Annotated in this window: 44 protein-coding genes, 1 tRNA gene and 2 pseudogenes (2 of these 47 running past the window's edge); 20 read left to right on the plus strand and 27 right to left on the minus strand. The window is 70.4% G+C overall.

The window, feature by feature from the left end; all coding sequences use genetic code 11:
- Positions 1-262: the 5' portion of an HAD family hydrolase gene (locus IE262_RS29060; RefSeq protein ID WP_229877558.1), read on the minus strand. 614 nt of this gene lie to the left of the window's left edge; the window shows 262 of its 876 coding nt (coding positions 1-262); it begins with the start codon at positions 260-262; the stop codon falls past the left edge of the window.
- A gap of 258 nt (positions 263-520) precedes the next feature.
- Between IE262_RS29060 and IE262_RS29065 the strand changes: the two genes are divergently transcribed.
- Positions 521-1,432 carry an LLM class flavin-dependent oxidoreductase gene (locus IE262_RS29065; protein ID WP_189877828.1) on the plus strand — a complete coding sequence of 304 codons (912 nt, stop codon included), beginning with the start codon at positions 521-523 and terminating at the stop codon, positions 1,430-1,432.
- A 54-nt stretch (positions 1,433-1,486) separates the two neighbouring features.
- Here IE262_RS29065 and IE262_RS29070 read toward each other — a convergent pair whose 3' ends face one another.
- The 3 genes from IE262_RS29070 to IE262_RS29080 all read right to left on the minus strand — a co-directional run bounded on the left by IE262_RS29070 (position 1,487) and on the right by IE262_RS29080 (position 4,915).
- Positions 1,487-2,035 carry an RNA 2'-phosphotransferase gene (locus IE262_RS29070; protein ID WP_134038033.1) on the minus strand — a complete coding sequence of 183 codons (549 nt, stop codon included), beginning with the start codon at positions 2,033-2,035 and terminating at the stop codon, positions 1,487-1,489.
- 157 nt (positions 2,036-2,192) lie between these two features.
- Positions 2,193-2,966, minus strand: a complete 774-nt coding sequence (locus tag IE262_RS29075; RefSeq protein WP_189877831.1) for a MerR family transcriptional regulator — start codon at positions 2,964-2,966, stop codon at positions 2,193-2,195.
- Positions 2,967-3,133: 167 nt separating this feature from the next.
- Complete coding sequence (locus IE262_RS29080; protein WP_189877833.1) at positions 3,134-4,915, minus strand: SDR family oxidoreductase; 1,782 nt, start codon at positions 4,913-4,915, stop codon at positions 3,134-3,136.
- A gap of 471 nt (positions 4,916-5,386) precedes the next feature.
- On the opposite strand from IE262_RS29080, the gene IE262_RS29085 reads away from it, so the two are divergent.
- From IE262_RS29085 to IE262_RS39740, 5 genes are all read left to right on the plus strand, one after another.
- On the plus strand, positions 5,387-6,376 hold the full coding sequence (locus IE262_RS29085; protein ID WP_134038617.1) for an ABC transporter ATP-binding protein: 990 nt from the start codon (positions 5,387-5,389) through the stop codon (positions 6,374-6,376).
- Positions 6,366-7,283, plus strand: a complete 918-nt coding sequence (locus IE262_RS29090; RefSeq protein ID WP_189877835.1) for an ABC transporter permease subunit — start codon at positions 6,366-6,368, stop codon at positions 7,281-7,283. Before IE262_RS29085 ends, IE262_RS29090 begins: the two co-directional genes overlap by 11 nt.
- A gap of 220 nt (positions 7,284-7,503) precedes the next feature.
- Positions 7,504-8,415, plus strand: coding sequence for an ABC transporter ATP-binding protein (locus tag IE262_RS29095; RefSeq protein ID WP_134038024.1), 912 nt, complete (start codon positions 7,504-7,506; stop codon positions 8,413-8,415).
- A gap of 10 nt (positions 8,416-8,425) precedes the next feature.
- The gene (locus IE262_RS29100; RefSeq protein ID WP_189877837.1) at positions 8,426-9,145 is read left to right on the plus strand and encodes an ABC transporter permease; all 720 of its coding nucleotides are present in this window, start codon (positions 8,426-8,428) and stop codon (positions 9,143-9,145) included.
- Between the two features lie 191 nt (positions 9,146-9,336).
- Positions 9,337-9,618 (plus strand): SGM_3592 family protein, encoded by a 282-nt coding sequence (locus IE262_RS39740; protein WP_134038018.1) that lies wholly within the window; start codon positions 9,337-9,339, stop codon positions 9,616-9,618.
- A gap of 827 nt (positions 9,619-10,445) precedes the next feature.
- On the opposite strand, the gene IE262_RS29110 is transcribed toward IE262_RS39740, so the two are convergent.
- The 9 genes from IE262_RS29110 to IE262_RS29150 all read right to left on the minus strand — a co-directional run bounded on the left by IE262_RS29110 (position 10,446) and on the right by IE262_RS29150 (position 21,155).
- Positions 10,446-11,264, minus strand: a complete 819-nt coding sequence (locus tag IE262_RS29110; RefSeq protein ID WP_189877839.1) for an HAD family hydrolase — start codon at positions 11,262-11,264, stop codon at positions 10,446-10,448.
- A complete protein-coding gene (gene serS / locus IE262_RS29115; protein ID WP_134038015.1) occupies positions 11,261-12,538 on the minus strand; it encodes a serine--tRNA ligase in 1,278 nt (425 codons plus the stop codon). The genes IE262_RS29110 and serS overlap by 4 nt, the downstream gene beginning before the upstream one ends.
- Before the next feature lie 701 nt (positions 12,539-13,239).
- A complete protein-coding gene (pheA, locus tag IE262_RS29120; protein ID WP_189877841.1) occupies positions 13,240-14,175 on the minus strand; it encodes a prephenate dehydratase in 936 nt (311 codons plus the stop codon).
- A gap of 193 nt (positions 14,176-14,368) precedes the next feature.
- The gene (gene efeB / locus IE262_RS29125) at positions 14,369-15,796 is read right to left on the minus strand and encodes an iron uptake transporter deferrochelatase/peroxidase subunit (protein WP_229877559.1); all 1,428 of its coding nucleotides are present in this window, start codon (positions 15,794-15,796) and stop codon (positions 14,369-14,371) included.
- Positions 15,797-15,804: 8 nt separating this feature from the next.
- Positions 15,805-17,919 carry a copper resistance CopC/CopD family protein gene (locus IE262_RS29130; protein WP_189877916.1) on the minus strand — a complete coding sequence of 705 codons (2,115 nt, stop codon included), beginning with the start codon at positions 17,917-17,919 and terminating at the stop codon, positions 15,805-15,807.
- A gap of 23 nt (positions 17,920-17,942) precedes the next feature.
- The gene (locus tag IE262_RS29135; protein WP_308432803.1) at positions 17,943-18,491 is read right to left on the minus strand and encodes a copper chaperone PCu(A)C; all 549 of its coding nucleotides are present in this window, start codon (positions 18,489-18,491) and stop codon (positions 17,943-17,945) included.
- Positions 18,488-19,180 (minus strand): SCO family protein, encoded by a 693-nt coding sequence (locus IE262_RS29140; protein ID WP_229877560.1) that lies wholly within the window; start codon positions 19,178-19,180, stop codon positions 18,488-18,490. Before IE262_RS29140 ends, IE262_RS29135 begins: the two co-directional genes overlap by 4 nt.
- A gap of 112 nt (positions 19,181-19,292) precedes the next feature.
- Positions 19,293-20,060, minus strand: coding sequence for a YcnI family copper-binding membrane protein (locus tag IE262_RS29145; protein WP_189877843.1), 768 nt, complete (start codon positions 20,058-20,060; stop codon positions 19,293-19,295).
- Between the two features lie 303 nt (positions 20,061-20,363).
- The gene (locus IE262_RS29150) at positions 20,364-21,155 is read right to left on the minus strand and encodes a hypothetical protein (RefSeq protein ID WP_189877845.1); all 792 of its coding nucleotides are present in this window, start codon (positions 21,153-21,155) and stop codon (positions 20,364-20,366) included.
- A gap of 364 nt (positions 21,156-21,519) precedes the next feature.
- Here IE262_RS29150 and IE262_RS29155 point away from each other — a divergent pair, with 364 nt between their 5' ends.
- Complete coding sequence (locus IE262_RS29155) at positions 21,520-21,969, plus strand: ATP-binding protein (protein ID WP_134038003.1); 450 nt, start codon at positions 21,520-21,522, stop codon at positions 21,967-21,969.
- A 181-nt stretch (positions 21,970-22,150) separates the two neighbouring features.
- Here the strand turns inward: IE262_RS29155 and IE262_RS29160 are convergent, their stop codons facing one another.
- Together IE262_RS29160 and IE262_RS29165 are read right to left on the minus strand one after the other, a co-directional pair.
- Entirely contained in the window at positions 22,151-23,623 is a 1,473-nt protein-coding gene (locus IE262_RS29160) for an aminopeptidase P family protein (protein WP_134038000.1), read from the minus strand.
- Positions 23,624-23,722: 99 nt separating this feature from the next.
- The gene (locus tag IE262_RS29165) at positions 23,723-25,279 is read right to left on the minus strand and encodes a PP2C family protein-serine/threonine phosphatase (RefSeq protein WP_189877848.1); all 1,557 of its coding nucleotides are present in this window, start codon (positions 25,277-25,279) and stop codon (positions 23,723-23,725) included.
- Between the two features lie 481 nt (positions 25,280-25,760).
- On the opposite strand from IE262_RS29165, the gene IE262_RS29170 reads away from it, so the two are divergent.
- Both IE262_RS29170 and IE262_RS29175 read left to right on the plus strand, forming a co-directional pair.
- On the plus strand, positions 25,761-26,426 hold the full coding sequence (locus IE262_RS29170; RefSeq protein WP_134037994.1) for a bifunctional DNA primase/polymerase: 666 nt from the start codon (positions 25,761-25,763) through the stop codon (positions 26,424-26,426).
- Between the two features lie 157 nt (positions 26,427-26,583).
- Entirely contained in the window at positions 26,584-27,234 is a 651-nt protein-coding gene (locus tag IE262_RS29175; RefSeq protein WP_229877561.1) for a hypothetical protein, read from the plus strand.
- A gap of 242 nt (positions 27,235-27,476) precedes the next feature.
- On the opposite strand, the gene IE262_RS29180 is transcribed toward IE262_RS29175, so the two are convergent.
- The 3 genes from IE262_RS29180 to IE262_RS29190 all read right to left on the minus strand — a co-directional run bounded on the left by IE262_RS29180 (position 27,477) and on the right by IE262_RS29190 (position 30,479).
- On the minus strand, positions 27,477-28,466 hold the full coding sequence (locus tag IE262_RS29180) for a DUF5926 family protein (protein ID WP_189877850.1): 990 nt from the start codon (positions 28,464-28,466) through the stop codon (positions 27,477-27,479).
- Positions 28,467-28,916: 450 nt separating this feature from the next.
- The gene (locus tag IE262_RS29185; protein WP_134037987.1) at positions 28,917-29,549 is read right to left on the minus strand and encodes an ATP-binding protein; all 633 of its coding nucleotides are present in this window, start codon (positions 29,547-29,549) and stop codon (positions 28,917-28,919) included.
- Positions 29,550-29,669: 120 nt separating this feature from the next.
- On the minus strand, positions 29,670-30,479 hold the full coding sequence (locus IE262_RS29190) for a glycerophosphodiester phosphodiesterase (protein WP_134037985.1): 810 nt from the start codon (positions 30,477-30,479) through the stop codon (positions 29,670-29,672).
- 302 nt (positions 30,480-30,781) lie between these two features.
- On the opposite strand from IE262_RS29190, the gene IE262_RS29195 reads away from it, so the two are divergent.
- Both IE262_RS29195 and IE262_RS29200 read left to right on the plus strand, forming a co-directional pair.
- On the plus strand, positions 30,782-32,287 hold the full coding sequence (locus IE262_RS29195; protein ID WP_189877852.1) for a S1C family serine protease: 1,506 nt from the start codon (positions 30,782-30,784) through the stop codon (positions 32,285-32,287).
- A gap of 45 nt (positions 32,288-32,332) precedes the next feature.
- Positions 32,333-32,419 (plus strand) — tRNA-Ser (locus IE262_RS29200).
- A 131-nt stretch (positions 32,420-32,550) separates the two neighbouring features.
- Here IE262_RS29200 and IE262_RS29205 read toward each other — a convergent pair.
- The 7 genes and pseudogenes from IE262_RS29205 to IE262_RS29230 all read right to left on the minus strand — a co-directional run bounded on the left by IE262_RS29205 (position 32,551) and on the right by IE262_RS29230 (position 42,714).
- Positions 32,551-32,943, minus strand: a complete 393-nt coding sequence (locus IE262_RS29205) for a site-specific integrase (RefSeq protein WP_229877562.1) — start codon at positions 32,941-32,943, stop codon at positions 32,551-32,553.
- A gap of 29 nt (positions 32,944-32,972) precedes the next feature.
- Positions 32,973-33,467: a site-specific integrase gene (locus tag IE262_RS29210; RefSeq protein ID WP_189877856.1), complete on the minus strand. Its 495-nt coding sequence runs from the start codon at positions 33,465-33,467 to the stop codon at positions 32,973-32,975.
- A 448-nt stretch (positions 33,468-33,915) separates the two neighbouring features.
- On the minus strand, positions 33,916-34,512 hold the full coding sequence (locus IE262_RS29215) for a hypothetical protein (protein WP_134037937.1): 597 nt from the start codon (positions 34,510-34,512) through the stop codon (positions 33,916-33,918).
- Positions 34,513-34,864: 352 nt separating this feature from the next.
- Positions 34,865-39,991, minus strand: coding sequence for an HD domain-containing protein (locus IE262_RS29220; RefSeq protein ID WP_189877857.1), 5,127 nt, complete (start codon positions 39,989-39,991; stop codon positions 34,865-34,867).
- Between the two features lie 344 nt (positions 39,992-40,335).
- A complete protein-coding gene (locus tag IE262_RS29225) occupies positions 40,336-40,911 on the minus strand; it encodes a DUF6578 domain-containing protein (RefSeq protein ID WP_373305170.1) in 576 nt (191 codons plus the stop codon).
- A 192-nt stretch (positions 40,912-41,103) separates the two neighbouring features.
- Positions 41,104-41,301: pseudogene (locus tag IE262_RS40620) on the minus strand (hypothetical protein); the annotation flags it as partial.
- Between the two features lie 543 nt (positions 41,302-41,844).
- Positions 41,845-42,714 (minus strand): bifunctional DNA primase/polymerase, encoded by an 870-nt coding sequence (locus tag IE262_RS29230; RefSeq protein ID WP_134037931.1) that lies wholly within the window; start codon positions 42,712-42,714, stop codon positions 41,845-41,847.
- 376 nt (positions 42,715-43,090) lie between these two features.
- On the opposite strand from IE262_RS29230, the gene IE262_RS29235 reads away from it, so the two are divergent.
- From IE262_RS29235 to IE262_RS29275, 9 genes and pseudogenes are all read left to right on the plus strand, one after another.
- Complete coding sequence (locus IE262_RS29235) at positions 43,091-43,399, plus strand: hypothetical protein (protein WP_189877859.1); 309 nt, start codon at positions 43,091-43,093, stop codon at positions 43,397-43,399.
- 341 nt (positions 43,400-43,740) lie between these two features.
- Positions 43,741-44,904 (plus strand): acyl-CoA dehydrogenase family protein, encoded by a 1,164-nt coding sequence (locus tag IE262_RS29240; protein WP_189877862.1) that lies wholly within the window; start codon positions 43,741-43,743, stop codon positions 44,902-44,904.
- A gap of 110 nt (positions 44,905-45,014) precedes the next feature.
- The gene (locus IE262_RS29245) at positions 45,015-45,920 is read left to right on the plus strand and encodes a bifunctional MaoC family dehydratase N-terminal/OB-fold nucleic acid binding domain-containing protein (protein ID WP_229877571.1); all 906 of its coding nucleotides are present in this window, start codon (positions 45,015-45,017) and stop codon (positions 45,918-45,920) included.
- Position 45,921: 1 nt separating this feature from the next.
- Positions 45,922-46,950: pseudogene (locus tag IE262_RS29250) on the plus strand (acyl-CoA dehydrogenase family protein); the annotation flags it as partial.
- 245 nt (positions 46,951-47,195) lie between these two features.
- Entirely contained in the window at positions 47,196-47,588 is a 393-nt protein-coding gene (locus tag IE262_RS29255; RefSeq protein ID WP_189877864.1) for a MaoC family dehydratase, read from the plus strand.
- Positions 47,588-48,754 (plus strand): lipid-transfer protein, encoded by a 1,167-nt coding sequence (locus IE262_RS29260; RefSeq protein WP_134037916.1) that lies wholly within the window; start codon positions 47,588-47,590, stop codon positions 48,752-48,754. The genes IE262_RS29255 and IE262_RS29260 overlap by 1 nt, the downstream gene beginning before the upstream one ends.
- Before the next feature lie 177 nt (positions 48,755-48,931).
- On the plus strand, positions 48,932-49,486 hold the full coding sequence (locus IE262_RS29265) for a SigE family RNA polymerase sigma factor (protein ID WP_189877866.1): 555 nt from the start codon (positions 48,932-48,934) through the stop codon (positions 49,484-49,486).
- A gap of 196 nt (positions 49,487-49,682) precedes the next feature.
- Positions 49,683-50,306: a superoxide dismutase family protein gene (locus IE262_RS29270; RefSeq protein ID WP_189877868.1), complete on the plus strand. Its 624-nt coding sequence runs from the start codon at positions 49,683-49,685 to the stop codon at positions 50,304-50,306.
- A gap of 148 nt (positions 50,307-50,454) precedes the next feature.
- Entirely contained in the window at positions 50,455-52,110 is a 1,656-nt protein-coding gene (locus tag IE262_RS29275) for a long-chain fatty acid--CoA ligase (RefSeq protein ID WP_373305171.1), read from the plus strand.
- A gap of 91 nt (positions 52,111-52,201) precedes the next feature.
- Here the strand turns inward: IE262_RS29275 and IE262_RS29280 are convergent, their stop codons facing one another.
- Both IE262_RS29280 and IE262_RS29285 read right to left on the minus strand, forming a co-directional pair.
- The gene (locus IE262_RS29280) at positions 52,202-57,193 is read right to left on the minus strand and encodes a response regulator (protein WP_189877872.1); all 4,992 of its coding nucleotides are present in this window, start codon (positions 57,191-57,193) and stop codon (positions 52,202-52,204) included.
- 363 nt (positions 57,194-57,556) lie between these two features.
- A protein-coding gene (locus tag IE262_RS29285) for an SSI family serine proteinase inhibitor (protein ID WP_189877874.1) crosses the window boundary here: on the minus strand, positions 57,557-57,671 show its 3' portion. 401 nt of this gene lie beyond the right edge of the window; only the last 115 of its 516 coding nucleotides appear in the window; its start codon lies off the right edge, out of view — the gene reads right to left on this strand; it ends in the stop codon at positions 57,557-57,559.

Raw genomic sequence — 57,671 nt, forward strand, 5'->3', positions numbered from 1 at the left:
GGTCGACCACGGCGGCACCGTTGCCGCAGATCGCCAGGCCGTGTCCGTGGACGTGGTCGCTGACGACGTCCATCCAGCGGGCCGGACGGCCGGTGACGAAGAAGACCTCGATGCCCGCCTCCTCGGCGGCCGCGAGAGCGGCGACCGTGCGCGCGGACACCGACTTGTCGTCGCGCAGGAGTGTGCCGTCGAGATCCGTGGCGATCAGTCGGGGCGGGACGGTCGGGGCCGGGGTCGCGGGCTGTCTCGTCGCTGAGGTCACGGGCTCATTCTCGCGCATATGCCTGCACGCCAGTGCGAGGGCCCGCACGGGTGAGTGATTACTGCCCCCTCATGGGCGTGACCGTGAGGCCGACGACCATGATCTTGTTGAGTTCGCCACCGCTGTGACCAGGGACGACATCCGTCGACGGACCCGGAACCGGCCGCCGTGGCCCAGCCCGCGCCGGCACGCGTAGGCAGGCGTGCTGTACGCCGGGTCTTTCTCAGAAGCGTCGAGCAGCACCGTAGGCTCTGCACCATGAGTCTGCGCCTGAGCACCGTGATCCTCCCGTACCGCCGCTGGCACGAAGGCGGGCGCGGCGCGTGGCAGCGGGCCGAGCAGCTCGGGTTCCACACCGCGTACACCTATGACCACCTCTCCTGGCGTTCGTTCCGCGACGGCCCGTGGTTCGGGGCGATGCCGACGCTGACGGCCGCCGCGGGCGTCACGGAACGGATGCGTCTGGGCACTCTCGTCACGTCGCCCAATTTCAGGCACCCGGTGACCCTCGCTAAAGAGCTGATCTCGCTCGATGACATCTCCGGCGGCCGGATCACGCTGGGCATCGGCGCGGGCGGCAACGGCTTCGACGCCACCGTGCTCGGGCAGGAACCCTGGACGCCGAGGGAACGCGCCGACCGTTTCGCCGAGTGCGTTTCGCTGCTCGACCGGCTGCTGACCGACGACGGGGCGAACGGTGTCTCGTACGCCGGCGACTTCTACTCGGCGCATGAGGCGCGCAACATCCCCGGCTGCGTGCAGCGCCCCCGGATGCCCTTCGCGGTGGCCGCCACCGGCCCCCGAGGGCTGCGGCTCGCCGCGCGCCACGGGCAGGCGTGGGTGACGACGGGTGACCCGAAGCTGTACGAGACGGGCACTCCCGAGCAGTCCCGGCGGGCACTGCGCGACCAGGTCGAGAATCTGGGCAAGGCGTGTGCGGACATCGGCCGCGACATCAGCGCCATGGACAAGATCCTTCTCACCGGGTTCACCCCGGACCGTGGCCGTCCGTTGGAGTCCCTCGGCGCCTTCGTCGACTTCGCCGGAAAGCACAGGGAACTGGGCTTCACCGAGATCGTGATCCACTGGCCCATCCCCGACTCCGACTTCGCCGCGGACGAGGCCGTTTTCGAACGCATCGCCACGGAGGCGGTCGCCCAACTCGGCTGATGTCTTCACGATCCGCCGAGACTCGACGGCCGGGCATGAGCGGTGACAGCGTGATCAGTGCGACTCGGGAAAGCGCAGGTACTGCGGCGGTACTGCCTCGGTGAGCCACACACCGTTGTCGCTGACGCGGAACACGTGGCCGTCGCGGTGCATGGCGTCGGCGTCCACGGAGAGCACGACGGGACGGCCGCGGCGGGCACCGACGCGGGTGGCGGTCTCGCGGTCGGGCGAGAGGTGCACGTCGTGGCGGTTCATGGCACGCAGCCCCTCTGCCCGGATGGCGTCCAGATTGCGGGCCACGGTCCCGTGGTAGAGGTACGGCGGCGGTGCGGCCGTGGGCAGCCCGAGGTCCACCTCGACGGTGTGGCCCTGGTTGGCGCGGATCCGGGTGCCCTCGACGGCGAAGCGCTGTTTGTCGTTGGTGGCGACCACGTGGTCGAGCTCGGCTCTGGTGATCCGGAAGCCGTGCACGGTGGCCGCCGCGATCAAGGTGTCGATCTCGACCCAGCCGCCGTCGCCGAGCGTGAGCCCGATCCGCTCGGGCTGGTGGCGCAGGTGCTTCGACAGGTACTTCGACACCTTGGCGGTGCGGCGATCATCCATCGGGTTCGTCCGTTCGTTCCTTCATCCCGCCCATCCCACCAGCGTGCCTGGAGAGACGCGTATCACGCACGCGATTTTGATCGGGATGTTTGATCCACAGCCAAGTACGGTTATCCACAGGGGAATTGGCGAGACTGTGGACAACTCGACCGGCCATTCACACTACTTCGCCACATTCATCCCCTTTGGCATGACTTATCGCGAGTGAGTCCAAGGCTCTTGCCCGGACCTCCCGTTCGGCAGCGATCGCGACGAACTCGGCTGCCCGCTCCGGGCCAACCAGCTCCTCCACGGCGCGCATTGTGGCCGCCGGTATCGGCACGGACCGCGTCTCCCCGGCTGTCTCCACCTCGGCTGTCTCCACCTCGGCTGTCTCCGCCTCGGCTGTCTCCGCCTCGGCTGTCTCCGCCTCGGTCGAAGGGTGGTGCCTGAGCGCGGACAGCGGAACCCCGGCTGCGTGCAATGCGGCTGCCACGGCCAGTTCTTGGGGGCTCGGCACGAGGAACACGTCGTTCTGGCCGGGCACGGGCTCCACTGCGCCCAGCTCGATCGCGTCCGCCACCGCCGCGTCGTCCGGACGGCCGCCGAACCGTTCGTCCAGCTCGGTCCGCGAGATCCGCACAGCCGCCGGGTCGGTCCACGGACCGTCGGCCTCGGCGACCAGGCCGAGTATGCCGCCGAGGCCGCGTCCCGCGTCCCAGGCCTCCAGGAGCTCCTTGATCGAGGCCAGCGTGTAGCCGCGGTCCAGGAGGTCGGCGATCTGGTGGAGGCGGGCCAGATGGACGTCCGAATACACATTGGCCCGGCCTCGACGCTCGGGGCGGGGGAGCAGCCCGCGGTCCTGGTAGGCGCGGATGGTCCGGACGGTTGTGCCGCTGTGGTGCGCCAGGTCCTCTATGCGGTACGCGACGCCGACGGACTCGTTGTTCACCGCCCCTGCCTTTCTCTCTTCCCGCGCGCTGCCATTCCGTGCGCCCGCGCGATGTCCTTCCGCGGGCTGTGCGAAGTCGTTCCTCGGGTGCGTGCGGTCCCCGTCGCGCACCCATGCGAGCGGGCCCTTGCATCCGCTCGTGCGGTGCGCGGTTCCCTGAAGACCGCTCACAACGGCGGCTCCAGTCGTGCGATCGCGTGCAGAGCCCTCGGCGCAAAGCGGGACAGAAGACGGCCGCCGCGGGCCTCGGGGGTGACTGGGACAACGGCCTCGTTGCGCACGACGGCGCGCAGGATCGCGTCCGCGACCTTCTCCGGCGGGTAGTTGCGCAGAGCGTACAGTCGCGCGGCTTTCTTCTGGCGCCGCTTCTCCTCGTCGGCGTCGACGCCCGCGAAGCGGGCGGTCGAGGGAATGTTGGTGTTCACGAACCCCGGGCAGATCGCCGACACCCCGATGCCCTGGTCGGCCAGCTCCGCGCGCAGGCACTCGCTGAGCATCAGGACGGCGGCCTTGGAGGTGCTGTAGGCGGGCAACGTCTTCGACGGCAGGTACGCCGCCGCGGACGCGGTGTTGACGATATGGCCGCCCTGGCCGCGCTCGGCCATCTGCCGGCCGAAGAGCCGACAGCCGTGGACAACGCCCCACAGGTTGACGTCGAGGACCTTCTTCCAGTCCTCGGGGGTGGTGTCGAGAAAGGATCCCGACAGGCCGATCCCGGCGTTGTTCACCAGCACGTCCACCACGCCGTACTGCGCGGCGACCCTTTGGGCGAGCTGTTCCATGGCCTGCTCGTCGGAGACGTCGACCGGTTCGGCCCATGCCTCGGGAGCGCCGGTCAGGCGGGACAACTCCGCCGTACGGGCAGCGCCCTCCGCGTCCCGGTCGACCGCCACCACGCGCGCGCCGGACTCGGCGAACGCCAAGGCCGTGGCCCGCCCTATGCCGCTGCCCGCGCCGGTGACCAGCACCAACTGCCCGCTGAACCGGTCGGCGTACTTCCCGGTGGGCGTCGGAGTGGGTCTGCCGTCCTCGGTGGCTGTGACGAACTCGGTGATCCAGGCGGCCAGCTGATCGGGGCGCGTCCGGGGGATCCAGTGTTTGGCCGGGAGCGTGTGACGGGTCAACTGCGGGACCCACAGCTCCAGCTCGTCGTAGAGCCGCTCCGACAGGAACGCGTCCCGCAAGGGCGTGATGAGCTGTACGGGCGCGTGTGCGTACGCGTCATCACGGGGGCGTGAGAACCGGGCCCGGACGTTGTCCCGGTACAGCCACGCGCCGTGCGCCGCGTCTGTGCTCAGCGAAGGGGTCGGGTAGTCACCCGCGGTGAGCCTCTCGGTCCGCTGGAGCATCCGGGGCCACCGCTTGCCGAGGGGGCCGCGCCAGGCGAGCTCGGGCAGAAGCGGAGTGTGCAGCAGGTAGACGTACCAGGACCTGGCGCCCTGGCCGAGGAGCTGGCCCACTCTGCGCGGCGTCGGACGCTTCACGCGCTGCCTGAGCCAGTGCCCGAAGTGGTCGAGGGAGGGCCCGGACATCGATGTGAAGGACGCGATCCGGCCCTCGGTGCGCCCGACCGTCACAAACTCCCAGCCCTGCACCGACCCCCAGTCGTGCCCCACCAGGTGCACGGGCCGCCCCGGGCTGACCGCGTCCGCGACCGCCAGGAAGTCGTCCGTCAGTCTCTCCAGCGTGAACCCGCCGCGCAGCGGTTGCGGAGCCGTCGACCTGCCGTGCCCGCGGACGTCGTACAGCACGACGTGGAAGCGGCCGGCCAGGCGCGGTGCGAGTTCTGACCACACCTCCTTGGAGTCCGGGTAGCCGTGAACGAGGACGACGGTGGGCTGGTGCGGGTCGCCCAGCTCGGCGACGCACAGCTCGACGCCGCCCGACCGCACGCGGCGCTCCCGCGCGCCGGTGAGGCCGCCGCCTGGCTTCTGTTCCCTGTCGCTCATGAGCATCCCTTCTCGGCCGCGCCCCAGGGGCGCGCGGCCACAGCCATGTACACGGTCCCCTCTTCGCTGACTGCGGAACGTGTCCGTAACGTGACACTGCCGAATGTGACAATGGTCGGCGGCTGCGTCAATAGCCGTCCGGGCGGCCTGTGGACAACCATCCGTGGCCGCACTCACCTAACTCGCGGCGACGCCTTCGACGTCACGGACCTGACGGACCCTGCGGGGGCCTGGTCGGCCCCGCAGGCATGGCCGGCCCTCGCAGGACTGGGCGGGACTGGGCGGTCTCTCCGGTCCGTCGGCCGAGGTGACGTCGGTCGAGGACCCGCCCGCCGATGCCCGCCGGCCCTGCCCGGTTGTTCGACCTCAGGGTGACCCTTACGGGCCCGTAATACTCCAGAGTGACTCGCAGACAGCTCTGCGGGGTGACGACCGGCTGTGGCCCGTGCCACTAGCGTCGAAGGCGTGACTGTGATCGCGACCGAAAGCCTGAGCAAGCGGTTCCCGAGGGTGACCGCGCTTGACCGGCTCTCCGTGGACGTCGGACCCGGTGTGACGGGACTCGTCGGTGCCAACGGGGCCGGCAAGTCCACACTGATCAAGATCCTTCTGGGTCTGTCCCCCGCCACCGAGGGCCGTGCCGAAGTGCTCGGACTTGACGTCGCCACCAAAGGCGGTGCCATCCGTGAGCGGGTCGGATACATGCCGGAGCACGATTGCCTGCCCCCCGACGTGTCGGCCACCGAGTTCGTCGTGCACATGGCTCGCATGTCCGGCCTCCCTCCCACCGCCGCGCGCGAGCGCACCGCGGACACGCTGCGCCACGTCGGCCTGTACGAGGAGCGGTACCGCCCCATAGGCGGCTACTCGACGGGCATGAAGCAGCGCGTCAAGCTCGCCCAGGCCCTGGTGCACGACCCGCAGCTGGTCTTCCTGGACGAGCCGACCAACGGCCTCGACCCGGTCGGCCGCGACGAGATGCTCGGCCTGATCCGCCGCATCCACACCGACTTCGGCATCTCGGTCCTGGTCACGTCCCACCTGCTGGGCGAGCTGGAGCGCACCTGCGACCACGTGGTCGTCATCGACGGCGGCAAGCTTCTGCGCTCCAGCTCCACCACGGACTTCACACAGACCACGACCACGCTCGCGATCGAGGTCACCGACACCGACGAGCACCCGGACGGCACGCGGGCGATGCGCGAGGCGCTCCACGCACGCGGGGTGGAGACCCACCAGGGCGACGGCCTCCCCGGGGCGGGACACATCCTCCTGCTCACCGCGCAGGGGGACGAGACCTACGACCTCGTGCGCGACGTGGTCGCCGACCTCGGCCTCGGCCTGGTCCGCATGGAGCAGCGAAGGCACCACATCGCTGAGGTCTTCAAGGACGACGAGCGGGCGGACGCCCAGGTCTCCGCACCGGACGCACGGAAGGAGGCGGTCGGCCATGGCGGTTGAGCAGCCACAGGCACCGGCCATGGCGCGCGCGGGTGAGCAGACCCGCATCCACGACATCGGCTACCGCAGCTACGACGGCCCCCGACTGGGCCGCGCATACGCCCGCCGCTCCCTCTACTCGCAGTCCCTGCGTGGCGCGTACGGGCTGGGCCGTTCGGCCAAGTCCAAAGTCCTGCCGATGCTGCTGTTCGTGGTGATGTGCGTCCCCGCACTGATCATGGTGGCGGTAGCGGTCACCACGAAGGCGAACGACCTCCCTGTCCACTACACGCGCTACGCCATCATCATGCAGGCCATGATCGGCCTGTATGTGGCGTCCCAGGCGCCCCAGGCCGTCTCGCGCGACCTGCGTTTCAAGACCGTACCGCTGTACTTCTCACGCCCCATCGAGACCGCCGACTACGTGCGCGCGAAGTTCGCGGCGCTGGCCTCGGCACTGTTCATCCTGACGGCCGCGCCACTGCTGGTGCTCTACGTGGGCGCGTTGCTGGCCAAGCTCGACTTCACCGACCAGACCAAGGGATTCGCACAGGGACTCGTTTCCGTGGCACTGCTCTCGCTCCTCTTCGCCGGCCTCGGCCTGGTCATCGCCTCGGTCACCCCGCGTCGCGGCTTCGGCATCGCGGCCGTGATCGCCGTACTGACCATCTCCTACGGCGCTGTGTCCACGCTCCAGGCCATCGCGGACGCGCAGACCAACACCGGAGCCGTCCCCTGGATAGGCCTGTTCTCGCCCATCACGCTCATCGACGGAGTGCAGTCCGCCTTCCTGGGCGCGAACTCGGCATTCCCGGGCGGGGCCGGCCCCGGCAACGGGGAAGGCGTCGTCTACGTCCTCGTCGTCCTGGGCCTCATCGCCGGCAGCTACGGCCTCCTGATGCGCCGCTACCGAAAGGTGGGCCTGTGAACCGTCCGCCCGGCGAAGAAGAAGTTTTCCTGGCCCACGCCGCTCGGCCGCTCAGCGAGCGAGCGAGTCGTACACGATCAACACCAGCCGGGTTGGGACCAGCCCGGTTCCCCAATGGAATGGAGGGCGTTGTGCCGGCTTGGTTCCCGCTCAGCACGCCGCGGGCGTACCGCAGTTCCGGGCCGCACGGCGCCCAGAGCCGGAATATCCGGAGGTTCGGGTGACCACGCTCAGCATCGACCACGTCTCCCGCTGGTTCGGCAACGTGGTCGCCGTCAACGACATCACCATGACGGTCGGCCCCGGAGTCACCGGCCTGCTCGGTCCGAACGGCGCCGGAAAGTCCACCCTCATCAACATGATGGGCGGCTTCCTCGCCCCGTCCACGGGCTCCATCACGCTCGACGGCAAGCCCGTCTGGCGCAACGAGCAGATCTACCGGCACATCGGCATCGTCCCCGAGCGCGAGGCGATGTACGACTTCCTCACGGGCCGCGAATTCGTCGTCGCCAACGCCGAGTTGCACGGTCTCGGTGAGAAGGCCGCCGCGCGGGCACTCGCCACGGTCGAGATGGAGTACGCGCAGGACCGCAGGATCTCGACGTACTCCAAGGGCATGCGGCAGCGCGTGAAGATGGCGAGCGCCCTCGTCCACGACCCGTCGCTGCTCCTGCTCGACGAGCCGTTCAACGGCATGGACCCGCGCCAGCGCATGCAGCTCATGGACCTGCTGCGGCGCATGGGTGACGAGGGCCGCACGGTGCTGTTCTCGTCCCACATCCTCGAAGAGGTCGAGCAACTCGCCGCCCACATCGAGGTGATCGTCGCCGGGCGGCACGCGGCGAGCGGTGACTTCCGCCGCATTCGCCGCCTGATGACCGATCGCCCGCACCGCTACCTGGTGCGCTCCAGCGACGACCGTGCTCTGGCGGCCGCGCTGATCGCGGACCCGTCGACCGCGGGCATCGAAGTGGATCGGGCCGAGGGCGCACTGCTGATCCAGGCCGTCGACTTCGGCCGCTTCACAGCGCTGCTGCCCCGGGTGGCCAGGGAACACGGCATCCGCCTGCTGACGGTCTCGCCGTCGGACGAGTCCCTTGAGTCCGTCTTCTCGTATCTGGTCGCGGCGTAGGAGGCCGAAGATGTACGACCCCACAGTCGCCCGGCTCACCTACCGGGCTCTGCTAGGCCGCCGTCGGGCTCTCATCCTCGGCGCGCTGCCCGTGCTGTTGATCGTGATCTCGGCGGCCGTGCGCGGCTTCAGCGGTGCCGACGACCAGGTGGCCGCCGACGTACTCGGCGGGTTCGCACTCGCCACGATGGTGCCGATCATCGGCGTCATCGCGGGAACGGGTGCGATCGGACCCGAGATTGACGACGGTTCGGTGGTGTACCTGCTGTCCAAGCCCGTGAAGCGGCCGACGATCATCTTCACCAAGCTGATCGTGGCGATCGCCGTGACGATGGTGTTCTCGGCGGCCCCGACCTTCGTCGCGGGCCTGATCCTCAACGGCAACGGCCAGCAGATAGCGGTCGCGTACACGGTGGCTGCCCTGGTCGCGTCGATCGCGTACGCGGCGCTCTTCCTCCTGTTGGGCACGGTGACACGGCACGCGGTCGTCTTCGGCCTCGTCTACGCGCTCGTCTGGGAGGCCCTTTTCGGCTCCCTGGTGTCCGGTGCACGCACGCTCAGCGTCCAGCAGTGGGCCCTCGCGGTCGCCCAGAAGGTCGCGGGCGGGGATCTCGTCACCTCGGACGTCGGACTGCCGACCGCGGTGATCCTGCTGGCGGCGGTCACTGCGGGCGCGACCTGGTACGCGGGCCAGAAACTCCGGACGCTGAAGCTGGCCGGGGAAGAGTGAACCGGGAGGAGTGAGCGGGGAGGAGTGAGCGGGGAGGAGTGACCGGGCGCCGCGCGAGTGTGGGCGGACTCCCCGTGCGTGGGACTCCCTTCGTGTGAGGGTCCACGCCCGGGGTGCTCCGGGTCTTGACGGTGGCTTCACACGTGTCCGGGCACACTGGGCAAAGGGGATGGACGACCAGGAGGACGGGGATGGCAGCGGAGAAGCCGATAGGCGAGGCCGGGAAGGCCTCGGGAGCCGACGCCGGAGCCGACGCCGGAGCCCGCGCCGGGTCCGGTGACGTCTGGGACGACGTGCTGCTGGACGAGGACTTCATACGGTCCGCGGAGACGTCCGAGCCGTCCGCTCGGGCCCGGATGCTCGCCGCCCGCTGGCGCAGGCAGGCACCTGATCCTCAGCCCTGGCGGTCCGACGAGCCGCCCGCGGGCTGGTTCTTCAGCAAGGCGCGGCGACGGAAGTGGCGTCGCCGGTAGAAGCTTGGCTCGGTCAGGCCACCGGTGGCTGATTGGCTGGGGCGTGGTCGGCCGGGTGGCGTGTCGGCGGGGCCGCGCTTCGGCGGGAGCTTTGGACTGCTGGGTGCTGGTTTATTCGGTGGCGTCCGACTTGGTCCTACCGGCACAGTGGACCTGTCCCCGAGCCAGGTGTGAGCCGGCGTCACCAACGTGCATCCATGCGTCAGGCTCCCGACAGGGCAGCCCGCGGCGGGCTCCGGAGAGACACCTCTCCGCCGAGCCCGTCCGCACGGGGAGTTGCCCGGGGCGGCCGCTTCGAGCGCGCGATCCTGCGCGGGCCGCCCCACCCGGCATCTGCCCCTGTGGCTCGGCGGGTTCAGGTCCGCCGAGCCACAGAGGCGCTTTCCTGTCACCTCTCCACGGCCGAGTGTGCCTTCTCAGGCGCGCGGAGGGGTGGATGGGAAGGAGCACGTGGGCTGGGGAACGAGAGCGGGCAAGCCCACGGCATCCGCCCTGCCGTGACCAGCGCGCCGCCCCGTCCATGGCCTCCTCGGCTGGACCGCGCTTCCTCAGCGCACCCCGCCTCCTCAGCACACCCCCGCCTCCTCGTCACACCCCGCCTCCTCAGCGCACCCGAGGCGCCCCGGCACGCCCGAGGCGCCCCGGCACGCCCGAGGCGCCCCGGCACACCGACCCATTGCCGAGTTCGGCCTGCGGAGCGTGAGGCACCCGCCGGTCCACATCCGTCGGGCCGGCACTCCCCGGTCCTCTACGGCCCGACCCGTCAGCTGACCACCTGCGCTCACCCGGCCACCGGCCTCTGGGTGCGCGCCCCGATCAGAGACCTATCAGCCCAGCAACCGCTCCAGGACCAGTGCGATGCCGTCCTCCTCGTTGGAGGACGTCACTTCGTCGGCGACGGCCTTGAGTTCCTCGTGGGCGTTGGCCATGGCGACGCCGTGGGCTGCCCAGGCGAACATGGGGATGTCGTTGGGCATGTCGCCGAAGGCGAGGGTGTCGGTGGCGCGGAAGCCGAGGCGGCGGGCGGCCAGGGAGAGACCGGTGGCCTTGGTCAGGCCCAGGGGGAGGATCTCCACTATGCCCTCGCCCGCCATGACGACCCCCACCAGGCCACCCGCGATCCGGCGGGCCGCGTCGGCGAGTTCGTCGTCGGAGAGGGTCGGGTGCTGGACGTACACCTTGTTCAGGGGAGCGGCCCAGAGGTCCGCCGCGTCCCGGATCGGCTGGTAGGGCAGCGGTCCGTCGTGGACGCGGTAGCCGGGGCCGACGAGTACCTCGCCGTCCAGGCCGTCACGGCTCGCGGCCAGCAGCAGGCGTCCGACCTCCGCCTCGATCTTGGCCAGGGCAAGTGTCGCGAGCTGCCGGTCAAGGGTCACCGAGGTGAGCAGCCGGTGCTCCCCCGCGTCGTACACCTGCGCGCCCTGGCCGCAGACCGCGAGGCCGCGGTAGCCGAGATCGTCCAGGATGTGCTTGGTCCAGGGCACTGAACGTCCTGTGACGACGATGTGCGCGGCGCCCGCCGCCGTGGCGACGGCGAGTGCCGCGCGCGTGCGCTCCGAGACCGTGTCGTCGGAGCGCAGCAGTGTCCCGTCGAGATCGGTCGCGATCAGCTTGTACGGGATGTCCTGGGCGGCGGCCTCGCTCACCTGGCTACCGGTTCCAGCACCTCGCGGCCACCCAGGTAGGGGCGCAGCACCTCGGGCACCCGCACGGTGCCGTCGGCCTGCTGGTGGTTCTCCAGGATCGCGACGATCGTGCGCGGGACGGCGCACAGCGTGCCGTTCAGCGTCGCCAGCGGGCGGACCGTCTTGCCGTCACGGACGCGGATCGACAGACGACGGGACTGGAACTCGGTGCAGTCCGAGGTCGAGGTCAGCTCGCGGTACTTACCCTGGGTCGGGATCCATGCCTCGCAGTCGAACTTGCGGGAGGCGGAGGCGCCCAGGTCGGCGCTGGCCACGTCGATCACGCGGAACGGCAGCCCCAGCGAGGTCAGCCACTGCTTCTCCCACTCCAGCAGGCGCTGGTGCTCGGCCTGCGAGTCCTCCGGAGCGACGTACGAGAACATCTCGACCTTGTCGAACTGGTGGACGCGGAAGATGCCGCGGGTGTCCTTGCCATGCGAGCCGGCCTCGCGGCGGAAGCACGGGGAGAAGCCGGCGTAGCGCAGCGGGAGGCGGTCGGCGTCGAGGATCTCGTCCATGTGGTACGCGGCCAGCGGGACCTCGGAGGTGCCGACGAGGTAGAGGTCGTCCTTGTCGAAGTGGTAGACGTCCTGGGCCGCCTGGCCCAGGAAACCCGTGCCCGCCATCGACTGCGGGCGGACCAGCGCCGGGGTCAGCATCGGGGTGAAGCCGGCGGCCGTGGCCTGCGCCATCGCCGCGTTCACGAGGGCCAGCTCCAGGAGGGCGCCGACACCGGTGAGGAAGTAGAAGCGCGAACCCGAGACCTTCGCGCCGCGCTCGACGTCGATCGCGCCGAGGATCTGGCCGAGCTCCAGGTGGTCCTTGGGCTCGAAGCCCTCGGCTGCGAAGTCGCGGATCTCGCCGTGCGTCTCCAGGGTGACGAAGTCCTCCTCGCCGCCGACGGGCACGTCGGGGTGCACGAGGTTGCCGAGCCGGAGGAGCAGTTCCTGGGTCTCCGTCGCGGCCGTGTCACGCTCGGCGTCTGCCGTCTTGACGTCGGCGGCCAGTTGGCTCGCCTTCTTCAGCAGCTCGGCCTTCTCGTCGCCCGAGGCCTTGGGGATCAGCTTGCCGAGCGTCTTCTGCTCGGCGCGGAGCTCGTCGAAGCGGACGCCGGACGACCTGCGCCGCTCGTCGGCAGACAGGAGGGCGTCGACGAGCGCGACGTCCTCTCCACGGGCACGCTGCGACGCGCGCACACGGTCGGGGTCCTCACGGAGAAGGCGAAGGTCAATCACGCCTCAAGGCTACCGGTGCACGGTTCCGGCCCACGACTTGAAATTGCAATACGCGACCTTTGTGCGCTTTAGCCTGAAATGTCGATCCCTGTGAGAGTTGTTGCGGGAGTCGCTGCGGGAGCGGCTGTGGGGCGTCAAGCGAAAGGAGATCGACTCCCCGAAAAGGGGTGGAGTTGAAGTGCCTCGTTGACTCTATTTCCTTGTGGCGTACGGGACTTGGCGACCGGCTGTCCACAGGAATCCACACCCGGGGAAAGTTATCCACAGGCTGTGCGAAAGATCTGTGGACTTCGGGCGTGATCATTTCGAGGCTGGTGCGCGAAGTGGAGAATTCCCGGCTCAAACCATCTCCATACCCACTTTCGAGTGGAAATGGGTCGCCTCAAAGGATTGTCCGAGGGAAATGGGTGGACGAAGGGTGATCCGTGGGGTGTCGGGAGGGGTTGGTCCCCATAGGGGGATTTGTCGATGAAGTAGTGCTGCCCTGTCGACTTGTCCCCAGGTCGAGAAGCAAACCTGTGGATAACTTCTGCGGATGGAGAAAATCAGCAGGTAGGACTGGTTGTGAGGACCTGTGCACAACCGGAATCGCTCCCTCTGGGAAGCGTCTCGGAGGCCTCCAGAAGGCGTCCTGGGGGCGTCCTGGAGGCGTCCCGGAGGTGGCCGGAAAGCGTGGTTCGATCGGCCCCGAGGCGACCTGCCTAGAACCTGCCGTCCTGGCAGCGCGCCACCCAGTCCGCGGCCGTCACGAACTCGGCGTCGGACGTCCCCGGCAGCGGGGTGCGGATGTCCTTCACGGTCGCGTCCGCGCGCGGGTACGACCCGAGATACCGCACCTCCAGGCAGATCCGCTTGAGTCCCATCAGGGCCTCCGCCACACGCCGGTCGGAGATGTGTCCTTCCGCGTCGATGGCGAAGCAGTAGTTGCCGATGCCCTGGCCGGTGGGGCGGGACTGCAGCAGCATCAGGTTGACGCCCCGCACGGCGAACTCGCCCAGCAGGTCGCGCAGTCCGCCCGGGTGGTCGTCGCGCTGCCAGATGACCACCGAGGTCTTGTCCGCGCCCGTGCGTGCCGCGGGACGGGCGGGGCGGCCGACGAGCACGAAGCGGGTCTGGGCGTTCTCCGCGTCGTGGATCCCGGTCTCCAGGGGCTCCAGGCCGTACCGGGCGGCCGCGAACTCGCCCGCGAAGGCCGCGTCGTACCGGCCGTCCTGGACGAGCCGGGCGCCGTCCGCGTTCGATGCCGCCGACTCCCAGACGACGTCGGGCGGCAGGTTGGCCTTCATCCAGTTGCGAACCTGCGGCTGGGCGGCCGGGTGCGCGGTGACCGTCTTGATCTCCGACAGCTTCGTGCCGGGCCTGACCAGCAGGGCGAAGGCGATGGAGAGAAGCACCTCGCGGTAGATCATCAGCGGGGCGCCGGCGACCAGCTCGTCGAGCGTGGTCGTGATGCCGCCCTCGACGGAGTTCTCGATCGGTACGAACGCGGCCTCCGCCTCGCCGTTGCGGACGGCGTCGAGCGCGGCGGGCACGGACACCATGGGGACGAGCTCACGGGTCGCCGCCTCCGGCAGAGTGCGCAGGGCGACCTCGGTGAAGGTGCCCTCGGGGCCGAGGTACGCGTAACTGGCTGGCATGGCCTCACCCTAATGGGCCTTGCGGATCCCGGCGCACGCTCACCACCCCGACCACCCCTGAGGGCGATGCCCGGCACGAGAGCGCTCCCACGCCTGGGTGGGGTCCCACAGAACTGCACCACCCGTGCATACCCCATGGCAGCGCGCTCCACAGCGCTCCACAGGGCCCCACAGGGGCCCCACAGAGTGTTCCTCACCCCTCCAGCAGCCGCTGTCCCACGTACTCGCCCTCCGCGGCCCCACCCGGAACCGCGAACAGGCCGCTCGCCTCGTGACGGATGTACTTCGACAGGGCGTCACCCCGGTCGAGCTTGCGCTGCACCGGGACGAAGCCACGCAGCGGGTCGGCCTGCCAGCAGACGAAGAGCAGGCCCGCGTCGGGCACCCCGTCCCTGTCGATGCCGTCGTGGAAGGAGAAGGGGCGGCGGAGCATGGCCGCGCCGCCGTTCTGGTCGGGGCGGGTGATCCGGGCGTGGGCGTTGATCGGGATGATCAGCCTGCCGCCGGAGTCGGTCTTCTCCAGGTCCGGCTCCGTGGTCTCGCTGCCGCCGGTCAGGGGTGCGCCGGTGGACTTCTTCCGCCCGATGACGTCCTCCTGGTCCTTGAGCGAGAGCTTCTCCCAGTCGTCGAGGAGCATGCGGATACGGCGGACGACCGCGTAGGAGCCGTATCTCATCCATGCCGGGTCGCCGGAGCCGGACTCCGGTACGAAGATGCGCTGGTCGAAGTCGGTGTCGGTCGGTTTCGGGTTGCGGGTGCCGTCGATCTGGCCCATGAGGTTGCGGGCCGTCATGGGCTGGGTGGTGGCTCCCGGTGAGCGGTTGAAGCCGTTCATCTGCCAGCGGACGCGTGCCGCGCTGCCCGCGTCCTTCTGGATCGCGCGCAGGGCGTGGAAGGCGACGAGCGCGTCGTTGGCACCGATCTGTACCCACAGGTCGCCGTTGCTGCGTGCCTTGTCGAGGTGGTCGGAGGAGAAGTCGGGCAGCGGGTCCAGCGCGTCCGGGCGCTGCTCCTCCAGCCCTGTACGGGCGAAGAAGCTGTACCCGAACCCGAACGTGACCGTCAGGGACGAGGGCCCCGCGTCGCGGGCCACGTCCGTGTCGTCCTGTGCGGACGCTTCGCCCGCCATCAGTCGCCGGGCGGTCTCCGACCAGCGTCGCAGCAGCGCGGCAGCCTCCTTGCGGCCCGCGCCCGCGGCCAGGTCGAACGTGACGAGATGCCCACGGGCCTGGAGGGCGGTGGTGATCCCGGGCTGATGTTTCCCGTGAAACATCACCTGGTCGGCCCCGACGGAGCTGAGCGGCGTGGTCCTGTCGGCCTCGGCCGAGGGCGCGGCCGCGTATCCGGCGGCTCCGCCCACGGCGCCCAGTGCGAGCCCGGTCGCGCCGGCGGTGCCCAGCAGACGCCGCCGCGAAATGGGCCCTCCCGAAGGGGACGCCAACGGCGCGGTGCGCTCCGAAGAAGTGCTCCCCAAGGCACCGGCGGAGCCTGAAGCACTTGCGGAGCCCGCAGAGCCCGGGGCACGCACGGAATCCTCGGAGCCCAGGGCACGCACGGAATCCGCGGAGCCCGGGGAATCCGCTCCCGGTGCGGGAGCCTCGGGTGTGGACTGGTCAGCCATGATGTGGTTCAGCCGATCTGCGCGTTCTTCGTGACGGTCACCTGGTCGATGTCGGACGTCCGCACCGTGACCGCGACCTCCCACTTGCCCGCCATCGGGATCTGCACCCCGACGGCCGTCCAGTGTCCGGTGGCGATGCGGTCGGGGACGACGGGCAGCGGACCGATGTCCTTCGCCTTGAGCGTGAAGGCGACCTTCACCTCGGGGATGTCGAAGACCCTGCCGTTGGCCCGCTGTACGTAGACGTGCATCTCGTTGCCGCCCACGCGCGCGGGGTCGATGTCGACCCGTACGACCCCCTTGCCGTCCTGACTCCCCGTGTCGAACGGGATGTCCAGGGCCAGCGCCCCGGAGTCCCCGGCCACGTCCGACTGCTGTGCCGTGGACGTGGCCGCCTCGGCCTCCTCCACGGTGCGCCCGGGCTCGGCCACCGTCAGCGCGGTCGTCACGGCCAGCAGCACGACGGCCACGCCCGCCTCGGCGAGCACGGACCGGCGTAGTCCTCTGCGGCCCGGATCGGCGTCCCGGATGCGCTTCTCGCGGGCGGTGGCCATGGCGGCCCGCTGCCGGGCGAGTTGGGCGGCGCGCTCGGGATCCTCGGAGTCCCGCCCGGAGTCCGACGAGTCCTCGGAGCCCCTGACCTCGTCCTCCGTGGCCGGAGCAGCATCCTCCAGGGCCGTACTCGCCCCCTTCGCGCCCCCACCGGAGACCACAGCCGTACGAGCCCCGTCCGCACGCTGCACTGCCCCGGACGCCGCCGACGCCGACGAAGCCACGCTCTCCGCCGGGGAGTCCGCCAACCGGGCCGTCCACCGCCGGGAGATCCATGCGATGCCCACGAGCACCACGACGAGCCCGATCTTCACGAGCAGCAGTTGTCCGTACGAGGTCCCGGTCAGTGCCGACCAGGAGCCGACCTGGCGCCACGACTGATAGACGCCGGTGGCCGTCAGGACGAGCACGCTGCCGAACGCGACACGTGAGAAGCGGTGTACGGCGACCGCCTCGATCGGGGCCTCGGCGGGCGCCCGGAACAGCGCGACGAGCAACGCCGCGAGCCCGCCCAGCCAGGTGGCGACCGCCAGCAGGTGCACCACGTCGACGGGCATCGCGATCCCCGTCTGGATGCCGGCCGAGGCATGCTCGGCCATGGCCCAGCTCGCGGCCAGACCCGCGGCCACCACACTCCCGCCGATCGCCAGCCCGAAGGTGAGGTCCTTCTTGTCGGCGTACGCTTCGGCTTCGCCGTCCGCATGGGCGTGATCGTCGGTGTCAGCCTGACCGTCCGCATCGGTCTCGCTGCCCTGACCGTCGTCGGCCGCGCTCTCCTCGGCCTCGTCCCGCCGCGCGTACGCCCCGAAGAGCACCGCGATGAACAGCGCCGCCGCCGCGAGCAGCAGCAGCCGGGACACCAGGGCCGCGCCCGCCTTGGTCTGCAGCACGGTTCCGAGCAGGGACAGGTCGAAGACGTCACCGACCTCCCCGGACCCGGTGTACGAGCCGCGCAGCAGCAGCATCGCGAGGGTGGCCGCGGTCAGTGCGAGCCATCCGGACACCACCAGTCGTTGTACGGGCCGCACGCTCGCCCCTCGCTGCCAGCAGGCGAGCACGAAGGCGGCGCCGCCGACCAGGAGGATGAAACCGGCGTACGCGGCATAGCGTGCGAACCCGTAGAGTCCGCCGACGATCCCGCCGCCCGCCGTCTGCTCGGGTACCGCGGCGGTGGTCTTCGAGGGCGCGCCCACGGAGAACGTGAACGCGCCGGAGATGGGGTGACTGTCCGCCGAGACCGCCTGGTAGGTGACGGTGAACGTGCCCTCGGGCAGCCCCGAGTGCAGCTTCACCCCGTAGACGTTGCCGCCCAGGTCGGACGTCTTGCCCGTGTCGACCTGCTTGCCCTTGGGGTCGTACACCCGCACCGAGCCGTCGGACATCGCGATCTTCTCGGAGAAGGTGAGCGACACCTGGGCCGGCGCCTCCTTGACCACCGCGCCCTGCTGCGGGTCGCTCCCGGTCAGCGCGGCGTGCGCGGAAACCGGCACGGCGCCGGCGAGCAGGGCGCCGGTCACGGCGGCGAACAGCAGCAACAGCGCCCGGACACGGGGAGCGATGGCCTGCCTCAGGGGGCTCAACGGTGGTCCCTCCCTCAGTGGTGCGACGAAGACGAAGACGAAGACGAAGAGACGAATGACGACGAGACGAATGACGACGACGCCGGCGACTTGTTCGACCTGGCCGAAGCCGGCTGATACGTGGCCGACTTCACCGGCATCTCGACCTCGACCGGGTCGGTCTTCGCGAAGTGCAGTTGTACGGACACCGTCTCGCCCTCCTTCGGTTTGCGCTTCAGCTTCTCGAACATCAGGTGCATGCCGCCGCTCTCCAGGACGAGCCTGCCGTGGGCGGGGATGGCGCGGTCGTCGCTGCCGGCGCTCTCCATGGCCTGCCCGGACGTCTTGTGGATGGTGACGTCCTGGGCGATGTCGCTGGTGACGGACCGGAGGGTGTCGGCGGCGTCGCTGTCGTTCTCGATGACCAGGTAACCGGCCGCCATGGCGGCGGTGACCGGTTGGGGCATGTAGGCGGACTGCACCTTCAGGCCACCCTCTCGGCTTCCGCCGGTGTCCTCTCCGCCGCAGCCGGCGAGCGTGAGTACGGCGGCCATGGCCACGGCCGCCCCGGTGAGGAGCCTCACGGGTTCTCACCCTTGAGGAGCTTCGGCAGGTCCTTGGCGTAGTCCTCGACGGTCGCATCCTCCCCGTACAGCACGTAGCCGCCGTCGGTCTTCGGCGAGAACGCGATCACCTGGGTGCCGTGCATGGAGGTGACCTTGCCGTTCTTGTCCTTCGTCGGCGGATCGATCGAGATGCCGAGGGTACGGGCGCCGGCCTGGATCGTGTCGAAGTCGCCGGTCAGGCCGACGACGTCGGGGTCGATGCCCTTGAGCCACTCGCCGAGGGCTTTCGGGGTGTCCCGCTCCGGGTCGGTGGTGACGAAGACGACGCGCAGGTCCGCCAGTTCCGACTTCGGCAGCTTCTTGGACACCTCCTTCTCGGCGACGGCGATGTTGCTCATCGTCAGCGGGCAGACGTCGGGGCAGTTGGTGTAGCCGAAGTAGACCAGTGTCGGCTTGCCGTCGGTCTCCTTGCGGAAGTCGTAGGACTTGCCCTGCGTGTCCGTGAGGACGAGGTCCGGCTTCTCGAACGGTTTGTCGAGGACCGTCGCCGCCTTGTCCGTACCGGACTCCGCGGACACGTCGGCGACCGGCGCGTTCGCGTCGTCACCGCTGCTGCCGCAGGCGGAGAGGGTGAGGGCGGCGAGGGCGAGCAGGGCGGCCGCCGCGTACGTCTTCTTCGTGGAGTTCATGCTGTTCGTGCTGTTCATGCTCTTCGTGCGCATAGAAAAATGTCCCAGATGTTTGATGCCCGGCCCGCACCGGGGTCGTACGACGACGGACGGCTGTACGACCCCGGGGCGCGCGTCGGGGGCGGAGAGGTCAGGCGCTCGTACGCCGGCGACCGGCCAGCACGCCGTAGGCCACGCCCGCGGCGCCCACGACGATGCCCACGACGCCGAGAACACGGGCGGTGGTGTCGGTGCTGTCGGCGGGTTCGGCGGCGGACGTCTTGGCGGAGGCGGCCTCGGCGTCGCCGGTGTCCGATCCCGATGCCGAGGCCTGGTCGGCGCCGGAGTCGGCGCCGGCGCCGGACGCCCCGTGGTGGTCCTCGGTGGCGGCGGACAGAGCGAGCACCGGCGCCGGGCTCTCGGGCTCCTCCTGGCCCTTCTCCGGCACCTCGATCCAGCGCACGACTTCCTTGTCGGAGTACGTCTGGAGGGCCTTGAAGACGAGCTCGTCGCTGTCCTCGGGAAGCTGGCCGAGGGAGACCGGGAACTGCTGGAAGAAGCCGGACTCGATGCCCTTGCCGGTGGCCGTCCAGGTGACCTTGGAGACGGCCTCGTCGATCTTCTCGCCGTGCAGGTCGACCGGCTTGTCGAGCTTGGACCGGGTGACCTCGACCTTCCAGCCGGCGACGGCCTCCGGCTGCACCGAGGCCAGCGGGTGGTCCGTCGGGAGGGTCACCTCCACCTTGGTGGTCGAGGCGTCGTCGCGCTCGTTCGGAACCTTGAAGTTGACCGTCGCGTAGCCGCCCTTGGGGGCGGTGCCCTCAGGCGAGACGCTGACGTGGGCGAACGCGGGGGAGGACAGGACGACGACGGCCGAGGCGGCGACGGCACCGGCGGCGGCGATACGGGAAGCCTTCATGGCGGATGACACTCCACAGTGACGGATGGTCCGGAGAGAAAGAGGGGTGCGCGTGCGTGCCGGTGCCGACGGGACCGCGAAAAGCGGCTCCGAGCATCCCCGAAAATCGCTCTCCTGGGGAGACGGCCCGCGAAAAGCGCCCTCTTGGGGAGGTGCCTTCCGGAAAACCGCCTTCACAGGGAGAGCCGTCGAGAACGAGGCCCCCGGGGCATCGGACAACGGCCGAAGCCCTGGGGCGGCGAAAACGGCGGGCACGCGCGCGTGCCGACGACGGCGTCCCCTCCGGTGGAGTGGAGCGCCGCGTCAGGCGGCGAGCACGAGTACGGCGGCCGAGGAGGGCGGGCCGCGCCGGATCACCGTGTGCTGCAGCGCGGCCGTACGCGGTGCCGGTGGCTCCTCATGAGCGGAGCACGCGGCGTGGGGTGCCACGTCCGGCGCTGCCGGGAGCCCGGAGCGCAGGGCACCCACCAGCGCGAGGGCCGCGCGCAGGGACCGTACGAGCGTCGCGTCCGCGGACAGCCGTACGATCCGCAGCAGCGCCAGGTCCCCGTGCCGCAGCACCCACGCGGTGGCGACGGCCGCGAGAACGTGGCCGAGCAGCATCGGCAGGGTCGGCAGGGCGGACGCCGAGGAGCCCGTTGTCATCGCCGCGTCCGCGCGACTGTGCGTGGCGTGCGCGTCCAGTCCCGCGTCGGTGAGGATGCGCTGGGCCTGGGCCGGGCTGATCGCGGCCGCGGTCGCCCCGCACACGAGGCGTGCGGCGCGCTCCACCAAGGCGGTGTCCATGGCGCCGGGGGCGCCGGCCGGCGTGGACGTGCTGTGCTGGCCGAGTCCGAACAACGTGTGCAGCACGGTCTGGCCCAGCGCCAGCAGCGTCGCGATGCCCGGCAGCGAGCGCTCGCGCCCGGCGAGCGGCACCGCGACCGCGAAGACGGCGGCGAACCCCGCGCCCAGCGTCCACAGCGGGACTGTGGCGCAGGAGGCGAGCGCATGACCGGCCGCGGCCAGCACGACGCAGACCGCGGCGAACACCGCGGCCCGCAGAACCCGGAGATCACCTCCGGCGCGCGCCGTGCGCGACTGGGGGGCAGTCATGGCGCGCCCATCATCGCACCGGCTTCGCGCGCCCCGTTCGGCAGGTCCACGACCTGACGTACGGCCGGAAGGCGGTGTCTGTTCACCGGAAGGGGGTGTGTTCGGTAGCTCCGGCGCACGACGAACGGGCGAAGGAGAGCCCGTGCTCCGGGGCGGGGCCGTTCGCATCCTCGGACGTCATACGGCTCCTTGGCCGCCTCCTGCGGACGGACGGCACATCCCGCCGCCGGACAACCCCGCATACACCCAGGTCCGCCGTCCGCGCATCCGCCGTTCGGGCGGCATCACACGATCCATGCGCTTATACACCCGCGCTGAGGGCAATACGTAACGGTATGTCGAGCCGCGGCCAGGAGGCTGGAGCATGAGCATCTGGTGGTCACTGCATCTGCGGCGCGACGCCGCCAGCGTGCCGCTCGCCCGACGGCTTCTGCTCGGCACCATGGAGACCGCGGGCGTCGACCCGGACGTCTCGTACGACCTCTCCGTCGCCCTCAGCGAGGCCTGCGCCAACGCCGTCGAACACGGTGGGGCCACGCCCGGCTCACCCGAGGCGTATCGGGTGACCGCGTACCTGGACGGCGAGAAGTGCCGTATCGAGGTCGCCGACTCCGGGCCCGGCTTTCCCGCCACGAGAGAGCGTCCGCCGATCCGCCGTGCCCGCGCCGAGGCTGAGAACGGCCGTGGCCTCGGTCTCATCCAGGAGCTCGCGGACCACGTCCACATCGGCAACAAGCCGGGCCGGGGTGGCGCCGTGGTGAGCTTCGACAAGATCCTCAAGTGGCGCGAGGACTCTCCGCTGATGGCGGTCTAGCTTCCCTGCCGGCAGGACCACTGCGCCCTGCGCCGGTCGGGCGTGCCGACGCCCTGCCGGCCAGAAGAGCGCCCTGGGCACACCAACGGCCGGGCACCCAGGAGGCCACCCGGCCGTCAGTGTCGTATCAGCCTCCGGGCGGCATCCCAGGGCCGGTCCCGAGGCCTTGATCAGCCGTTGATCAGCCCTTCAGGGCCGCCATCCACGACTCGACCTCGTCGGAGCGGCGCGGCAGTCCCGCCGACAGGTTCCGGTTGCCGTCCTCGGTCACCAGGATGTCGTCCTCGATGCGGACGCCGATGCCGCGGTACTCGGCGGGCACGGTCAGGTCGTCGGCCTGGAAGTACAGGCCCGGCTCGACGGTGAGGACCATGCCGGGCTCCAGCGTGCCGTCCACGTACGACTCCACGCGCGCGGCCGCGCAGTCGTGGACGTCCATGCCGAGCATGTGACCGGTGCCGTGCAGGGTCCAGCGGCGTTGCAGGCCCAGCTCCAGGACGCGTTCGACCGGGCCCTCGGCCAGGCCCCACTCGACGAGCCTCTCGGCGAGCACGCGCTGCGCGGCGTCGTGGAAGTCGCGGTACTTGGCTCCCGGCTTCACGGCCGCGATACCGGCCTCCTGGGCGTCGTACACGGCGTCGTAGATCTTCTTCTGGATCTCGCTGTACGTGCCGTTCACGGGCAGCGTGCGCGTGACGTCCGCGGTGTAGTACGTGTGCGTCTCCACGCCCGCGTCCAGCAGGAGCAGGTCCCCGGAGCGGACGGGGCCGTCGTTGCGCACCCAGTGCAGCGTGCAGGCGTGCGGGCCGGCCGCGCAGATGGATCCGTAGCCGACGTCGTTGCCCTCCACGCGCGCGCGGAGGAAGAACGTTCCTTCGATGTAGCGCTCGGACGTGGCCTCCGCCTTGTCGAGGACCTTCACCACGTCCTCGAAGCCGCGCACGGTCGAGTCGACGGCCTTCTGCAGCTCGCCGATCTCGAAGTCGTCCTTGACCAGGCGGGCTTCCGAGAGGAAGACGCGCAGCTCCTCGTCGCGCTCGGCGGTCACCTTGTCGGTGAGGGCCGCCTCGATGCCCGCGTCGTAACCGCGCACGACCCGGACCGGGCCCGTGGCCTCTTTCAGCCTGGCCGCCAGCTCGCGCACGTCCGAGGCCGGGATGCCGTACAACTGCTCCGCCTCGGCGAGCGAGTGGCGGCGGCCGACCCACAGCTCGCCCTGCCCGGAGAGCCAGAACTCGCCGTCCTCGCGGTTGGAGCGCGGCAGGAGGTGGATGGTCGCCTCGTGGCCCTCGCCCCTCGGTTCGAGGACCAGGACGCCGTCCTCCGCCTGGTTGCCGGTGAGGTAGGCGTACTCGACGGAGGCGCGGAAGGGGTATTCCGTGTCGTTCGAGCGGGTCTTGAGGTTGCCCGCGGGGACGACGATGCGCTCGCCCGGGAAACGCGCGGAGAGCGCGGCGCGGCGGGCGGCGGTCTCGGCGGCCTGGGCGATCGGCCGCAGGTCGCGCAGCTCGGTGTCGGCCCAGCCGGACTTCATGTTCTCGGCCAGCTCGTCGGACACGCCCAGGTACAGGCCGTTCTTGCGCTGCTTGATCGGCTCTTCTTCGGCTTCGGTCGCCTCGGTCTCCGGGGTCTCCGGTTCGAGCTCGTCCGCCACGGTCATCCTCCTCGATACGGCACTGGACCTCCTCCATCGTACGGTCGTACCGAAGAGGGGCCAGGGTGCCGAACCCCGTGCGGGAGCCCGGTCGCCCGGTCACTCGAAGCGGGCCGCCAGCAGCACCACGTCCTCCTCGCTGCCGTCCGCCCGTCCCGGCTCCGCCCGGTTGCGGGGCGCCCGCACGGCCGGCCCGTCGGGCAGCACGCTGCGCAGGATGTGGTCGGCGACCGCACCGGGGTCGGCGCGCACCGGTCTGGGCAGGCCCGCCGCGGCGGCGTGCAGCCGGGCGAAGGCGCGGTCCATGGCGTCGCCCATGCGCCGCAGCAGACCGTCGGTGTAGAGCAGCACCGTCTCGCCCGGCTCAACGCACAGCTCGGTGCTGGGCGCCTCCCAGCAGGCGAGCATCCCCAAGGGGGCCGACAGGGACGTCTCCACGAACTCGGTGCGCCGCTCACCGATCACCAGCGGCGGGTTGTGCCCGGCCCCGGCCAGAGTGATCTTGCGCAGGGCGGGTTCGCAGTAGGCGAAGAGGGCGGTGGCCGCGCGGGCGGGTTCCGTGAGCCTCAGGAGCAGTTCGAGATCGGACAGGACGGCGACGGGGTCCTCGCCCTCCATCACGGCGTACGCCCTCAGGGACGCCCGCAGCCGCCCCATCGCGGCGATCGCGCTGGGCCCGGACCCGGTGACGGACCCGACCGCGAGGCCGAGCGCGCCGTCGGGCAGCGGCAGCGCGTCGTACCAGTCGCCGCCACCGCGGGAGCCGGTGCGGTGCCGGGCGGCGAGCTGGATGCCGGCGAGCCGGGGCAGCCGGGAGGGGAGTAGTTCCTCGGCGATCGTCCTCATGCACGCGCGCGTGCGCTCTGTTTCGACGGTCCGGGCCAGGTGTTCGGTCGCGTAGCGGGCGTAGAGGCCGACCAGGTGCCGCTGCCGCTCGACAGGTTCGGCGGGTTCGTCGTAGAGCCAGACGGCGGCACCGATGCGGCCCGCCGCCTCCGTGGTGAGCGGCAGCGCGTAGCTGGCGGCGTAGCCGAGGCGCGCGGCCACCTCACGGTGGCGGGGGTCCAGCCCGTCCTCGGCGAAGAGGTCGGGCTGTGCGATCTCGCCGTCGCCGCCCGGGAGTCCGGCCGGTGTGTCGAGGAGCCGTCCGTACGACATGGAGGCGCGCGGCACCGTCTCGATGTGGCCGAGATCGGCCCGGCCGAGGCCGAGGCCGACGGTCGTGTCCGGGCCGAGCCCGTCGCCCGGTTCAAGTACGACGAGACCGCGCCGGGCGCCTACGAGGGCGGCTCCGGCGCGCAGCAGTTCCTGCAGCGCGTCGCCGAGTGAGTCCGTGCGTGCCAGGCGCTCGGTGAGTTCGTGGAGGGTCGTGAGGTCGGAGACCCGGCCTGCGAGTCGGTCCTGGAGAACGGCTCCGGGGGCGACGGGCGGCGTGGCCGGCGGAGCGCCCGTGGCGGCGGGTGTGGGCACGACAGTGTGTGCGGGCGACGGAACGGTTGAATCGATTCCAGCCACTTTCGGAAGGTGAGGGGCGTTCATGGTGTCCGGCTTTCGGACCGGCGCGCATTGCTCCATAGCATCGCAAACCCCCATGTCATTTTGCGCCGCCAGCAGTGTCTCCACATGTACACGCACTCGTGAGGAGATGTCCAGCATTGTCCTGCGGGGATATCTGGTGTCCGTGGGGTGCAGTGAGTCTCTTGTGAAATAGTAAAGTTGGCTTAAAAGTGCCTCAGGGAACGGCGTATTGCGGTCGACTGGCCTTGTTCGACAGAGCGTCACAGCGGTCGTGATGGGTACGTACTCGGTGAAAGCCAGGGGTGGTGGGGGCCACCCGGAACCTGGCGCCGGAGCTGAGCGTCCTATCCACCGACGACCGTGCCCCATCCTCCCGTGGCGGAGGCGGCGAGCAAGAGTGGTACGGCAGATCGCCGGACGTCGCCACCCGTACGCCATGCCCGTGCTTTAGGCAGACGCAGTATGGACACGGAAGCAGCCAGTGCTCGGCCCCTAGGGGTTCCCCTTGTCCTGGACAGGGGTGTGATGCGCCAGCAGGTACGCACAGTGAAGTGATCGACACATGTTGTGATGTGGACCGCGGTGTTGCCAGGCGTGCAACGGAAAGGAGCGAGCGCTCATGCGCGAGATCCCCGGAAAGCGACGCAGGCTCCTGTCCAAGCGGAACGGCGGGAGGTCTGAGATGCTTCAGCAGGCCCTGACGTTCGCGACCGAATGGCAGTGGCCCGTACTCCCGGGCGTGGCTCCGGACCCGCAGGGCCGGGCCCGCTGCGGATGCCCCGACGCGGAGTGCGTAGTGCCCGGCGCCCATCCCTTCGACCCCGGTCTCCTCGCGGCCACCACCGACGAGCGCATGGTGCGCTGGTGGTGGAGCAACCGGCCCGCGGCGCCGATCGTGCTGGCCACAGGAGGCAAGGCGCCCTGTGCGGTGAGCCTGCCGGCCCTCGCGGCGGCCCGCGCCCTCGAAGCACTCGACCGCACGGGGATGCGCCTCGGCCCGGTCGTGGCGACCCCCGCGCGATGGGCGATTCTCGTGGCGCCCTATTCCATGGAGCAACTGGGCGAGTTGCTGTACGCCAAGGACTTCGTGCCGGGTTCCCTGCGCTTCCACGGCGAGGGCGGCTATCTGGCGCTGCCCCCGTCCGAGACCGGCATCGGCCAGGTCCGCTGGGAACGGGCTCCGTTGCCCGGCTCGGCCGTGCCCTGGGTGCCCGATGTGGAGGCCGTGGTGGACGCGGTGGTGGAGGCCCTCACTCGTACGGGTGTGAGCGCACCCGAGTTGTGAGGGTGTTGGGCGCGCGGGAAACCGGGCGCCCGCTGTGGGGCGTTATCTTCCGTTCATGCAGTTTCATTCCGGTCGGCTTCGTTCCGGCTGGCTTCGTTCCGGTCGGCACAGAGCCTCATGGCTGCGGCGTCGCGGGCCGGGGGCCCGAAGGGTCCGCGTGGGGGCGCTGATCGGGGTCGCGGTGGCCGCTGTCGCCTTCCCGCTGGCTGTGGCGTCCGCGGGCACTGTCGGCGACGCGGGTCGGATGGTCGCCCGGGTGTCCGGACTCACCGACGACAAGACGCGAACCACCGACGGCGGAGCGCGCGAGGGCGAGCGAGCGCAGGGCGACGCGGGAGCGCAGGGTGACGGGCGAACGTACGGTGACGACGCGCGCACTGGTGAGTCCCACATCGGTGAGGCGCGCGGCGAGGGGGTGTCGGCCCTCTCGCGGTCGGCCTTGTCGCTCGGCTTCGACCTCGCCACCGTCACCCGCTGCGGCCCCGACCTCTCGTCCCCTGGCGGCATCAAGGCGCAGACCTGTGTGCTGACCCGGGACGAGGAGACCTGGGCGCGCACCTATTACCGCAACGCGACGGGCGAGGAACTGAGTTCCTCCCTCAGCCTCATGGCACCCGACGGACGTTCCGTGTGGATGCGCTGCATCGTGGGCGCGCAGGACGAGCCCGGCGTGTGTGAGACGCCGCGGGAGCGTACGCGAGGCGATCTGGGGGCGTACACAGCCGTCGCGGAGTTCGCGGGGAGCGCCGGACGCGGGCCGCTGTTGCTGCGCTCCGGGAGCAACTCGCCCCAGACGACCGGCGGTTGACACCCCTCCGGTTCCGTACAACTGACCGCGTCCGAACCCGGGCATGCAAAGACCCGGTTGCTGGCGACGGGGGATGCACCAGCAACCGGGCTACTGGAACGGTAACAAGAGATCGGCTGTTAGCAAATTCGATCTCGGCTATTCAGACACCGATTTCCTTGTCACAGAGGGGAGTTGTGACAGGAGTCACCTGCTGATTGAACGGCGGGTCGGTTGACCGGTCGGCCGGCCGGCCTCGTCTCTCAGCTGAGCGTGACCTGTCGGTTGGTCAGCCCGCCGCGTGCCCGCCGCTCGTCCGGGGTGAGCGGCGCGTCCGAGGCCAGCGCGGTGGCGAGGCGCTCGGCGAACTCGGCGGCGGGCTTCTCGATGTCCTCCGCGCCGACGCTGCTTGGCAGGTCCCAGACCGGCACCGTGAGACCGTGCGCCCGGAAGGAGCCCACCAGGCGGGTGCCCTCGCCGAGTGCCGACTGCCCGGCCGCGTGCAGCCGCGCGAGGGCGTCCAGAAGCTGCTCCTCGGCGTGGGGCATGACCCAGCGCAGGTGGTTCTTGTCGGGGGTCTCGCACCAGTACGCGGCGTCCACACCCTGGAGTTTCACGGTCGGGATGGCGGCGGCGTTGGCCCGCTCCAGGGACGCGGCCACTTCCGCCGTCGCGTTCTCCGCGTCCGGAACCCAGAATTCGAAGCCCGTGTGCACAACTGGCTCGAACGCGCCTTCGGGGTCGAGCAGATCCTGCAGTCGCGGAGCGTCGGCCGGGGCGCGGCGACCCTGGACCGGAGTGCCGGGCTCCGCGACGAGCGCGCGCTGGAGAGTGTCGGCCAGGTCGCGGCTGATGTCGCCCGACGCCGTGTCGTTCTGCAGTCCGAGCAGCACCGAGCCGTCGTCGCGGCGCAGGGCCGGCCAGGCCATCGGCAGGACGGTGGCGAGCGTGACCGACGGGACGCCCTCCGGGAGGCCCTCTTTCAGAGTCAGCTCCACGGTGGCGGCGGGCACCAGCTCGCGCAGCGCGATCCAGTCGCACTCCCCCGGGAGGCCCCCGAAGGGGCGCTGCACCAACTCGGTCACCGCGTGCGCGGCGGCCCGGCCGTGGCAGGCCTTGTAGCGGCGGCCGCTGCCACAGGGGCAGGGCTCGCGCGCGCCGACAACCGGAACGTGGCCGTCAGCGCCTGCGGCGCCGGCTCCGCCCGTGCTCTGCGGGCGCTTGGCCTTCGTCTGGGGTCGCTTCTTGGCCATCGTGGGTGTCTCCCGGTTACGGCTCGTTTCGTACAGTCGGGAGCCTAGCCGCTCGCACGGCGACCGGCGGGAACCTGTGGACAACGCCTGCCGCTCGGGGGGCCTGTCGGCCGGATGTCTGTCGGCCGGAAGTCTGTCGGTCGGATGTCCGTCGGTCCGGGCAAGCGTCGGGTTGCGGATCGCAGATCCCTCGTGGCCGGGTTCCAGATCTCTCGTGCCAGTGCTCCAGGCCACTCGTGGCCGAGTCACCCGTCCCTCGTACCCTGCCGAAGGGCCCCGCGCATCAGGGCTGCAGACCAGTGCGCCCGCACCGAGGACCCAGAGATGGTGCCACCGCTCGGGCCACGCGCCCGCACCCGTCACAAATCAGACATCACACATCACGGACCGTGCATCACGCATCACGGATCACGGATCCGGGCCGTCTGTCCCCGAGCGGTGCGCCCCGCGCTAGTCCATGTCCTCGAAGGCTTCCGCCAGTTCCAGGCCGGGTATCGCGGAGACCGGCGGAGCCGTGACGCGGCTGACGAAGTCGTCGCGACGGCGGGCGCGGTCCACGTTCTCCTGGACGACGACCCACACGGTGACCTCTCCGCGCGCGTCGTTCCGGACGCCCCAGTCGTCGGCCAGCGCGGTGATGATGTTCAGGCCACGGCCGCCATGGGCGGTGACCGAGGGGGTGGCCGGAACCGGGCTGGTCGGGCCACCGCCGTCCGTCACCTCCACGGTGAGCCGGCCCGACGGGTCGACGCACCACGCCGCGCGCACGTCGCCGTCCCCGGCGAGGGCTTCGTCGCCCAGTGGTCTGCCGTGCTTGCAGGCGTTACTGAGTAGTTCGGAAAGGATCAGTACGGCATCGTCGATGACCGTTTCCGCCACACCCCCGGTGCGCAACTGGTCACGCATCCTGTGTCTTGCTTCCCCCACGCCCGCAGGGCCATGGGGTACGGCCATGCTCGACGACGTGGGCACCTCCTGTGCCACCACCAACGCCACCCCCGAGACCTCCTTTGCCCCACGCCACGGTGTGAATGCCCCATTGGGCTGGACTGGAAACCGGCCAATCCACGTCCACTGACGCACTTGTAACGATCAAGTACGGATCGAACGCGCCGGTGCACTCCCTGTAATCGTGTGGCTGGAATTCGATGCTGCTCGGTGGCTCCCCGGGGCGTTCCCGTGCACGCCGCTGCTCCGGTGGCCTCAGCGGTCCAACTGCCGCAGCACCGCGCGTGGGCGGTTGGTGATGATGGCGTCGACGCCCAGGCCGGCGCAGAGGTCGACGTCCTGGGGCTCGTTCACGGTCCACACGTGCACCTGGTGGCCGGCCCGCTTCAGGCGCTCGATGTACGCGGGGTGATTGCGCACGACCCGGATCGAGGGTCCGGCGATCCGGACGCCCGCCGGCAGGCGTCCGTCCCGCAGCCGGGGCGAGACGAACTGCATCAGGTAGACCGTGGGCAGCGTCGGTGACGCGGCCCGGACGCGGTGCAGGGAGCGCGCGGAGAAGCTCATGACCCGAACCGGCGACTCGGCGGCGGACTCCGGGGCGTCCAGGCCGAACCGCTTCAGCAGGAGCAGCAGCCGCTCCTCCACCTGGCCCGCCCAGCGCGTCGGATGCTTGGTCTCGATGGCCAGTTCCACCTGGCGGCCCGCGTCGGCGACCAGCTCCAGAAGGCGCTCCAGGGTGAGGACGGAGGTGGCCTCCCGATCCTCGGGGCGGTGCTCCCAGTCGGGCTCCTCGTCACGACTCTTCCAGGAGCCGAAGTCCAGGGTGGCCAGGTCGGCGAGCTCCAGGGCCGAGACCGCGCCGCGGCCGTTGGACGTGCGGTTGACGCGGCGGTCGTGCACGCAGACGAGATGGCCGTCCGCAGTCAGCCGTACATCGCATTCGAGGGCGTCCGCACCGTCCTCGATCGCCTTCTTGTACGCGGCCAGCGTGTGCTCGGGGGCCTCTTCGGAGGCTCCACGGTGGGCGACGACCTGAATCGGGTGCTGTCGTGCGTGGGTCACGGCGTCATGGTGCCACCGCGAGGGGGTATGCGTGAGGGTGGTCGCGTCACAAATCTGTCTGTTTAGTCCGATAGGTATGACAGGTCCGATATAAAGGATGGTCGCAGACCCACAGGCACCGCTTATGGTGCTCTGACGGTCCATGGGAAAAGCTGACGGCAGACACAATCACATGACAAGCACATGCACAGATGCACAGATGCACAGCTTCATCGCGCCGGACCACCGAAGCGTGAACGCGCGTGACCGAGTGCGACCGAGTGCGACCGAGAAACAACAGCCGTGGATCGAGGAGAAGAGCTGTGAGCACCGAGAACGAGGGCACCGCAGTACCCCCCGCCCCGTCCGCACCTCCTGTGCCGGTGGAATCTCCCGCTGCTTCCGCACCGGCCAAGGCGCCCGAGCCGAGCGCGCCTGCCGGTGACACCGCCGCACAGGAGGCGCCGACGACTCCGATCCCGGCAGCGCCCACGGGGGCGCCGCCGTACGCGTCCGCCGACGGTCAGGGCACCGACGGCCACGCGCAGCCTCAGGGCGCCCCCGAAGTGCCCCCCGGCGGGGCGACTTCGCCCCCGGCCGCCGGCTGGCCCCCGCCTCCGCCTCCGGCCATGCCGTCGTACGCGGACGGTGGCGGTTCGGGCCCTGGCTGGGGCACCTCGTACCAGCAGCCCGCGCCGAAGCCCGCCGGCAGGCGCGGCGGACTGCTCGCCGCGGTCCTCGTGGCCGCCCTCGTGGCGGGCGGTGTGGGCGGCGGCATCGGCTACACGCTGGCCGACCGCAACGAGGGCTCCACGGGCTCGACCACGGTGTCCGCCTCGCAGAGCGGCGGCGACCTCAAGCGTGACCCGGGCACCGTCGCCGCCGTCGCCGCCAAGGCGCTGCCCAGCACGGTCACCATCGAGGCCGAGAGCAGCAACGGAGAGGGCGGCACCGGCACCGGCTTCGTCTTCGACAAGCAGGGCCACATCGTCACCAACAACCACGTGGTGGCGGGCGCCGTCGACGGCGGCAAGCTCACCGCGACCTTCCCCTCCGGCAAGAAGTACGACGCCGAGGTCGTCGGGCACGCCCAGGGCTACGACGTCGCGGTCATCAAGCTGAGGAGCGCTCCTTCGGACCTGAAGCCCCTGACCCTCGGCGACTCCGACAGGGTGGCCGTCGGCGACTCGACCATCGCCATCGGTGCGCCCTTCGGCCTCTCCAACACGGTGACCACGGGCATCATCAGTGCCAAGAACCGCCCCGTCGCCTCCAGCGACGGCAGCTCCAGCAGCAAGGCGTCGTACATGAGCGCCCTGCAGACGGACGCGTCGATCAACCCCGGCAACTCCGGCGGTCCGCTCCTGGACGCGCAGGGCAACGTCATCGGCATCAACTCGGCGATCCAGTCCTCAAGCAACGGCGGCCTCGGCGGCACCGGCCAGTCCGGGTCGATCGGCCTGGGCTTCGCGATCCCGATCAACCAGGCGGAGAACGTCGCCCAGCAGCTGATCAGGACGGGCAAGCCGGTCTACCCGGTGATCGGCGCATCGGTCTCCCTGCAGGACGGCACAGGCGGGGCGACGATCACCGACCAGGGCGAGGGCGGTGCCAACTCGGTCACCCCGGGCGGCCCCGCGGCCAAGGCCGGGCTCAAGCCCGGTGACGTGATCACCAAGCTCGACGACCACCCGATCGACAGCGGCCCCACCCTGATCGGTCAGATCTGGACGCACCAGCCGGGCGACAAGGTGACCCTCACCTACCAACGTGACGGCAAGACCCGCACGACCGAGGTCACCCTGGGCCAGCGCGAGGGCGACAGCTAACAGTTACTCTTGTCCCCGCGCGCCCGACGATCGTGGGGCGCGCGGGGAGGCGTGCCCGAGCGGCCGAAGGGAACGGTCTTGAAAACCGTCGTGGCAGCGATGTCACCGTGGGTTCAAATCCCACCGCCTCCGCGCAGGTCATAGACGTTGCAGGTCAGAAGGGGTGCCACTCTCCGGAGAGGCACCCCTTTGGCATGACCTTGTCTCACCCTGACTCGCCGGTTTCCCACCTCCAGCGCGTGCGGCCAACCTGCGGCCAGGAATCAGGACCCCTCGGCCTCGCCGTCATGCTCCGCCAATCCCTGCTCGATCAGCGCGTTCATCCTCGCTTCCTCGCCATCGAGAACCTTGGCGTAGTAGCGCTGGAGGACGGCGACGCTCTGACCCGCGCGCCGGGCTGTCTTGGCGAGGCTGACCCCGGAGCGGAGCCAGAACGACACGCACGCATGGCGGAGGTCGTACGGGATGGCGGCCAGTGGAGAGGCCACCTGTGCGGGAGTGAGCGCCTTTTTGCGAGCTCCCTTCCACACCGCGCCGTACTCCTGCGAGCGGACCGGTCCGCCCCGTACGGCGCTGAACATTCGGCCCTCGGCCGTGGTCCCGAACGCTTCGATGTGATCTCGCAGGATGGCGACCAGGACGGGCGGGATGGGCACCGGCCGAACTGCGCGGTGGGCCCGGTGCTTCAACTGCCGTTCCTCGTATGGCTTGCCGTCGTCGGTCCATGCGGAACCACCTGCGGACGGGCGCCAGCCGGCATGAGCCGTCCCCACCCCTCTTCGGCGAGCTCGCACTGTTCAGCGCTCAACATGGACACCTCTTCCGGTCGCATCGCGGCGTAGTAGATGCACGCGAAGAAGGCGACCAGGTGGGAGCCGCGGGGCCTCTGCGCACGTACCGCGTCCAGCAGAGCCCGCGCTTGCGCTGGTGTGGCGACGCTGCGGATGTCCAGCTCCTCCACTGCCTTGGGGGTCTCCCAGTGCACGCGGTGCAAGGGGTTGCCGGGCAACAACTCATGTTCCACGGCAAGGCGCAGGCAGTTGCTGAGCACGGCGCGGCGCCGCCGGAACGTGTTCGCGGCGGCCGACTTGCCGTCTTGCCTCTTGGCCAGGTGCTCCAGCACCGTGCGCACGCGCTTGGCGTTGTCCAGGTCGACGACTGCCGGTGCGTTGCGTTCCACCCATGCCAGCTTCGGGCACGCATACGAGAAGACCTACGCGTCAGTGAAGACGGCGCTGCGCCCTGAGCTTGGGGAGCTTAGGTGATTCAGGACCCGGCGCCTCCCTGACCTGTGGCGGGGCGGTGTCAGTGCCTTGTGGGCGCCCGCCTGGTTCCCCGGCGTTCCCCGTGATTCCCGCAGGATCTGGCACGGATCGGGCACGACCTCCGCGTCCCGAACTTCAGATGCGAACGGCTCTGACCAGCGTAGTTGCTATTTGCTGCGGAAGGTGCTGAGACCTGGGTGGTACGGCTGTTGACCCTGTTTCTCCGCTCTGAAGGGCACGCTACGGGGACGACGCTGAGAGGGGGGAGGTTGTCGCGTTGAGTGGCCTGCTCGGTATATGGGTCTCGGCAACGCGCAACGCGTCGGAATGCAGCGTCGTCAGGACGGGAATCGGATACAGCACTCAGCTGCACATCTTGGCCGGTGCCATGCTCACGATGGACGTCCAAGGCAACGAGACCTTGCCGCTTGTCCGGGAGCTGATCTCTACGTAGTGCCGGTCAGCAAGGACCAACTCTCCGCACACCACACCCGTGTCGGTCCTCACCATGACCTCATGGGTGCCGGGAGCCCGTGTCGTCACCCACGCGACGACAAGTGCCCCGACCACAAGGATCACCCCCAGGACGCAACACAGGGAGGCCCAGGCGAGTGCTCGTGTCACTCGTGCCGCTTCTTGCTCGGTCCAGCGCCGCAGGGCCTGCCCGCCCATGAGGATCTCGCGTTCCGGGGCCCCGTGCGCCGCTCGTACGGCCAGGAGCGAGCCTGTGGTCAGGAGCACAAAGGCGGTGACCAGCAGGCCGGTGGCGATCGCGCGGGCGGTGTCAGGCAGGTCGGCGAGGTTGTCCCGGCCCTTGAGCAGTACGAGAACGGCGAGCAGGGCGGTCAGCCCGGTGAGGCCGGTGCGCCAGCCCTCTGCTTGCCTGCGCAGTTCGGGAAGCCTGGTGAACTCCAATTCCCGGGCGAGTTCGGCCCAGCGGCGGTCGGAACGGGTACTCATCGACGGATTCGCCAGCTCGCGCCGCACCCGATGTATGACGTGTCCGGAGGACACTGAGGATGGGCGTGACCGCACTCGCACAGGTGTACCTCCGCCAGCAGCGGCTCCGGTCCTCCCTCCGTTCTTCGCGTCTCCCCTCTCCCGAAGAGCAGGCTGAGTCCGCCCTTCGTCCCTGTTCCCGGCCGGGCCCACGGGAAGAGTGTGCTGGTCTTGCCGTGACAGCGTGGACATGCCCCCGCGACGATCATTCCCCGTCCGTCCGGAGCGGGTTGTTGGGTGAACAGCGAGGCGCTGATCTCGCCGACATCCTCGTCGGCGTACGGCATGGAATGATCGTGCCGGTCGGTCCCTGTCATGGTTTCTCCCCCAGCTCGTTGGGTTCCTCGCCCGGCTCGGCGGCGTGCTCCAACCGGAGTCCGAGCAGTCCCGCGTATGTCTCCAGGCGCTGTTGCACCCACGCGGGCGTCTCACCCACCGCCCGGGCGCGGTGCTCTATCCGGTCCTGCCGGACCGGGCCGGTCAGAGCTGGAAGTTTCCCGTCGAGGTGCTCAGAGAGGATCACCAGGTCCTGCCAACCGGGCACGACGTCTGGTACGTCGGTGATCGACGGCGGTGTTCCCTCCAGCGCGAGGTACGGCGTGATGCGCCGCTGCCAGGTCTGCCGCACCGACTCGCCGAGCCGGCCGGCGACGCTGACCAGATCGAGCGGCTGCAGCGGGGACCCGGGTGCGGAGAGGCGGTACGCCGGGTCGACCGCCACGGCGTCGTGGGCTGTGGGCACTTCGGCGGGCAGAGCGGACTCCGCCTCGGCGGACAGCTCCGGTACCAGCGCACCGATGGCCCGCAGAGGAGCCAGGGCCTGGTACGCCGTACGCGCACTGACGTCGCGGTTACGGGCGTAGGTGACGAGATGCTGCGCGGTGAGCGGGACCCAGCGAGGCGTCTCGAACCACACGTAGTCCACATCCTCGTGCATCCCGTCGGCGATCAGTGCCGATGTCTCTTCCCATGTCGGGACGAACGTTCTCAGCTCGCTGGGCAGGGGCGGGGCCACGAGGCCGGCACCCAGCCCCAGGCGCTGGGCTTCCCGGTGCGCGGTGTCCCACAGGACCGACAACTGCTGCCGGAGCCGTTGGCTGCCGGTGAACAGCACTGCTGAGGTCGCCGGCACGGGATAGTCGGCACCGTCCCAGCTGGGGTCCTCACCGGAGAACGCGTACCTGCTGGGCGTGGGCAGTTCGTCCCAGGCACACAGCAGCCTCGCCGCGTCCGGGAGAGACACTCCGGCCTCTCTCAGCTCATCCACAGACCAGGACAGTTCTTCGCACGACGTCTCGTGGGAGCGGACGAACGCGAGATCCCTGAGAGAGATGCCGTCCTCCAATCGGATGTCCGTCTCGTGCAGCCATCGGACCAGGTTGCTTGTACCGAGGGAGGGGACCGCGTCCCGTCCGGACGAGCGCTTGGTGTAGCGCCGGCGGTGGAGGACACCGAGTGCTTCCGCCTCGCGAGCGACGATGCGTTCGGCCTCCCATACGGAGATCTCGTACTCCGCGGCCAGCTCGATCGTGGCGGCCCAGGGCAGTACGGGGCGGCCGTCGGCACCGTGCCCGATGTAGCGGTGCAGAACGGGAAGGACCTCGGACGACACTTTGCCCCACCGGGCGGCCAGGTCCGGGTCGGGCACGGGGCGGCCCAGCCAGGTGAACTCGGCCATGCGCCGGTTCACTTCGCCCGCGTCGACGCCGGTCGCGGCGGCCACCACCGGTACGTCCCAGGGGTGGACGGCGGGCCGCCACCGATGCTTGTCCTCCTGCAGGTAGAGAAGCTTCAGCTCGGCGTCCGTGCAGACATGGTCGCGGTGGTGGTCCGGAACGGCGCGCAGTGGCTCGCCGACGAACGGCGCGTACCGGGAGCATGCCTCGGCCAGCTTGCCCAGCGGCTCGTGGAACGTGGCGGAGGCGCGGGCGATGCCCGAGAGATCCTCGGGCGGGTGTCGGAAGTAGATTTCGTCGGCGGCGCGCTTCTTGCGCGGCAGGCGGCGTCCCCAGACGCTGATGGTGAAGCGGTCGCCCAGTAGATCGGGTTCGCTGCCCAAGAGCCCTCTCATGACGGACCAGTCGGTGAAGTCCGGTTGCCAGTCCAGGTCGCCGTCACCGACGACGGCCGGCCCTGCCAGCCGTGGATGGGCGATGCGCATGCCCCGCATCGCGCGGACTACCTCCGCCACCGTCGTCTCCTGCTCGTGGGCCACCAGGACTGCCGTACGCCAGTCGCTTTCGGCCTTCTCCGCGATGGCCGACCATCCCGCCTGCGGCACGGGGTGGCCCGAGAGGGACAAGGGCATCGCTTCCTTCCGGCTCCGGAAGCCGGGCCGGAGGGCGGCCAGCCGCCAAGGCCGGACCGCCTCGGAGAGCTTCTCCTCTTCGCTCCGCATGGGCGGACTGTCCAAGGAGGCGTCCAGTCTGAAGTAGCCGACCTCGTCGAGGTTCACCTGTCGGCCGAGGCCGTCCGAGGCGAGCACCCCGCGTCCCCGCAGCGTCTCCCACAGCGTACGGGCGATCGAGGGCTCGCGTGACTCCATGCTCCACAGCCACTCCAGGCTCAACCCCGCACCTGAGGGGAGCGCTTGGGCACCCCTCTGGAACTGCTCCTCGGCCCAGCGGACGTCGTATCGCTCAAGCTTCTTGCGGTTGACACTGAGTTCGCCGGCGTGCGCGCCCGACAGATTGAGCACGTACCCGAACGTCTGCTTGTCCGTGGCGATTCCATCGCACACGATCGCTCCGTCACCCGAGACCCACCACAGCGTGCCGGGCACCGCTTCGACGGCGAACCGGGTGGAGAACGAGCCCGGCTCCTCACCGGAGTTGAGCCGCCCGGGCAGCCAGGTCTCCTCGGTGCCGTCCTGGTCGCGCACCTCCAGTCGGAACTCGCTGAACAGGACCAGAGAGCGCAGCACCGACACGGCGGAGTTCCCGGGCAGCGCCCCCGCCCGACGCAGGTGCAGTCGGACGCGGGTGCCGCCGCCGGGCAACGCAGTGCCGCCGCGCTCGTCGTCCTCCCGGACCCGGAAGAGACTGCCGCTGACCGGGATCTCGACGCGCAACGCCTTCTCGGCCGGGCGACCGTCCGGGCCGACCGGCCGGGTCACGATCGTCATCTCGTCGGCGAGCATGAAGTAGCTGAAGACGCCGATGCCGAAACGGCTGTTGGGATAGAGCCGCAGCGAACTGTCGTGGCGCAGCCACTCCGCCTGCTCCCTGCGGAAGGAGTGCGACTGGTCGAAGCGGCGGCCGGCCCGGGTGAAGGTGCTCTTCAGCTGGTCGACAGTCATACCCACCCCGTTGTCCACACACTCGACGTACGGTCCGCGGCTGTCCTCGCCGACTTCGATGCGGATCCGGCCCGCCCACTCCGCCGGCTCTCGGCCGAGACGCCGCAGATACCGGACGCGCATCTTCCGGTAGCGGCAGGCGTCCATGGCGTTCTGGTACAGCTCCCGCAGGGCGAGTTCGGGCTCACCGTCGTACAGCTTCTCGCCCATCAGCAGGCGGCGGATCTCCGTCTGTGCCAGCGAGAAACGTGCGAGTGGTACGTCGTAAGCGTCCGCGCCGTGCTCGCGGTCCGGCCGGAGCCGGTGGTCGGACAGCCGTGCGGGGAGCCCCAGTAGCAGCGCGGCCTCGTCCTGCGGGAGGCGACGTGCGGACTCCCGCAGCTGGTACCCGAGGTCGTCGGCGTCCTCGACCACGGAGGCGAGTGCCGCGTGGATCGAGGGATGCGGGCAGACCGCGTCCAGATGCAGATACGAGGGAGCGTTCCCTTCCTGGTCGAGGTCCCAGAGGGCGTCCCGGAGCACCGTGATCACCTCGCGGGGTACCACCGGATCGGAGACGGCGAGGTGCTCCGCGAGAACCTCCGGCAGACACCGGGTGTCGAAGGCGAGCAGTCCCGCGAGCCGCAGCAGCGCCGCAAGTGGTCGTACGCGCAGGCGCGACGGTGTTCTGCGTACGACATGACGGTCCGGCGGCAGCCGCTGGTCGTCCGGCGGGGCACCGAGGACGATGCCCGCGGCAATCGTACGCAGCGCGGTGGACAGTGCCCCCGCCCGGCTGCCGAGCCGCTCGCCCGCCGCCGGCAGTGGCACGTCGAGGAGCTGGGCAACGAAGCCGTCGGCCAGCACCGTGGGCACGGCCTCCTCGTCGGTCGCGAACCGCTCCTCGATCCAGCGGTGGACCAGCCACAGCGCGACGGCGTGCCGGTCGTCCTCGGGGTCCAGCAGCCACAGGTACGCGTCTGAAAGCTTCTCGGTGATCTGGGGGTAGTGCTCGGTGATCTGCTCGTAATGCCGCCGTTGGTCGTCGGCCTTGTTCCTGCGCCCCACGAGTTGCGGACGGAACTCGGCGGCCTGGCTCAGCCGCTCGGCCCAGGCAGTCTCGTGCAGCAGGACGCCGGCGATCAGCGCGGTGACCTCCAGGGCGGACAGCTCTGTGTCCTTGGGCAGGAGCAGCGGGAGGCGGTCGGCCAGCAGCCGTACTGGATACTCGTCGTCGGCCCACGGATCGGGCAGACGTTTCTGAGCCCGGTGGACCTGGCGGGCGGTCTGCGTGGCCAAGGTGGACAGGCAGTCCTGTAGGTGAGCCACGGTTTCGGGGTCGCAGTCCGGGACTCTTTCCCAAAGGGCTGGTGTGCGCACGGCGTCCTGCCAGGCCTGCAGCAGCCGTCTGCCCGTGGCGACCTCCAGGCATCTGGTCTTCTCGGCCAGGTCGTTCCCGTAGTGGATCAGTACCGCCTGTGACCCGGCCTGCGCCCGTAACGCGAGTGCCTGCGTGTCGCGTCTGGTCTTCTCATAGACCTGCTCCACCGTCGTGGCCTCGGTCAGCGGGTCGAAGGCCAGGGCGAGCGACGAAGTGAAGAAGCTACCGGTCTCCGCGAAGCCACTCAGCTCACCAGGGCCGCAGCTGGTGATCATGGCGAAGCCACTGTGCGGCGGTCCCTTGACGACGTTGCTGCCGAAAGCAGGGGTGTGCTCGCCCTCTGCCCAGCGGCATGCGTCGATCAGCCACAGCACGGTGCCGGCCGAGCAATCGGCCAGATACGGGCTGATGTCGGCTGGCAGGAGCGACTCCCGTATGTGGGGTTGCTCCCACCCGGCCGCGTTGTCGCCGTTGTTGGCAGGGGCGAGGGCGTCAGAAGGCACCAAGTAGTCGGTCGTGCCGATCCGGACACCGTGCCCGGTGAAGTAGAGAAGCAGTGTGCTGTCGGGCGGCGCGCTCGCGGAGAGGTCGGAGAGGCGCTCGGTGATCTTGTTCCGGGTCGGATTCAGCAGGATCTCCACCGCGTAGTCGCTGCCTCGGAGGGCGTCGCCCAGGACCCGCAGATCGGCGTCGACCGTGGCCGCCAGGGAGGGAAGGATGTGGTCCGCCCCCGGGTTCTCGCCCACGCCGATGAGCAGGGCTATGCGTCCGTGGTCTTCCATTTGGCCCCCGTTCCCCTCCAACCCGCCCATACTTTCACCCGGCCTGACCATGGCGGCGGCGGATCGGCCAAGTGTCGGTTGGGTGAGCCAGACACGATCGAGCGCGCTCCCAAGGCCATAGTGGCGCGCGCTGCCGCCATGGGAGAACGCCCCAGCGATCGGCCAATGCTGCGATCACGAACGGCATCGCAAGGGTGCCGATGTTGCTGGGAGGCATGGAGCGGGCTGAGCATGCGAGTACAGGTCGGATCGTGGCCCCGTCGGGCTCGGCTGCTGTCACCGTGGTTCCCCGCTGTTCTCCGCTCGGTGTGGTGCGGTTGTGGTGCGGGCCCCCGTCACGTCCGTCACCCCTCGTCCTTGGTGCGCCGGGCAGTCACCAAGTAGCCCGCGAAGCGAACGTCTGGTTGGGCCTCTGCCCATCCGTCCGCTTCGCTGGCAGGCACCATTACGGTGGTGCCCGGGACCGGGTACAGAACATCGGCCGTGCTGCCTGGCGGAACTGCATAACGGCAGTGCACTTCTGCTACTGCCAGCACTTCCAATGAGGTGAGTGCCTGCTCCTCTTCGTGGCCGTGATGCTCTTCTCGGAAGTCGATCGCCGGCGCATGCTCGCTCCCCACGACAGCGGCGTAGTCCTCCGGATCAACCTCCAGCAGATTCCACGAGACAACATCCCCCGGCGCGAAGCTCTGCCCGCAGCACTGGATCTGCCAGTCATCAACCCAAATTTTCAACGTCACGCCGCCATTGTCCGCCGAGTCACCTTTGCTCACCACGACGGCGGGGTACGCCGACCGACCATGCGCGCGGGTCTCGCTGGCCCCCCACCCACCGGCCACGCTGCCCGTTGCATCCTTCAGAGCAATCTGCGATGACAAGACCGTGCTGGCAACTGGCTGTTCTTTATCCAATCCGGCCACTCGTGGGTGTGACTGTCTCACCCACAGGTTCGGGGATGCTGCCGACCGGCCGGAGCGTCGGCCGCGGTACGGCTCGGACATGAGCGATGCGGAGTGGGCATGGGTGCGGGGCCTTCTGCCGGTGCCGGGGGCTGGCGGGCCGGGGCGGGCGAGGGCTACTGCCACCGGCAGATGATCGATGCGGTGTGCTGGCCGAGCCCGTGCTCCCTCGACCCGGGAGACGGACGCACTGTCCCAGCCCAGCACCACCGCTGCCCGCTGGGCCCCAGCCCGTCAACTCCCGCCTCCAGGGCGGCGGCCATCAACGTCTGGTAGTCCACCGACAGGTCCTCGACACTGCCCGCGTGCTCCCGGTGAGGCACTGCGCCGCGGCCCGACGGGCTTCCTCCGACCTCTCGGAGAGTGGGAGCTCTCCCGGAGGCGACTCCGGTCTACCGGTTCTGTGCTCCAAACCAGCGGACCGCAGCGATGACGAGTCCGAGGACAGCGGTGATCGTGACCGCTATGGCGATCTTGGCGCCAAGGTCCATTGATCCGAACATGTGCATCCCCCTAATTGATCGGCACTAGTGGCCTGCGGATACGCGCTGGCGTTTCTCGCTTGAGATGACCATGGCATCCCTTCGGTACTCAGGGGCACCCAGAGGTGGAAGTCCTGAGGATCTTCTGAGGTCGGCCTCGCCGCTGCTCTCGGCCAGCGCTCCACGTGGGGCCTGTCAGCTGGTCACGCGGTCTGCGTCGCGACTTTGGCCGGGAGCTGCTTGGCGCGAGTGATCACGGCGCCGGCACCGTAAGCTTCCGGCGCGTCGGGCGGTGTCTGTGGACCTGCCCGCAGCGCGCCGCCGGGCTTGTGACTCAGTCGGCCTGCCGGGGCTTGATTTCTCTCTGAGGGGCACCCTCCCGTATGGGCCCTGTCTCACATTGGCCATGCGCTCAAGGCCGGTGCCCTGTCATCCGTGCCGCCGAGGCGATCGTCGAGCGGGCCTCCCGTTCCGTGAGTCCCGTGCGTACCGCCGCGTCGACCAGGGCGATCGCGAGGTTTGGCCCGATGCCGTTCTCGTAGGCGCGACAGGCGGCCCAGAAGAGGCGGGTATTGCGCTGGCCCTCATGCGCGGCGAGGACGAACTGGACCAGGCCCTGGCCCTGCTGGGCGGTGGATGCGGGGGCGCTCGGGTGGTGGGTGCGCGGTGGGGGGAGCAGAAGGCGCAGGAGGGGCGGTGGGCAGGGGGCGGGGGCCAGGTGGGCGGTTCCCGGGGCCGTGCCGTAGACGCCGTGGTCGGTGCGTGAGCCGGGGCCGACCAGGTAGCCACCGGCGCCCCTGATGTCGATGCCGGGGGCCAGACGGCTCGCGGAGTTGGGGACAACCACGTCCGGTGGCCCGGTCAGCCACAGGTGGCGGCCGCCGCTGGGGGTCAGGACGACGACCGTCTCGGGGATGGTGAAGAGGTGCCGGAGGGCCAGTTCGCGCAGGGCCGCGGACGAATCCGTGCCGTTTTTCCTGTCGAGGTCGAGGCCGATCAGATGGTGGGGGTGCAGTCCGCAGGCGATGCCGTAGCCGGTCGCCCAGGGGGCCGCGGCGAAGAGTTCACGGATGCGGCGCGGGTCGGTCGAGGCGTCGTACACGCCGTGTCCGAAGCGGCCGCACTCACCGTGGCAGGGGGTCGGCGTTGGGTCGTCGCGATGGGGGGAACGGAGGGCTGGGAGTTTCGTCCGGGACAGAGGGATCACCGCCAGTCCGCGTTCGGCGGCGGACAGGGCGTGCGCCAGGGCCAGGGTGGTGGCCTGCCGGTCCGGGGTGGCCATACCTCCATGTTCGTACTTGTGTTCGAAAAAGGGAAGAGGGGGAGGCGGGGGTGCGGGCCGTCCGGGTGAAGCGAATTGGCGTGGCCGGAGGTGTGCTGGAACGTTTCGTTCCTTGCGATCACTGGGGTTGTCGCTGCCTGGGCTGATCATCGCCTTGCGCTGGCGATTATGGGGCCTCAGGGGGTTTATCGACATGTCATCACGCTTACGTGCGAATCAGGGCTTCCGGGGTGGTTCGCCGTGGAATCGGTGGGCAACTCTGGATGCGCGACGTCGAGCACAGCCTTGGGGCGGTCGGCCAACCGCCTTGAAATCAGCCGTACTTCACGTACGTCCGGCAGCGGAGCCGGCGCGTACCCGGGCCTGGAGGAAACACATGGCAAGCATCCGTACCGCACGCGTCCTCGCCGCCGTCGCGGCCCTGCCCCTCGCGGCCGCCCTCTTCTCGGGCGTGGCGGCGGCGGACAACGGCGCCTTGGCGGATCTCGGATCGAACGCGGCCGCGGCATCGGCCAACAGCGGGGTGGGGCGCGACAACTACGGCAACTCGTCCACCACGCAGCAGCAGGCGGTCGGTTCCGGCGCCTCGAACCGGAGCAGCACGGCTCAGGTCAACGGCTCCGCGTTCACGGCCATCGACCAGTCGAACGAGAACGTCGCCGTCAACTTCGCCCCCCTGTGGTGAGCCGCGGGGCCGATGCTCTCCCATCGGTCCTGAAAGGCCCGTCTTGGGTGTTGGTGTGCTTCGTGGGGTGACTGCGTGTCTGCGCGGTGGTGCTTCGGCACCGCCGCGCGGCTGCTTTCCCGCGCGGTTGTTTCCCCGCAGTTGTTTCCCTCCAGTGGTTCCCCCGCAGTTGTTTTCCGTGGTTCACGCGTGCGCGTGTCCGACGGCTGTCTACGCGTGCGTGGCCGACGACACCCGGCGACGGTCTACGCGCGTGCGTGCCCGGCGGTCTTGACAGCCTCCTCGTACCTGACGGACAGTCAGAAACTCTTGCTCGTACGAGGTCCTGGAGGGCCGGAGCCGTGCACCTCGCCCCCACCGAGCGTCAGCGCCGACTGCGCACCGAACTCCGTACGTACTTACGGGACCTGATGCCGCAGGGCCCGCCGGGCCAGGACGATCAACGCGGGCAGCGTGCCCTGCTGCGCCGTATCGGCGCCGACGGCTGGCTTGGGCTCGGCTGGCCCGAGGCGTACGGCGGTCAGGGGCGGGGCGCGGACGAGCAGTTCGTGTTCTTCGACGAGGCCTACCGTGCCGGTGCTCCCGTGTCGATGGTCACGCTGAACACGGTCGGGCCCACTCTCATGAGGTACGGGAGCGAGGAACAGAGGACGTTCTTCCTGCCCCGCATCCTCAGCGGCGACCTCGTCTTCGCGATCGGGTACAGCGAGCCGTCGGCGGGCACGGACCTCGCGGCGCTGCGGACCCGGGCCGTCCGGGACGACGAGGGCTGGCTGATCGACGGGCAGAAGATCTTCACCTCGGGCGCCCAGAACGCCGACTGGATCTGGCTCGCCTGCCGGACCGACCCCGACGTGCCCAGGCACCGCGGCATCTCCATCCTCCTCGTCCCCACGGACGCACCCGGTTTCTCGTGGACCCCCATCGAGACCGTGGGCGGGCTGACCACGACGGCGACGTACTACGACGGGATCCGCGTGCCGGCAGCGAACCTCGTCGGCGAGGAGAACGGCGGCTGGGGGCTCATCACCAACCAGCTCAACCACGAGCGGGTCGCCCTCGCCGCGATCGGCATGCAGGCGGAGGACTTCTGCACGGCCGCGCTGGAGGCGGCGCTCGCACCTGATCCGGTGACGGGGAAACGTCGGGTTGACGAGCCGTGGGTGCGTTCCCGGCTGGCCGAGGTGCATGCCCGCCTGGCCGCAACGCGCCTGCTCAACTGGCGTTTGGTGGGGGACGTGGGAGCCGGCCGACTGGCGCCGGGCGACGCGAGCGGCGTGAAAGTCGTGGGAACCGAATCGGCGGTCGCGGTGTACCGAATGTGTCAGGAAATCGTCGGAGCGGACGCGCTGATCCGCTCCGGTTCGCCAGGGGCGTTCGGGGACGGTGAGCTGGAGCGGATGAACAGGGCGGCGCAGATCAACACGTTCGGGGGCGGGGTGAGCGAGGTGCAGCGGGAGATCGTCGCGACGATGCGGCTCGGAATGACGAGGGGCCGACGGTGAGCGCCGGGGCGGGGCATCCGGAGCGGGACGTGCAACAGCTCAAGGAGCAGCAGCTCAAGGAACAGCAGCTCAAGGAACAGGGGCTCAAGGAGGCGGAAGGGGCCGACGATCTGTCCGTGCGGCTGAAGGCGTACGAGGGGTGTGCGGCGGCGGTCGGCGGAGTGGGCAAGGATCGGGTGAACGAGCCGATGATCCGCCACTGGTGCGAGGCGATGGGCGACACCAACCCGGCGTACGCGGGGCCGGACGCCGTCGCGCCCCCCACCATGCTCCAGGCGTGGACGATGGGCGGCCTGTCCGGGCACAGCGGCCGCTCGAAGGCGTACGACGAACTGTTCGCAGTGCTGGACGAAGCCGGGTACACCTCCGTGGTCGCCACCGACTGCGAGCAGGAATACCTGCGTCCGCTGCGGCCCGGGGACGAGATCACCTTCGACTCGGTGATCGAGTCGGTCTCGGAGCGCAAGACGACCAAGCTGGGGACGGGGTACTTCGTCACGACGCGGACGGAGGTGAGGGCGGGCGGCGAACCGGCGGGCACGCACCGGTTCCGGATCCTCAAGTACGCGCCCGCCCGGCGCGAGCCGAAGGGCCCTCGGAGCCGGCGCCCACACCCGGTGGTCAACCGGGACAACGCCGGGTTCTGGCAGGGAGTGGCCCGCCACCAACTGCTCATCCAGCGCTGTGGCGACTGCGGGACGCTCCGCTTTCCCTGGCTGCCGGGGTGCAGCGCCTGCGGCTCGCTGGAGTGGGAGACGGTCGAGGCGAGCGGCGAGGGCTCGGTCTATTCGTACGTCGTCATGCACCACCCACGTTTCGAGGCGTTCGACCCTCCCTACGCGGTCGGACTCATCGAGCTGGCGGAGGGCGTTCGGATTGTCAGCAATGTGGTGGGGGTGCCGTACGACGAGGTGAGGATCGGTCTGCCGGTGCGGCTGGAGTTCGCGCGGTTCGACGACGAGGACGGAGAGCTGGTGCTGCCGGTCTTCCGGGTCCTGGAGGGTGGCGAGGACTGACATGGACTTCACGCCCACGGAGGAGCAGACCGCCGCTCGCGAGCTGGCCGCGCGGATCTTCGGCGACCTCGCCACGCATGAGCGACTCGCCACCCTCGGAACGGGCAGCGACATGGAGCTGTGGAAGGCGCTGTGCGCCGCCGGACTCGTGAGTGCCGTGGAGGACATCGGCCTCCTCGGCCTGGTTCTCCTCCTGGAGGAGCAGGGGCGCACCACCGCTCAGGCCCCCTTCGCGGCGAGCTGCGTGTACGGGCTGCTGACGGTGGGGGCGTACGGCTCGCCGGAGCAGCGCGGACGCCTCCTGCCGGGGATCCGCGACGGCTCAGTGGTGGTGTGCGGGGCGTTTCCGGCCGTGGGGGGTGTACGGGCGTCCGAGCGGGGGGAGTTGACCGGCACCGTGCCCCTCGTGCCCTGGCTGAGGGACGCCACACATGTGCTCGTGCCCGACGAGCGGCGGCGACTGTGGCTGGTGCCGGCCGCCGACGCGGGCTGCGAGCCCGTCGAGTCGACGGCGCCCTGGGCGGCGGGGCGGCTGACGCTGGACGGTGCGCCGGGGGAGCCGCTGGGGGCACCGGACGCCTACGAGGACGTGCTCCTCACCGCTCGCACCGCCTTCGCGGGCCTGCAGGCCGGGGTGTGCGCCGGATCGCTGGCGCGCGCCGTGGCGCATACGAACAGCCGGGAGCAGTTCGGACGGCCCCTGGCCGTCAAGCAGGGCGTTCAACTCCGGGTGGCCGACGCCTACATGGACACCGAGGCGATACGCGTGACGGTGTACGAGGCGGCCTGGCGCCGTGATCAGGGCCTGCCCTACGCCATGGAGGCGCTGACCGCCGCTTGGTGGGCGTCCGAAGCGGGACAGCGGGTGGTGCACGCCGGGCAGCATCTGCACGGCGGCACCGGAGCCGACCTGGAGCATCCCGTCCACCGGCACTTCCTGTGGGGGCGGCAACTGGACGCATACCTGGGGTGCGGGAGCGAAGTGCTGGAGGAGTTGGGGGAGCTGATCGTGCGTGATGCCGAGGAAGCGCGAAGAACCCCGGAAGCCCAAGGAATCCGGGCAACCGACCGAGCCGAAGGTTTCAGACGCGCCGAGGGGCCAGAGGGGCAACAGCGGCCGGAAGAGGGGCTGGAAGGCAAGAAGGTGCCGGAGGGGTGGAAGGGACTGGAGGGCTGGAACGGGCTGGAGGGGCTCAGTAGATCAAGAGGGGCCACCAGGGGCCAAGAGGACCAAAGTGGTTGAGGGACCGGAGGGACAGGAGGAGGTGATGCGGCATGAGGACGGGTGAGGAGCTTCCACCGCTGGAGATCCCGATCACCCGCACGCTGATCGTTGCTGGGGCCATCGCCTCGCGCGACTACCAGGACGTGCACCATGATGCGGAGCTGGCGCGGCAGAAGGGCTCGCCGGACATCTTCATGAACATCCTGACGACCAACGGCCTGGTCGGCAGGTACGTCACGGACCACTTCGGCCCCGGAGCGGTCCTCCGCAAGGTGGCCATACGGCTCGGGGCGCCCAACTACCCCGGCGACACGATGGTGCTGACCGCGTCGGTGGACACGATTGAGGATGGCACGGCGACGGTGCGGGTCGTCGGGGAGAACGGCATAGGCAGACATGTGACGGGCACCGTAACGGTCACCCTCCCCTCCGGGGGCGTCTGATGAGCGTCCGGACGAGGGACGCCCTCGGAGGGCGGGCGGCGGTCGTGGGGATCGGGGCGACCGAGTTCTCCAAGGACTCGGGGCGCAGCGAACTGCGGCTGGCGGTGGAGGCGGTGCGGGCCGCGCTCGACGACGCGGGGCTGACACCGGGCGATGTCGACGGGATGGTCACGTTCACGATGGACACCAGCCCGGAGATCACCGTGGCGCAGGCCGCCGGGATCGGGGAGCTGTCCTTCTTCTCACGGATCCACTACGGCGGCGGGGCCGCGTGCGCCACGGTCCAGCAGGCGGCGCTCGCGGTGGCGACCGGGGTGGCCGAGGTCGTGGTCTGCTACCGGGCGTTCAACGAGCGCTCGGGGCGGCGGTTCGGCTCCGGAGTGCAGCACCGCGAACCCTCGGCGGAGGGCGCCGCGCTGGGTTGGTCCCTGCCGTTCGGGCTGCTGACGCCGGCGTCGTGGGTGGCGATGGCGGCTCAGCGGTACCTGCACGCGTACGGGCTGTCACCCGAGGCGTTCGGGCACGTGGCGGTGGTGGACCGGAAGTACGCGGCGACGAACCCGGCGGCGTACTTCCACGGCAGGCCCATCTCGCTGGCCGAGCACGCGGCCTCGCGGTGGATCGTCGAGCCACTCCGGCTGCTGGACTGCTGTCAGGAGACGGACGGCGGTCAGGCGATCGTCGTCACCTCGGTGGAGCGGGCCCGTGACCTGCCCAACCCACCCGCCGTGATCCTGGCGGCCGCCCAGGGCGCGGGGCGGGCGCAGGAACAGATGACCAGCTTCTACCGGGACGACCTCACCGGGCTGCCCGAGATGGGGGTGGTGGCGCGGCAGCTGTGGCGGACGTCGGGGCTGGGGCCGGCGGACATCGACGTGGGGATCCTGTACGACCACTTCACGCCGTTCGTGCTGATGCAGCTGGAGGAGTTCGGGTTCTGCGGGGCGGGGGAGGCAGCGGACTTCGTGGCCGAGGAACGGCTGCCGGTCAACACGCATGGGGGACAGCTCGGAGAGGCGTACCTCCATGGGATGAACGGCATTGCGGAGGGGGTGAGACAGGTGCGGGGCACGGCGGTGAACCAGATACCGCAAGCCCGGAGGGTGCTGGTCACCGCCGGGACGGGGGTCCCGACGTCCGGGATGGTTCTGGGAGCGGAGGGGTGAGGGGTGCGGTGCCTACGACGAGGGGATGCACCTCTCAGGGGTACACCCTCAGTACCTGAGGGCCGCTCGTCCACCTTCAGGAGGTGGGGGTTTCCCTACTCCTACAACCTGAGGGTGATTCGCCTTCGGGACTTCCGGCCGATCCGCCCGATCGGGGGTCGCTCTTAGCGTGGAGCCATGACCACACCCGTCTGCACCAGCGCTTCGGACGCCGCTACCTCAGCGAGGCAGACCCTTCCGTATCCGTCGTTCTCGTCGTACATGAAGGACCGCCAGCCGGTGCTGCTGCGAACCGCCCGGTCGCTGACCGCGAACCCGAGCGACGCGGAGGACCTGCTGCAGACCGCGCTCACCAAGACGTATGTCGCCTGGGACCGGATCGAGGACCACCGGGCCCTCGACGGCTACGTACGGCGTGCTCTGGTCAACACGCGGACGTCGCAGTGGCGCAAGCGCAAGGTGGACGAGTTCGCGTGCGACGAACTGCCGGAGCCGGAGCTGGCGCCTGCCGGGGATCCCGCCGAGCAGCAGGCGCTGCACGACGCGATGTGGCGGGCGATCATGAAGCTGCCGGCCCGGCAGCGGGCGATGGTCGTCCTCAGGTATTACGAGGATCTGAGCGAGGTGCAGACCGCCGAGGTGCTCGGAGTGTCGGTGGGCACGGTCAAGTCGGCGGTGTCGCGGGCCCTCGGCAAGCTGCGGGAGGACCCCGAGCTGGTGCCCGTGCGGTAGCGCCGTGAACTTCCACGGGATCTCCCCCAGTACCCATCAGTAGGGGATTCGGTATGGCTTGTCCGCTGTTGTACTGTGCTGATCCCAAGCACCAGACGGCATCAAGTCTCCCTGAAGGGACTGGACTTGGGCGCTGTCGTCGCGCACGGGAACGACAGCGCGGACCCCCGCTCAGTGCGTACTGGAGAGAAGAACCATGCCCAGGCACAGTCTCACCGCCCTGAACAGGGGCGCCCTGGTGGCAGTCGCCGGTGTCCTCGCGGTCGCCGCCGGTGCCGGTCTGACGGCGACGGCCGACGCCGCCGAGCCAAGAGCCACGAAGGGTCCGCTGCCGAGACTGGTCGTCGGGACGGTCTTCGCTCCGGTCAGCGCGGCGCCCTACGCACAGGCGGTGACCTACGACTCCGAGCTGGTGCCGGTGGGCGGCAGCGTCCAGGTCAAGGAGACGCTGCGCCGCGATGGCGGGACGCGGATCGAGCTCCGCGTGAGGGACCTCGTCGCGCACCGTGTCTACGGTGCCCACGTCCACACCAAACCGTGCGGCAAGCTGCCCGCCGACGCCGGGCCGCACTACCAGGACCGGGTGGACCCGACGCAGCCCTCGGTCAACCCCGAGTACGCCAACCCGGACAACGAGGCGTGGCTGGACCTGACCGCCGACAGGCACGGCTCGGCCCGCTCCCTGGCCACCGTGGACTGGCGCTTCCGGGAGCGAGGAGCCCGTTCCGTGGTGCTGCACGAGATGGCCACCGCCACGCACGAAGGTCACGCGGGCACGGCCGGTGCGCGCCTAGCCTGCGTGAACGTGCCCTTCGTGTAGAGCGTCGGCAGCCACATGCTCACCGCCCATGCCAAGCCCCGACACCGGCGGACCAATCCGCCGTCGCCTAGTGACATACTGCGTGGTACGCCAGCACAATCGCGGGACACCTACCCTCGCGGTAGCCGCTTCAATGAGGAGGCCCCCGGTGCTGAGCACGATGCAGGACGTACCGCTGCTGATCTCCAGGATCCTGAGTCATGGATCGGCCCTGCACGGGACATCGCAGGTGACCACATGGGCCGGGGAGGGCGAACCGCACCGCCGCACCTTCGCCGAGATCGGCGACCGTGCCGCCCAACTCGCCCACGCACTACGCGATGATCTCGGAGTGACCCCCGGAAGTGTTTTGGGGACACTGATGTGGAACAACGCCGAGCACGTCGAGGCGTACTTCGCGATCCCCTCCATGGGCGCCGTGCTGCACACGCTCAACCTCCGCCTTCCGGCGGAGCAGCTCGCGTGGATCGTCAACCACGCCGCCGACCGCGTGGTCATCGCGAACGGTTCGCTGCTCCCCCTCCTCGCACCGCTCCTGCCGCACCTCACGTCGGTCGAGCACGTGGTCGTCTCCGGGCCGGGTGACCGTTCGCTGCTGGCGGGGGTGACCCCGCAGGTGCACGAGTACGAGGAGCTCCTGGCCGGTAAGCCGACGACGTACGACTGGCCGGAGCTGGATGAGCGCAGTGCCGCCTCCATGTGCTACACCTCCGGCACGACCGGCGACCCCAAGGGCGTCGTCTACTCCCACAGGTCGATCTACCTGCACTCCATGCAGGTCAACATGGCCCAGTCCATGGGGCTGACCGATCAGGACACGTCCCTCATCGTCGTCCCCCAGTTCCACGTGAACGCCTGGGGGCTGCCCCACGCCACCTTTATGACCGGCGTGAACATGCTGATGCCGGACCGGTTCCTGCAGCCCGGACCGCTCGCCGAGATGATCGAGAAGGAGCAGCCGACGCATGCGGCGGCCGTCCCGACCATCTGGCAGGGACTGCTCGCCGAGCTCGGCGAGCGCCCCCGTGACGTCGGTTCACTCACTCAGGTCACCATCGGCGGCTCGGCCTGTCCGTCCGCGTTGATGGAGGCGTTCGACAAGTTGGGTATGCGTGTCTGCCACGCGTGGGGGATGACGGAGACCTCGCCGCTGGGCACGGTGGCGCGTCCGCCCGCCCATGTCATCGGCACTGCCCAGGAATTCGAGTACCGGCTCACTCAGGGCCGTTTCCCCGCCGGTGTCGAGGCCCGGCTCACCGGACCCGGCGGCGAGCGACTGCCCTGGGACGGGGAGTCGGCGGGTGAGCTGGAGGTGCGCGGGCCATGGATCGCGGGCGCGTACTACGGCGGTGAGGGAGCCGAACCCCTGCGGCCCGCCGACAAGTTCAGCGAGGACGGCTGGCTCAAGACCGGTGACGTCGGCACCATCACCCCGGACGGCTACCTGACCCTCACCGACCGGGCCAAGGACGTCATCAAGTCGGGCGGCGAGTGGATCTCGTCCGTCGAGCTGGAGAACGCCCTGATGGCCCACCCGGATGTCGCCGAAGCCGCCGTCGTCGCCGTACCGGACGATAAATGGGGCGAACGACCCCTCGCTACGGTCGTGTTGAAGGACGGCGCCACCGCCGACTTCACGGTCCTCCGGTCCTTCCTCGCCGATGAGGGCAAGATCGCCAAGTGGCAGCTCCCCGAGCGCTGGACGATCATCGAGTCGGTGCCGAAGACCAGTGTGGGCAAGTTCGACAAGAAGGTGCTGCGCCGGCGGTACGCCGCGGGGGAGCTGGACGTCACGCGGATCTGACACGTCGGACAGCCTTTGGCGAGTATGTGGCGGGGGCGCTGTTTCACGTGAAACAGCGCCCCCGCCACATACGGTCGGGCCAGGTTCGTGATCAGTTCGTGCCGATACGGGCCAGCAGGTCCACGATCCGGTCCTGCACCTCGGGGCTCGTCGAGCGTTCCGCGAGGAACAGCACTGTCTCCCCCGAGGCCAGACGCGGGAGTTCGGCCTGGTCGACGGCGGCGGTATAGACGACGAGCGGAGTGCGGTTCAACTGGCCGTTGGCGCGCAGCCAGTCGACGATTCCGGCATGGCGGCGGCGTACCTGCAACAGGTCCATCACCACGAGGTTCGGCCGCATCTGCGCGGCGAGTGTGACCGCGTCCGCGTCGGACGCGGCCCGTGCGACCTGCATGCCACGCCGCTCCAGTGTCGCGGTCAGCGCCAGGGCGATCTCCGCGTGCTGCTCGATGAGCAGGACGCGCGGGGGATGCTGCTCGGAGTCGCGTGGCGCGAGGGCCTTCAGGAGTACGGCGGGGTCGGCGCCGTACGCCGCGTCCCGCGACGCCTGCCCGAGGCCCGCCGTCACCAGCACCGGCACCTCGGCGGCTACGGCGGCCTGGCGCAGCGACTGCAGCGCCGTACGTGTGATCGGGCCGGTGAGCGGGTCGACGAACAGGGCGGCCGGGAAGGCGGCGATCTGTGCGTCGACCTCCTCGCGCGAGTTCACGATGACGGGCCGGTAGCCGCGGTCGCTCAGCGCCTGCTGGGTGGTGACGTCGGGGGCGGGCCACACGAGGAGGCGGCGCGGGTTGTCGAGCGGCTCCGGGGGGAGCTCGTCGTCCATCGGCCGCGGTTGCGGCTGATCGGAGACCTCCACCGCGCCACCGGGGCCGTCGAGCGGCTCGGGACCTTCGTCGGCGTTCTCGTCGGGCGCCCCTATGGCATACGAGCGCCCGGCGCCGTCGGTGACCCCGTCAAGGCGGGACTGGCCGGCGAGTGAGGGCTGCGCGGGGAGCGGGGCCTGGCCGGCCAGAGACGGCTGCGACGGTACGGGTGCCTGCGCGGGTGCCTGCGCGGCAGGGGCCGGGGCCGCTGCCTGGGCCTGCCCTGGCCCCTGCGGGTGCGGGCGTCCCGCTGCCTCCGGGCGCGCGGCGGGCTCGGGGGGTGTGCCCAGTTTGCGGCGGCGGCCGGAGACGTTGGTGCCGGAACCGTTGCTCTGGTGCGGGGCAGGCGTGGGGGCGGCGCCTGGCTGGGGCTGGCGGGCGAACGGTACGCCTTGGCCGAGCGTGCGCACGCTGATCGCCCGCCCCTGGGTCGAGTTGGGGTCGACCGGTGCGGCGGCCTCGGCGGGCAGCGGCTGCGCGACCCGCGCCTGGGATTGTGCCTGGGCCTGCGCTTGGGCTTGTGCCTGTGCGGGTTGTTGCGGCCGCTCGGGCGGGAGCGGGGTGCCGGGCGCCGATGCGGACGGCGTGATCTGCTCCGCCGGAGCGGGAGACGAGGCTTGTGCCGGAACTCCGGGTTGTGCGGGAGCGCCGGGTTGTACGGGACGGGCGGCTGGGGCGGGCATACCGGCACCGGAGGTGTCGTCTGCCCCGGGCCAGGGCTGGGGACCGGCCTGCACGGGTGTGCCCGGGGGCGGGGTGTCCTGTACGCCCGGCCACGACTGCGGGGCAGGGCCGACGGGGGGCTGGGGCTGCACGTTCGGCGGCACGGACCCGGCGCCCGCGGGTGCCGCCTGCGCGGGCTGCTGCCCCCGAGCGGGCTGCGCTGGGACGTGCTGCGCTGGTACGGACTGCCCCGGAGCGGGTGCGCCGGGGGCTCCCTGCACGGGGGCAGCCGGGTTGGGGGCGATCTGGATCGGGAGCTGGGCGGGGACGGTCACACCCTGAACACCCTGAACACCCTGCGCGGGCACGGGCTGGGGGGATCCGCCCGGGGTTCCCTGGGCGGGGACAGGCTGTGCAGGCCCCGGAACTCCCTGCCCGGGCACGGGCTGTTGGGCGGGTGCGGTCACTCCGCGTGCGGGCACGGGCTGCGCGGCCGGAGTCGGCACGCCTTGCGGGGGCACGGGCTGCTGCCGAGCAACTCCCTGAGGGGGCACAGGCTGCTGTCCCGGAACTCCCTGCGCCGGGACGGCCTGTCCGCCTCCTCCTGAAGCCTGAATGCCCTGGGCGGCAGCGGCAGTTGCCTGTCCCGGCACGGCGCCCTGCGCGGAGGGCATCTGCGCCGGGATGCCCTGTGCGGGCGCGAGCGCCGCCTCGCCCTGCTCCGGAGCGCGGCGGGCCCGGCGGCGGCCTGTCGGCGCGGGCAACGGGTGCGGCTGCGGCGGGGTGTGGTCGTCGGACGGATCATGCGGCGCCGTGTCATGACGCCCGTGACCGGCCTGAGGCCCACCGGGCATACCGGCACCCGACGTACCACCAGGCACAGCGACAGCTCCCGCACCAGCGGGCGGCACTCCGGCACCGGGCACGCCCGGCACTTCGGCGGCCACCTGACCGGCTCCCACTCCGGCACCCACTCCGGCATCCACTGCGGGCCCCAGGGCGGGAACCTGCCCCGCAGCCTGGGCAGGAACCACGGGAGCTCCAGGGGGCATGGGAGCCGCTGGGCCCCCGGCCCCGCTCACCAGCCCGGCGGCGGCAGCGCCGTGCGCGGCCTCGTACTCCGGTGTCCGGTCGGCCGCGGCGGGCGGCAGCGCGAAAACGGCGCGGCCCGGGGTCCCCTGGGGGGCGGCGGCGCGCTCCTCCGCGTTGGCGAGGGCCCGGCGACGGCGCCCGGTCGGCTGGGGTTGTCCACCGGCAGCGCCCGCGCCCGCACCGGCAGCGTCCGCACCGGAGGGGCCCGGCGCACTCGGTGCCGCGGGCAGGGCCGGCGGCAGGGCGTGCTGCTCGGTGTTCCGGCGAGCCCGCCGCCCGGCGGGTGCGGGCACGCCCTGTGGCGGCACCGTCTCCCCCAGCCCCGTGGCCGCGGCGCCCGCCGCATGCTCGGCGGCCGTGACGACCGCGCCCTCGGCGACCCCCTGCGCGCTGTTCTCCGCGGGACTGGGCCGCCCACGCCGCCGTCCCGTACCACCGGACCCGGCACCGGAGTCGGCGGACGCCTCCTCGCTGCCCTCGCCCGGCGCCGGCACCGGCGCGGGCTCACCGTCCGCGGCCTCCGCCCGCCGCCTGCGCCGCCCGGTGGGCGCGGCGGCCTCCGCCTCGGACTCCTCGCCGTCCAGGAACGCGTCCACCGACGACCGATGCGCCCGCCGCCGCCCACGCCTGGAGGCGTTTCCCGAAGCACTTCCCGCTGCCTCCTCCGGCAGCGCGACCTCGGCACCGACCCCGCCGGCACCGTCAGCACCGACACCATCGGTACCGGCGCCCTCGGCCACCGCGGCCACCGCGGCTGCGGCGGCGTCGACCGCGGGCTGCTGCTGAGCCGGAACCGCCCCGGCACCGCCGCCGATTGGCACCTCAAGCACATATGCGCTGCCGCTCATGCCCGGCACCTCGTGCGTCTGCAGCACACCGCCGTGCGCCCGCACGATCCCGCCGACGATCGGCTGGTGCACCGGGTCTCCCCCGGCATACGGCCCACGCACCTCGATGCGGACGACCTCGCCGCGCTGCGCGGCGGCCACGACCACCGTGTTGTCCATGTAGCCGCCGGTCGTGACGGGCGAGTTGCCCGTCGCGTCGACCCCGGCGACGTCCGCGATGAGGTGCGCGAGCGCGATCGCGAGCCGCCGCTGGTCCACCTCGGCCTCGATGGGCGGCGCGTGCACGGCGAACTGCACCCGCCCGGGGCCGATCAGCTCGACGGCCCCGTCGACCCCGGCCGCGACGACGGCGTCGAGCATCACCGCGGTCCGTACGAGATCGTCGTCGCCCGAGTCGAGATGCTGGTAGCCGAGGACGTTGTCGACGAGCGTGGTGATGCGCGAGTACCCGGCCGCCAGATGGTGGAGGACCTGGTTGGCCTCGGGCCAGAGCTGGCCGGCGTCGTCGGCGGCGAGCTTGCCGAGTTCGCCGCGGAGCTGTTCGAGCGGGCCGCGCAGGGAGTGCCCGAGCACGGCGAGGAGCTGCTCGTGCCGCGCGGCGAGCGCCTCGTACCGGTCCTTCGCGCGCTCGCCGAGCGCCGCGTACCGCTCGTCCCCGGCGGCGAGTTCCTCGGCGTGCCGCTCGCGCAGTTCGTCGAGCTCGCCGGCGTGCTCCTCACGCAGCTTCCCGAGCTCTTCGGCGTGCTCGGCGGCGAGCTTCTCGATCTCCTCCGCGTGCTTCGCGGTCTCGGTCTGCTTCTCCTCGGCGAGCGCGTCGTACGGCCGCCGGTCGGTGAAGGTCATGACGGCGCCGACGAGCTGGTCACCGTCGCGCACGGGCGCGGTGGTCAGGTCGACGGGCACCTTGTTGCCGCTCTTCGACCACAGCACCTGCCCGCGCACCCGGTGCTTGCGCCCCGAGCGCAGGGTGTCGGCGAGAGGCGACTCCGCATACGGGAAGGGGGAGCCGTCCTCCCGGGAGTGCAGGACGAGGGTGTGCAGCTCCCGCCCGCCGAGATCACTGGCCCTGTAGCCCAGTATCTGAGCGGCCGCCGGATTGACGAGCACGATGCGCCCGTCCGTGTCCGTCCCCACCACACCCTCGGAGGCGGCCCGCAGGATCATCTCGGTCTGCCGCTGCGCACGGGCGAGTTCGGCCTCGGTGTCGACCGTGCCGGACAGGTCGCGCACGACGAGCATGAGCAGCTCGTCACCGGTGTAGCCGTAACCGTCGTACGCCTGCTGGCCGTTCTCCAGGTTCGCGCTGGTGACCTCGACCGGGAACTCGCTCCCGTCGGTCCTCCGCGCGATCATCCGGGTCGGCTTGGTGCGTCCGTGCGGGTCGATGGAGTCGGGGCGCCGCATGGACCCGGGGATGAGCCGGGAGTCGAATTCGGGCAGCAGATCGAGCAGCCCGCGCCCCACCAAAGCGGTCCCCGGGGTTTCGAAGGCCTCCAGGGCGATGGTGTTCGCGTTGACGACGGTCCCGTTGGCGTTGACCAGTACCAACGCATCAGGAAGCGCGTCGAGTATGGCTGCGAGGCGAGCAGCGCCTCGGGATGGCCTGCTGCTCACGAGACGCTTCCTCCCTGTTACCGCACCTTGCCGACCGCCCGGGCCATCTTGCCAACCCGCTCGCAGCGTGTCACGCGAGGGAGTCTACGGGCAGTGGTTGCGCTCGCGACCCCGGATGAGAGGGAGGTCGCATGTGGATCTTTATGGGGATCTGCGGCGGACCTGTGACCGTGCGTTTCGCTCTGCCGAGAGCGGTGATCCGTTTCGCGAAGGGGGAGCACCGGGTGGTCGACCGCACCTATGTACGGCCGTATACGGGGTCATATGTACGGCGCAAGACGGCTCGGTGGCGACCTTCCCGTACTCCGCCCTTTCCCGTGCTCCGCCCCTTCCGTGCTCCACCCTTGCCGTACTGCCTCTCCGCTACTTGCTGCGGGTGAGGTCGGGAAGCACGGGGACGAGGGCGTCCCATCGGGCGATCTCGCAGCCGTTCCCGCGGTTGAAGCGGGAGTCGACGGTGCGACCGGCCCAGGTGCCG

Source organism: Streptomyces bluensis (genome assembly GCF_014650715.1).
Classification (GTDB): Bacteria; Actinomycetota; Actinomycetes; order Streptomycetales; family Streptomycetaceae; genus Streptomyces; species Streptomyces bluensis.

Bases quoted from the DNA above. Each gene is read 5' to 3' on its own strand.
- IE262_RS29065 (WP_189877828.1), top strand. From the start codon at position 521: ATGAGTCTGCGCCTGAGCACCGTGATCCTCCCGTACCGCCGCTGGCAC.
- IE262_RS29070 (WP_134038033.1), bottom strand. From the start codon at position 2,035: ATGGATGATCGCCGCACCGCCAAGGTGTCGAAGTACCTGTCGAAGCAC.
- IE262_RS29080 (WP_189877833.1), bottom strand. From the start codon at position 4,915: ATGAGCGACAGGGAACAGAAGCCAGGCGGCGGCCTCACCGGCGCGCGG.
- IE262_RS29090 (WP_189877835.1), top strand. From the start codon at position 6,366: ATGGCGGTTGAGCAGCCACAGGCACCGGCCATGGCGCGCGCGGGTGAG.
- IE262_RS29100 (WP_189877837.1), top strand. From the start codon at position 8,426: ATGTACGACCCCACAGTCGCCCGGCTCACCTACCGGGCTCTGCTAGGC.
- IE262_RS39740 (WP_134038018.1), top strand. From the start codon at position 9,337: ATGGCAGCGGAGAAGCCGATAGGCGAGGCCGGGAAGGCCTCGGGAGCC.
- pheA (WP_189877841.1), bottom strand. From the start codon at position 14,175: ATGCCAGCCAGTTACGCGTACCTCGGCCCCGAGGGCACCTTCACCGAG.
- efeB (WP_229877559.1), bottom strand. From the start codon at position 15,796: ATGGCTGACCAGTCCACACCCGAGGCTCCCGCACCGGGAGCGGATTCC.
- IE262_RS29140 (WP_229877560.1), bottom strand. From the start codon at position 19,180: ATGAACAGCACGAACAGCATGAACTCCACGAAGAAGACGTACGCGGCG.
- IE262_RS29145 (WP_189877843.1), bottom strand. From the start codon at position 20,060: ATGAAGGCTTCCCGTATCGCCGCCGCCGGTGCCGTCGCCGCCTCGGCC.
- IE262_RS29150 (WP_189877845.1), bottom strand. From the start codon at position 21,155: ATGACTGCCCCCCAGTCGCGCACGGCGCGCGCCGGAGGTGATCTCCGG.
- IE262_RS29155 (WP_134038003.1), top strand. From the start codon at position 21,520: ATGAGCATCTGGTGGTCACTGCATCTGCGGCGCGACGCCGCCAGCGTG.
- IE262_RS29165 (WP_189877848.1), bottom strand. From the start codon at position 25,279: ATGCTGGACATCTCCTCACGAGTGCGTGTACATGTGGAGACACTGCTG.
- IE262_RS29170 (WP_134037994.1), top strand. From the start codon at position 25,761: ATGCGCGAGATCCCCGGAAAGCGACGCAGGCTCCTGTCCAAGCGGAAC.
- IE262_RS29180 (WP_189877850.1), bottom strand. From the start codon at position 28,466: ATGGCCAAGAAGCGACCCCAGACGAAGGCCAAGCGCCCGCAGAGCACG.
- IE262_RS29215 (WP_134037937.1), bottom strand. From the start codon at position 34,512: ATGAGTACCCGTTCCGACCGCCGCTGGGCCGAACTCGCCCGGGAATTG.
- IE262_RS29220 (WP_189877857.1), bottom strand. From the start codon at position 39,991: ATGGAAGACCACGGACGCATAGCCCTGCTCATCGGCGTGGGCGAGAAC.
- IE262_RS29230 (WP_134037931.1), bottom strand. From the start codon at position 42,714: ATGGCCACCCCGGACCGGCAGGCCACCACCCTGGCCCTGGCGCACGCC.
- IE262_RS29235 (WP_189877859.1), top strand. From the start codon at position 43,091: ATGGCAAGCATCCGTACCGCACGCGTCCTCGCCGCCGTCGCGGCCCTG.
- IE262_RS29255 (WP_189877864.1), top strand. From the start codon at position 47,196: ATGAGGACGGGTGAGGAGCTTCCACCGCTGGAGATCCCGATCACCCGC.
- IE262_RS29260 (WP_134037916.1), top strand. From the start codon at position 47,588: ATGAGCGTCCGGACGAGGGACGCCCTCGGAGGGCGGGCGGCGGTCGTG.
- IE262_RS29265 (WP_189877866.1), top strand. From the start codon at position 48,932: ATGACCACACCCGTCTGCACCAGCGCTTCGGACGCCGCTACCTCAGCG.
- IE262_RS29270 (WP_189877868.1), top strand. From the start codon at position 49,683: ATGCCCAGGCACAGTCTCACCGCCCTGAACAGGGGCGCCCTGGTGGCA.